This is a genomic window from Actinomyces sp. HMSC08A09 (assembly GCF_001807465.1).
Taxonomy (GTDB): Bacteria; Actinomycetota; Actinomycetes; order Actinomycetales; family Actinomycetaceae; genus Actinomyces; species Actinomyces oris.
Map to the genome: position 1 here is coordinate 116386 of NZ_KV789096.1, position 47730 is coordinate 164115.

At 69.5% G+C, this 47730-nt stretch carries 39 protein-coding genes and 1 tRNA gene; 25 read left to right on the forward strand and 15 right to left on the reverse strand.

What is annotated here, in order from left to right:
- Positions 1 to 522: 522 nt before the first annotated feature.
- Positions 523 to 1794 (reverse strand): cysteine desulfurase family protein, encoded by a 1272-nt coding sequence (locus HMPREF3165_RS04110; RefSeq protein ID WP_070511020.1) that lies wholly within the window; start codon positions 1792 to 1794, stop codon positions 523 to 525.
- Between the two features lie 191 nt (positions 1795 to 1985).
- Here HMPREF3165_RS04110 and nudC point away from each other — a divergent pair, with 191 nt between their 5' ends.
- Together nudC and HMPREF3165_RS04120 are read left to right on the forward strand one after the other, a co-directional pair.
- Positions 1986 to 3098, forward strand: coding sequence for an NAD(+) diphosphatase (gene nudC / locus HMPREF3165_RS04115; protein WP_070511022.1), 1113 nt, complete (start codon positions 1986 to 1988; stop codon positions 3096 to 3098).
- Positions 3099 to 3161: 63 nt separating this feature from the next.
- Complete coding sequence (locus HMPREF3165_RS04120; RefSeq protein WP_070511024.1) at positions 3162 to 5249, forward strand: ATP-dependent helicase; 2088 nt, start codon at positions 3162 to 3164, stop codon at positions 5247 to 5249.
- A gap of 30 nt (positions 5250 to 5279) precedes the next feature.
- Here HMPREF3165_RS04120 and HMPREF3165_RS04125 read toward each other — a convergent pair whose 3' ends face one another.
- On the reverse strand, positions 5280 to 6260 hold the full coding sequence (locus HMPREF3165_RS04125) for a hypothetical protein (RefSeq protein WP_070511026.1): 981 nt from the start codon (positions 6258 to 6260) through the stop codon (positions 5280 to 5282).
- Between the two features lie 168 nt (positions 6261 to 6428).
- On the reverse strand, positions 6429 to 7658 hold the full coding sequence (locus HMPREF3165_RS04130) for a YlbL family protein (RefSeq protein ID WP_070511075.1): 1230 nt from the start codon (positions 7656 to 7658) through the stop codon (positions 6429 to 6431).
- A 293-nt stretch (positions 7659 to 7951) separates the two neighbouring features.
- Here HMPREF3165_RS04130 and HMPREF3165_RS04135 point away from each other — a divergent pair, with 293 nt between their 5' ends.
- Positions 7952 to 9514: a zinc-dependent metalloprotease gene (locus HMPREF3165_RS04135; RefSeq protein ID WP_070511027.1), complete on the forward strand. Its 1563-nt coding sequence runs from the start codon at positions 7952 to 7954 to the stop codon at positions 9512 to 9514.
- A 60-nt stretch (positions 9515 to 9574) separates the two neighbouring features.
- Here HMPREF3165_RS04135 and HMPREF3165_RS04140 read toward each other — a convergent pair whose 3' ends face one another.
- Positions 9575 to 10156: a PPA1309 family protein gene (locus tag HMPREF3165_RS04140; protein ID WP_070511029.1), complete on the reverse strand. Its 582-nt coding sequence runs from the start codon at positions 10154 to 10156 to the stop codon at positions 9575 to 9577.
- A gap of 233 nt (positions 10157 to 10389) precedes the next feature.
- Here HMPREF3165_RS04140 and HMPREF3165_RS04145 point away from each other — a divergent pair, with 233 nt between their 5' ends.
- From HMPREF3165_RS04145 to ppk2, 5 genes are all read left to right on the forward strand, one after another.
- Complete coding sequence (locus tag HMPREF3165_RS04145) at positions 10390 to 13596, forward strand: UPF0182 family membrane protein (protein WP_070511031.1); 3207 nt, start codon at positions 10390 to 10392, stop codon at positions 13594 to 13596.
- Positions 13597 to 13714: 118 nt separating this feature from the next.
- Positions 13715 to 13791 (forward strand) — tRNA-Met (locus HMPREF3165_RS04150).
- A gap of 118 nt (positions 13792 to 13909) precedes the next feature.
- A complete protein-coding gene (locus tag HMPREF3165_RS04155; RefSeq protein ID WP_029316340.1) occupies positions 13910 to 14152 on the forward strand; it encodes a type II toxin-antitoxin system Phd/YefM family antitoxin in 243 nt (80 codons plus the stop codon).
- Positions 14149 to 14415: a Txe/YoeB family addiction module toxin gene (locus HMPREF3165_RS04160; protein WP_083303186.1), complete on the forward strand. Its 267-nt coding sequence runs from the start codon at positions 14149 to 14151 to the stop codon at positions 14413 to 14415. Before HMPREF3165_RS04155 ends, HMPREF3165_RS04160 begins: the two co-directional genes overlap by 4 nt.
- A 165-nt stretch (positions 14416 to 14580) precedes the next feature.
- Entirely contained in the window at positions 14581 to 15420 is an 840-nt protein-coding gene (ppk2, locus tag HMPREF3165_RS04165; RefSeq protein WP_070511035.1) for a polyphosphate kinase 2, read from the forward strand.
- On the opposite strand, the gene HMPREF3165_RS04170 is transcribed toward ppk2, so the two are convergent.
- From HMPREF3165_RS04170 to HMPREF3165_RS04180, 3 genes are all read right to left on the reverse strand, one after another.
- Positions 15417 to 16172: an NAD-dependent protein deacylase gene (locus tag HMPREF3165_RS04170; protein WP_070511077.1), complete on the reverse strand. Its 756-nt coding sequence runs from the start codon at positions 16170 to 16172 to the stop codon at positions 15417 to 15419. The two genes, ppk2 and HMPREF3165_RS04170, sit on opposite strands and share 4 nt — an antisense overlap.
- A gap of 10 nt (positions 16173 to 16182) precedes the next feature.
- Positions 16183 to 16608: a hypothetical protein gene (locus HMPREF3165_RS04175; protein ID WP_070511079.1), complete on the reverse strand. Its 426-nt coding sequence runs from the start codon at positions 16606 to 16608 to the stop codon at positions 16183 to 16185.
- 351 nt (positions 16609 to 16959) lie between these two features.
- On the reverse strand, positions 16960 to 17175 hold the full coding sequence (locus tag HMPREF3165_RS04180) for a DUF3107 domain-containing protein (RefSeq protein WP_009407243.1): 216 nt from the start codon (positions 17173 to 17175) through the stop codon (positions 16960 to 16962).
- Positions 17176 to 17419: 244 nt separating this feature from the next.
- Here HMPREF3165_RS04180 and HMPREF3165_RS04185 point away from each other — a divergent pair, with 244 nt between their 5' ends.
- Together HMPREF3165_RS04185 and HMPREF3165_RS04190 are read left to right on the forward strand one after the other, a co-directional pair.
- Positions 17420 to 21055, forward strand: a complete 3636-nt coding sequence (locus tag HMPREF3165_RS04185; protein ID WP_070511037.1) for a UrvD/REP family ATP-dependent DNA helicase — start codon at positions 17420 to 17422, stop codon at positions 21053 to 21055.
- Positions 21052 to 24480: an ATP-dependent DNA helicase gene (locus tag HMPREF3165_RS04190; protein WP_070511039.1), complete on the forward strand. Its 3429-nt coding sequence runs from the start codon at positions 21052 to 21054 to the stop codon at positions 24478 to 24480. Before HMPREF3165_RS04185 ends, HMPREF3165_RS04190 begins: the two co-directional genes overlap by 4 nt.
- 39 nt (positions 24481 to 24519) lie before the next feature.
- Here the strand turns inward: HMPREF3165_RS04190 and HMPREF3165_RS04195 are convergent, their stop codons facing one another.
- Positions 24520 to 25836, reverse strand: coding sequence for a phosphotransferase (locus HMPREF3165_RS04195; protein ID WP_003786676.1), 1317 nt, complete (start codon positions 25834 to 25836; stop codon positions 24520 to 24522).
- 289 nt (positions 25837 to 26125) lie between these two features.
- Between HMPREF3165_RS04195 and HMPREF3165_RS04200 the strand changes: the two genes are divergently transcribed.
- From HMPREF3165_RS04200 to HMPREF3165_RS04230, 7 genes are all read left to right on the forward strand, one after another.
- Entirely contained in the window at positions 26126 to 27376 is a 1251-nt protein-coding gene (locus tag HMPREF3165_RS04200) for a TadA family conjugal transfer-associated ATPase (protein ID WP_070511041.1), read from the forward strand.
- Positions 27376 to 28227, forward strand: a complete 852-nt coding sequence (locus HMPREF3165_RS04205) for a type II secretion system F family protein (protein WP_020991685.1) — start codon at positions 27376 to 27378, stop codon at positions 28225 to 28227. Before HMPREF3165_RS04200 ends, HMPREF3165_RS04205 begins: the two co-directional genes overlap by 1 nt.
- The gene (locus HMPREF3165_RS04210; RefSeq protein ID WP_083303187.1) at positions 28224 to 29177 is read left to right on the forward strand and encodes a type II secretion system F family protein; all 954 of its coding nucleotides are present in this window, start codon (positions 28224 to 28226) and stop codon (positions 29175 to 29177) included. The genes HMPREF3165_RS04205 and HMPREF3165_RS04210 overlap by 4 nt, the downstream gene beginning before the upstream one ends.
- 93 nt (positions 29178 to 29270) lie before the next feature.
- On the forward strand, positions 29271 to 29501 hold the full coding sequence (locus tag HMPREF3165_RS04215; protein WP_003786669.1) for a hypothetical protein: 231 nt from the start codon (positions 29271 to 29273) through the stop codon (positions 29499 to 29501).
- Positions 29491 to 29964: a TadE family protein gene (locus HMPREF3165_RS04220; RefSeq protein ID WP_070511043.1), complete on the forward strand. Its 474-nt coding sequence runs from the start codon at positions 29491 to 29493 to the stop codon at positions 29962 to 29964. Before HMPREF3165_RS04215 ends, HMPREF3165_RS04220 begins: the two co-directional genes overlap by 11 nt.
- 156 nt (positions 29965 to 30120) lie before the next feature.
- Positions 30121 to 30534 (forward strand): hypothetical protein, encoded by a 414-nt coding sequence (locus tag HMPREF3165_RS04225; RefSeq protein ID WP_070511045.1) that lies wholly within the window; start codon positions 30121 to 30123, stop codon positions 30532 to 30534.
- A complete protein-coding gene (locus HMPREF3165_RS04230; RefSeq protein ID WP_070511047.1) occupies positions 30531 to 31037 on the forward strand; it encodes a glycosyltransferase in 507 nt (168 codons plus the stop codon). The genes HMPREF3165_RS04225 and HMPREF3165_RS04230 overlap by 4 nt, the downstream gene beginning before the upstream one ends.
- A gap of 67 nt (positions 31038 to 31104) precedes the next feature.
- On the opposite strand, the gene HMPREF3165_RS04235 is transcribed toward HMPREF3165_RS04230, so the two are convergent.
- Positions 31105 to 31503: a CBU_0592 family membrane protein gene (locus HMPREF3165_RS04235; RefSeq protein WP_070511049.1), complete on the reverse strand. Its 399-nt coding sequence runs from the start codon at positions 31501 to 31503 to the stop codon at positions 31105 to 31107.
- Between the two features lie 30 nt (positions 31504 to 31533).
- Here HMPREF3165_RS04235 and HMPREF3165_RS04240 point away from each other — a divergent pair, with 30 nt between their 5' ends.
- The 3 genes from HMPREF3165_RS04240 (at position 31534) to HMPREF3165_RS04250 (ending at position 34750) form a co-directional block, all read left to right on the forward strand.
- The gene (locus tag HMPREF3165_RS04240) at positions 31534 to 32445 is read left to right on the forward strand and encodes a LysR family transcriptional regulator (protein ID WP_003786659.1); all 912 of its coding nucleotides are present in this window, start codon (positions 31534 to 31536) and stop codon (positions 32443 to 32445) included.
- Between the two features lie 100 nt (positions 32446 to 32545).
- Positions 32546 to 33667 carry a peptide chain release factor 2 gene (gene prfB, locus HMPREF3165_RS04245; RefSeq protein ID WP_010613489.1) on the forward strand — a complete coding sequence of 374 codons (1122 nt, stop codon included), beginning with the start codon at positions 32546 to 32548 and terminating at the stop codon, positions 33665 to 33667.
- A gap of 282 nt (positions 33668 to 33949) precedes the next feature.
- Positions 33950 to 34750: a CPBP family intramembrane glutamic endopeptidase gene (locus HMPREF3165_RS04250; protein ID WP_070511083.1), complete on the forward strand. Its 801-nt coding sequence runs from the start codon at positions 33950 to 33952 to the stop codon at positions 34748 to 34750.
- Here HMPREF3165_RS04250 and HMPREF3165_RS04255 read toward each other — a convergent pair.
- Entirely contained in the window at positions 34689 to 35240 is a 552-nt protein-coding gene (locus HMPREF3165_RS04255) for a methylated-DNA--[protein]-cysteine S-methyltransferase (RefSeq protein ID WP_070511051.1), read from the reverse strand. The genes HMPREF3165_RS04250 and HMPREF3165_RS04255 overlap by 62 nt on opposite strands.
- A 226-nt stretch (positions 35241 to 35466) precedes the next feature.
- Here HMPREF3165_RS04255 and ettA point away from each other — a divergent pair, with 226 nt between their 5' ends.
- Positions 35467 to 37149, forward strand: a complete 1683-nt coding sequence (ettA, locus tag HMPREF3165_RS04260; protein WP_003786651.1) for an energy-dependent translational throttle protein EttA — start codon at positions 35467 to 35469, stop codon at positions 37147 to 37149.
- 157 nt (positions 37150 to 37306) lie between these two features.
- Positions 37307 to 38011, forward strand: coding sequence for a M23 family metallopeptidase (locus tag HMPREF3165_RS04265; protein WP_070511085.1), 705 nt, complete (start codon positions 37307 to 37309; stop codon positions 38009 to 38011).
- 245 nt (positions 38012 to 38256) lie between these two features.
- Here the strand turns inward: HMPREF3165_RS04265 and HMPREF3165_RS04270 are convergent, their stop codons facing one another.
- Positions 38257 to 39237, reverse strand: coding sequence for an acyl-CoA thioesterase (locus HMPREF3165_RS04270; RefSeq protein ID WP_070511052.1), 981 nt, complete (start codon positions 39235 to 39237; stop codon positions 38257 to 38259).
- Positions 39234 to 40931: a phosphoenolpyruvate--protein phosphotransferase gene (gene ptsP, locus HMPREF3165_RS04275; protein WP_070511054.1), complete on the reverse strand. Its 1698-nt coding sequence runs from the start codon at positions 40929 to 40931 to the stop codon at positions 39234 to 39236. The genes HMPREF3165_RS04270 and ptsP overlap by 4 nt, the downstream gene beginning before the upstream one ends.
- Positions 40932 to 41299: 368 nt before the next feature.
- Here ptsP and HMPREF3165_RS04280 point away from each other — a divergent pair, with 368 nt between their 5' ends.
- Entirely contained in the window at positions 41300 to 41527 is a 228-nt protein-coding gene (locus HMPREF3165_RS04280) for a PTS sugar transporter subunit IIB (protein WP_070511056.1), read from the forward strand.
- Positions 41528 to 41960: 433 nt separating this feature from the next.
- Positions 41961 to 44177, forward strand: coding sequence for a 4-alpha-glucanotransferase (gene malQ / locus HMPREF3165_RS04285; protein WP_070511058.1), 2217 nt, complete (start codon positions 41961 to 41963; stop codon positions 44175 to 44177).
- Positions 44178 to 44325: 148 nt separating this feature from the next.
- Here malQ and HMPREF3165_RS04290 read toward each other — a convergent pair whose 3' ends face one another.
- The 3 genes from HMPREF3165_RS04290 to HMPREF3165_RS04300 form a co-directional block, all read right to left on the reverse strand.
- Positions 44326 to 44787: a PTS sugar transporter subunit IIA gene (locus HMPREF3165_RS04290; protein WP_070511060.1), complete on the reverse strand. Its 462-nt coding sequence runs from the start codon at positions 44785 to 44787 to the stop codon at positions 44326 to 44328.
- Positions 44784 to 45014: a PTS sugar transporter subunit IIB gene (locus HMPREF3165_RS04295; RefSeq protein WP_070511062.1), complete on the reverse strand. Its 231-nt coding sequence runs from the start codon at positions 45012 to 45014 to the stop codon at positions 44784 to 44786. The genes HMPREF3165_RS04290 and HMPREF3165_RS04295 overlap by 4 nt, the downstream gene beginning before the upstream one ends.
- 187 nt (positions 45015 to 45201) lie before the next feature.
- Positions 45202 to 45951: a GntR family transcriptional regulator gene (locus HMPREF3165_RS04300; protein ID WP_003786636.1), complete on the reverse strand. Its 750-nt coding sequence runs from the start codon at positions 45949 to 45951 to the stop codon at positions 45202 to 45204.
- A 260-nt stretch (positions 45952 to 46211) separates the two neighbouring features.
- Between HMPREF3165_RS04300 and HMPREF3165_RS04305 the strand changes: the two genes are divergently transcribed.
- Positions 46212 to 47660, forward strand: coding sequence for a PTS transporter subunit EIIC (locus HMPREF3165_RS04305; protein WP_003786634.1), 1449 nt, complete (start codon positions 46212 to 46214; stop codon positions 47658 to 47660).
- The last annotated feature ends 70 nt before the right edge of the window (positions 47661 to 47730 follow it).

Genomic DNA, 47730 nt, shown 5'->3' on the forward strand with positions numbered 1-47730 from the left:
CCTTCGGGAACTGCACTTCATTGAGGCGAGGACATGCGGACCAGGCTCCAGGTCGAGTTCCGAGGTCGCAGTTCCTTCGGGAACTGCACTTCATTGAGGCACGATGGTGCCCTTGGCAACGTCGGTGTTGACGAGTCGCAGTTCCTTCGGGAACTGCACTTCATTGAGGCTTGAATACGCGCGTGCCCGCGTCGCCGTCGGTGCTACGTCGCAGTTCCTTCGGGAACTGCACTTCATTGAGGCTGCTTCGCTCGAAGGAACACCGCGTCATCGAACGGGTCGCAGTTCCTTCGGGAGCTGCACTTCATTGAGGCGCGCAACGCCAGCGCCTCGATCGCTGCGAGGTCCTCGTCGCGCGGTTCCTTCGGGAACTGCACTTCATTGAGGCGAGAAGATCGCGTGGAAGCCGGGCGCCGTCGAGAGTAGCAGTTCCTTCGGAAGCTGCACTTCATTGAGGTTCGGGGCTGCCGGCCACCCACAGCGGGAAGCGCTCAGCGTCGCGGTTCCTTCGGGAACTGCACTTCACTGAGGCAGGTGGGGATCGATATGCCTGTCGCGGCTATTGATCCCCACCCACTGCTCTTTGTGCGTCACCTTCCAGGCTCGCCTGGCCCCCTCCAGGGCGGCGGGCAGGGCGGCGAGCAGGCGCTCGACGTCGTCGGGGCTCGTCTCTCTACCCAGGGAGCAGCGCAGTGTGGAGCGGGCAGGCCCCTCCTCGAAGCCCATCGCCAGGAGCACGTGACTGGGCTGGGTGACCCCGGCGTGGCAGGCCGACCCCGCCGACGCATCAATCCCCGCCAGGTCCAGGGCCATGAGCAGTGCCTCGACGTCGGCCTGCTCGAACCACAAGTGCGCCGTGGAGGCCACATGATCGGCACCCTCCGGCAACGTGGCGTGAACGCCCGCAAGCGCCCCGACACCCTCCAGGATCCGACGCCGCAGCGCCGCCAGCCGGGCCTCCTGCTCCTCCCGCTCGGCGACCGCCAGCTCCACCGCCAGGGCCAGCGCCCGGGCCGCCACCACGTCCTGAGTACCCGAGCGGAGCCCCCGCTCCTGACGGCCCCCGCCCGTGGCCGGCGTCAACGTCAGGTCGCGGCGAACCACCAGGGCCCCCACGCCCACCGGCGCCCCCAGCTTGTGGCCGCTCAGGCTCATCGCATCCAGGCCCCAGCCATGGAAGTCCACCGGAACCTTCCCCAGCGCCGCAACCACGTCGGAGTGGACGGGCACGTACCCGGCCTCGCCGGGACGTCCGCCGCCGCTGGCCTCGCGCACGCGCTCCACCAGCGCCGCCATGTCCTGCACCACGCCGGTCTCATTGTTCGCCGTCATCGCCGACACCAAGGACGCGGGGGAGTGGCCGGTACTGCCCGCCGGCACCAGCGCCCGATCCACCGAGTCGAGCTCGACCCGCCCCGCGTCGTCAACCTCCAGCAGGCTCAGCCCCGCCCCCAGCTGGTCCACGGCGGTACGCGCCGAGTCCAGAACCGCCGGGTGCTCAATCGGAGAGACCACCAGCCGCCCGCCCGGAACCGCTCGCGCCCGCCCCGAGACCACCAGGGCGTCGGCCTCAGTCCCACCGGAGGTCAGCAGCACCTCATGCGCATCCACCCCCAGGGCCCTTGCCAGGCGGGCACGGGCCTGCGCCAGCAGTGCCCCCACCCGCCGGCCCGCGGTGTGCTGCGCACTCGGATTCGCCCAGCCCCCGAGCCCACTGGCCAGGTCCTCGGCGACCTGCTGGGCGACCTCGGGACGGACCGGGGCCGAGGCGGCATGATCGAGGTAGGTGCGCACGCCCCCAGCCTAGACGGCGGCACCGGCGACCAGCATGGTCCGCACGTGGCCTCCGCGCCACCCGCACACCGTCCGCACCCCCGCAGACCAGCTCGCCTCTCACCCCGGCAGCCGCCGAGTCCCATACTCATCTCCTATCGGTATGGGCGTGCCCATGTGCGCCTCGAAGCTGGGGGTGGGAGAGTGACCCCATGCGCACCGACCAGCTCGCCCTGTCCCGCTCCGCTACCGACCGCGACGCCGAGCGACGCAGCGAGCCCGGGCTGCTGGAGCGCCTCGCCGCCGACCCAGACACCCGCCTGCTGCTCGTCGACGCCCGCGGCCGCGTCGCCCTGACCGGCCCCGCTATCCACCCCGACCTGCCCGACGACGGCCTCACCCCGCCCAGCCTCATCGGCAGCCCCGGCGCCACCGCCTGGGAGGGACCCGGCACCCGCAGCGGCTGGGGCCTGCCCGACCTTCGCGTCGGCTACCTCGGAGCCTCCGCCCCCACTCGCTGCCCCGACCTGACCGTCCTCTACATGGGCCGCGAGCTCGCCGACGACGCAGCCTCGGGCCCCGCCTGGATCGCCGTCGTCGTGCCCCAGGCCCTCGAGGTCCCCGACGCCCCCGAGCCGCCCGCCACCGGCTCCGACGCCGAGGGCACCGCCGTCGACCACCCCGACCTGCGCCGGCTGCTGGAGCGTTACCCGCTCTCCGCCCTGAGAGCCATGGGCGCCCAGATGACGGCCCGCGACGCCGGCCTGGCCACCACGGCCACTGCCCTGGCCGCCTGGCACGCCCGATCCGCCTACTGCCCGGCCTGCGGCGGACGCACCTCGATCATCGAGGCCGGCTGGGCCCGCCGCTGCTCCGACTGCGCCACCGTCCACTTCCCGCGCACCGACCCGGCCGTCATCATGGCGGTCACCGACACCTCCGACCGCCTTCTCCTCGTGCGCGGCGCCACCTGGGCTCCCCGGCGCTACTCGGTCGTGGCCGGCTTCGTCGAGGCCGGCGAGTCCGTTGAGGCGGCCGTGGCACGAGAGGTGTGGGAGGAGACCGGGCTGCGCGTGGCCGACGTCGAGTACCTCGCCTCCCAGCCCTGGCCCTTCCCACGCTCCCTCATGCTCGGCTGCCGAGCCCGCCTGGCCCCCGGCGAGGACCGGCCCCGACCCGACGGCCAGGAGGTCGTCGAGGCCCGCCTCGTCTCCCGTGACGAGCTCACCGCGGCCGCCGACGACGGCAGCATCCTCCTGCCCGGCCCCACCTCCATCGCCCGACTCCTCATCGAGGACTGGTACGGCGGCCCCATCGTCAGCTGACGCCACCCGGCGCGGGACAACAACCGTCGGTTCCTGTCACCGCCGCATGGCAGGCTGGTCCCGATGAGCCCGACCACCCCCCACCCCGCCCCCCTCGACGCATCCAGGCTCCTGGAGGCCCTCGACCCCGACCAGCGCGAGGTCGCCGAGCACCTCGAAGGCCCCCTGTGCGTCCTGGCCGGCGCAGGCACCGGCAAGACCCGGGCCATCACCTACCGCATCGCCCACGGCGTGGCCACCGGCGCCTACCAGGCCACCCAGGTCCTGGCCGTGACCTTCACCGCCCGCGCCGCCGGCGAGATGCGCTCACGCCTGGCCGACCTCGGCGTCCCCGGCGTCCAGGCCCGCACCTTCCACGCCGCCGCCCTGCGCCAGCTCACCTATTTCTGGCCCACCGCCATCGGCGGACGCCGTCCCGACATCCAGGCTCACAAGGCGCCCCTGGTCGGTGCCGCCGCCCGCCGCCTGGGCCTGCCCACTGACCGGGCCACCGTGCGGGACCTGGCCGCCGAGGTCGAGTGGGCTAAGGTCACCATGACCCTGCCCGAGGACTACGCCCAGGCCGCCGTCGCCGCCGGTCGCACCGGTGTGGCCGGGCAGGAGGCGGCCGCGGTCGCCCAGGTCCTGTCCCTCTACGAGGAGGCCAAGAGCGAGCGCGGCGTCATCGACTTCGAGGACGTGCTCCTGCTGACCATCGGGATCCTCCTGGACCGCGAGGACGTTGCTGCCCAGGTGCGCGGCCAGTACAAGCACTTCGTCGTGGACGAGTACCAGGACGTCTCCCCGCTCCAGCAGCGCCTGCTGGACCTGTGGCTGGGCAGGCGCCGCCAGCTGTGCGTCGTCGGTGACGTCTCCCAGACCATCTACTCCTTCACCGGCGCCACGCCTGCCTTCCTCACCGGTTTCGCCACCCGCTACGAGGGTGCGCGCACCGTGCGCCTGAGCCGCGACTACCGCTCCACCCCGCAGGTCGTCTCCCTGGCCAACCGGGTCCTGTCGCGCTCGCGGCGTGGGGGCGGCGGCCTGCACCTGCCCGCAGGCGCCGTCGAGCTGGTCGCCCAGCGGCCCAGCGGCCCTGCCGTGCGCTTCGAGACCTACGACGACGACATCGCCGAGGCCGAGGGCGCCGTCGCCCAGGTGCGCCGCCTGCAGGCCGCCGGGGTCCCCCTGAGCGAGATCGCGATCCTGTACCGCACCAACTCCCAGTCCGAGGTCTTCGAGCAGGCCCTGGCGGGAGCCCAGATCGGTTACCTCGTGCGCGGTGGCGAGCGCTTCTTCGAGCGTGAGGAGGTCAAGCGTGCCATGGCCGTCATCCTGGGGGCCGCCCGCACCGAGAAGGCCACTCTCACCGGCGACCTCGGCCAGGACGCGCGCACCGTCCTGTCCCGCGAGGGCTGGAGCGAGGAGCCGCCCGCCCCCCGCGGAGCCGTGCGCGAGCGCTGGGACGCCCTCAACGCCCTGGTGGCCCTGGCAGACGAGATGGCCCAGACCCGCGGCGCCGACCTCGACGCTTTCCACACCGAGCTGCGTGAGCGCGCCGACGCCCAGAACGCCCCCACCGTCGAGGGCGTCACCCTGTCCTCCCTGCACGCCGCCAAGGGCCTGGAGTGGGACGCCGTCATCCTCGCCGGCGTCTGCGAGGGCCTGCTGCCGATCTCCCTGGCCGAGGGGCAGGCCGCCATCGAGGAGGAGCGGCGCCTGCTCTACGTGGGCGTCACCCGCGCGCGCGAGCACCTCATCATCTCCTACGCCCGCGCCCGCAACGCCGGAGGGCGGGCCTCCCGCAAACCCTCCCGCTTCCTGGACGGCCTGTGGCCCACCGGCCACGGCAGTCGAGACGCCTCCCGGCACCAGGGCCGCCAAAGCGCCAAGGAACGCTCCCGACAGTCCGCCGCCGACTTCGAGGCCAACAACGACCCCCGCACCATCGCCCTGTTCGAGGAGCTGCGGGCTTGGCGCTCCCAGATCGCCAAGGAGAGGTCCAGGCCCGCCTACACGGTCTTCGCCGACGCCACCCTGCGGGATATCGCCGTCGTCAAACCGACCAGCCTGCCCCAGCTCTCCCTCATCCGCGGCGTGGGCGCCACCAAGCTTCAGGACTACGGAGGGCCGGTCCTGGCTCTTCTGCGCGATTTCGAGGCCGGGGATTGACCGGCCCGAGGCACTCCTGCCCGACGGCGCTCACAGCTGCGAGCACAGGCACTCGGGGTGACGCTCCCAGGCCCTGTGCCGCCCCCGGGGCTCCTGGCCGGTGACCTCCACCGAGTGCGTGGACCACCACGCGGCCGAGCCTGCGCTCGCCTCCCCGCCCGGTTCCGCCTCGTCCCCGGTGCCGTCGGCCCCGGTCACCTGGGCCACCAGCGTGTCGATGACGGCCCGAGCCGTCGACGCCGCCGCCTCGTGCAGGACCAGGTGCTCGACCTCCGGCATGGGCAGGGTGCGCATCTGCGTGGCCAACGCCGGCCAGCACGGGTCGGCGTCCCTCTCCCACAGGTCCAGGCAGGTCGAGCACGGACCCTGAGCGTTGAGTACCGGGCCGATGCGCACCCCCGCCTCGCCGACGACGACCGGCAGGTGCACCACGTCCTCCTGAGCGAGCCGGCGCGCGAGCAGCGGCTCGACCACGTGCGCGTCCACCGTCACCATGACATCGGGGCGGGTGCGCAACGGTGCCCGCGTCCGCAGGGCCGGGAAACGTGCCGACAGCAGCGGAGCCAGGCCCCCGTCCTGCGGGGAACGGGTGGACAGGATCGTGCCCACCCCGGCCTCCGCCAGCCACAGAGCCGCCTCCTGAGCCAGGGCGCTCACGCCGTGAACAGCCAGGACGGCCTGGGACAGGACCGCGCCACGGCCCTTGGCGTCAGCTCCGAGCCGGTCCCAGTAGACGCCGTCGGCCCCGCCGAGCTCGCTGGTCGCCGAGGCCACCAGCACCCCCTGACGCTCCAGGTCCGCGACGATCTCACGCGCCCGCGCCACCGGCACCCGGCTGCGCCGGGCGGCCCGGTAGACGCCCGTGCTCTCCAGGTTGCGCGCGAACTCATCGAGCAGGCGCTGCTCGGCCAGGCTCAGGTCACTGACAATGGTGCGCCGCCCGGGACTCGTCCCGATCTGGCTGACGCCCTGCTGGCGCCACAGGATGGCGCACCCACCACGTACACGCATCGTGCCTCCTCACAGTCCTCCCGGAACCCGAAGGGGCGCCGGGAGATCGACGTCCTGGCGAGCGCGTCAGGACACGGTGCGACAGTGGCACGGGGCGCCTCCGAGTCACCAGAGGCAGTTGCCGGCCTGTGGATAACTATCCCCGGCCGAGCGCCGGGGCAGTGGGGGTCACTTGGCCGAGCAGGTGGCCAGACTGGAGGTGTCGCCCGAGGCGATCGCCTCGGTGGCGGTGACGGCCTCGTGCAGCGTACCGACGGCGAAGACCTGCATGCCCTTGGGCTCATGGCCCTTGACCTCGTCACAGTTGCTCGCCGGGGCCAGGAAGTACGTGGAGCCCGCCTTGCGGGCACCGGCCATCTTCTGCTGGATACCGCCGATGGGGCCGACCTGGCCGTTGATGTCGATCGTCCCGGTCCCGGAGATGTCCTTGCCGCCGGTCAGCGCCCCCGGGGTGATCTCGTCAACGACCCCCAGGGCGAACATCATGCCGGCACTGGGCCCGCCGACGTCGGACAGGCCGAAGGTGGCGTCCACCTTGCTGTCCACCGAGATCTTCAGGCTCAGCCCCAGCAGGGAACCGGTCGTCCCCTCCTGCGGGGCGATCGTGGTGAGCGCGGCGGCCACCTGCTGATCGCCGCGGCGCACCCCGAGGGTCACCCGAGTGCCCTCGGCAATGGTGGTCATGAGCTCTTTCAGCTGGGAGAAGGAGGTGATGGTCGTGGCCTGGCCGCCCTCAGGAGTGATGGTCTCCAGGACGTCCCCGGCCTGGACCTTGGTCGAGGTCTGCTGCTCGGCCACCTCGGTGACGGTCAGGTGCATGGCTCCGGCCTTGCCGGTCTCCACGAGCGCGGCGATGACGGCGGAGTCCTGCGAGGCGGTCATCTGAGCCTTGCCGGTCTCCTCGACCTGCTCGGCGCTCTGATCCTGCGGGCACACCTCGTTACGGTCCACGATCCGCTTGTCCGCGGAGAACCAGGCGGCGATGAGGTCCGCGGTGGTCACCGGGTAACCGGGGCAGCCCGACACCGAGACCGTCGTCATCCGCAGCGCGCCCTGGGTCGGGTAGGTCTCGGTCCCCGAGACCTTCAGGACGTCCTGGCTCGACGACGAGCCGTTGTCCAGCACGTTCCAGGTCGGGCCGGGGGCCTCGATGACCACGTTGATCGGCACCGTGAAGACGGCGACGATGAGGGCCACCACCACCAGGACCGCCCCGACCGCCGCAGTGCGCCGCAGTCTGCGTCGGCGCCGGTCCTGTGGGGAGGGCTGCGCCTGCGGGGCCTCGGCGTGCTCGGCCTGGTCGAACCGATCATCCTCGGGCTCCGGGGCCGGCCGGGTGTCGTCAGGGGCGAGCGAGCCCGCGGCGTCGACGGCGTCGTGCTGGTCTAGGTGCGTCACGCGCTCATCATGCGACATCTTCCTGAGGAAGACGCGCAGATACCGACACGAACCCGGCACGAACTCGACACAGTGCCAGCACGTCGCAGCCCCGGTGCCGATCCTGTACCGATACGTTGCCGACCCTGTGTCGGCGCGGACAGGACGCGACCGGGACGGAGTGGGCACGCCGTCGGCGAACGGAACATAGCCCCGGCACAGGAATGGGTGCGACCATAGGGCCGTTAGCGACAGTGTCCGGTCGCCCCAGACGGCCCGGACGATGCCCAGACGACCCGGCGAGAGGAAACCCCGTGAGCGAGGACGCCTTCGACGAGCTCGAGAAGATGCTCGCATCACTGTTCGGCGAGCAGATGGCCTCCGACGCCGTCAGCGCCCTGCGCTCATCCGGGGTGGATCCCAGCTCCATCGCCCAGATGCCGGGGGTGGGGGACATCTCCCAGCTCAGTCCCGCCCAGCTGTTGGCGATGCGCGCCCAGTTCCAGCAGATGTCCTCCGCCTCCACCGCCGAGCCGGTCAACTGGCAGATGGGCCAGGAGCTGGCCCTCCAGCAGGCGCGCGGCGACGGTGACCCCACGGTGACCGCCGCGGTCGCGGAGTCCACGCGCCAGGCCCTCCAGGTGGCCGACCTGTGGCTGGATACGGCCACCGAGTTCATGCCGGCCCCCGGACAGCGGGAGGCCTGGAGCCGCAGCGGCTGGGTCGAGCGCACGCTGCCGGTGTGGAAGGACGTGTGCGCCCCGGTGGCCGAGGCCGTCACCACCGCCCTGGCCCGCACCCTGGAGAAGCAGATTCAGGAGATGCCGGCCGAGATGGGGCAGGCCGCCCAGCAGATGGGGGCGCTCGGGTCCATCATGCGCACCATGGCCGGCACGGCCTTCGGTCTCCAGATCGGCCAGGCCATCGGGGAACTCGCCAAGGAGGCGCTGGGGGCCACCGACACCGGTCTCCCTCTGACCCGTGAGCCCGGTACGGCACTGGTTCCCGCCAACGTGACCGCCTTCGCCGAGGGGCTGGAGGTCGATGAGGACGAGGCCCGCATGTTCCTGGCCGTGCGGGAGGCCGCCACCGCCCGCCTCTACGCCCACGTGCCCTGGCTGCGCGGGCAGGTGCTCCAGGCAGTGGTCGCCTACGCCCGCGAGATCCGCATCGACACCGAGACCCTGGAGTCCGCCGTGGCCCAGGTCGACCCCAACGACTCCGACGCCTTGCGCGAGGCCCTTGAGAGCGGGCTGTTCGCGCCCCAGGAGACGGCGGCCCAGCGCGAGGCCCTGGAGGACCTGGAGACGCTCCTGGCACTCGTTGAGGGCTGGGTCGAGGTGGTCACTGCCCGCGCCGCCGCACCGCACCTGCCCCACCTTATGGCACTGGCCGAGATGATGCGCCGGCGCCGGGCCCAGGGCGGCGCCGCCGAGCAGGTCTTCGCCCGCCTCATCGGCCTGACCTTCCGTCCCCGCCGGGCCCGGGAGGCCGCCGAGCTGTGGGCCCACCTGGGCGCCCAGGCCGGTGACGCCGAGCGCGACGCCTTCTGGAACCACCCCGACGTCATGCCCACGGCCTCCGAGCTCGCCAATCCCAAGGACTTCCTCACCATGCGGCGCATGGCTCAGGACATCGACGCCGAGATCGACGCCGACCTGGCCTCCCTGCTGGACGGGACCCTCGGGTACGCCGAGGGCGCCAAGGAGGCCGACGAGAACAGCCCCGAGGGGCTCGGGGACCGGAGCCCTGCCTCCGCCGACGCCGCTTCCCAGGAGCCCAACCAGCCGGCCGACCCCGCCTCGGCCGGCGCCGGGGGCGAGGACTCGCCCGGAGAGCCCGACGAGCAGGACCCGACCGGCACGGACAAGGACTGAAGCGCACGGGGCCACGCAGCTCCGGTGACCAGCGCCGAGTGCTCGCCCGACGGTGATCGGCTACAGGAAGGTCGCCTCCAGGGCCTCGACCAGGCCGGGGACCAGGCGCTCGCCCTGATAGAGCGAGGCGTCGTCGTCGTGACTGCGTGAGCGCAGCACACACCAGGACCGCCCGCCGCGCAGGACCCCCACCACCATGCGGATGTCCTCGCGATCCGGGCGCTCCTGGAGGAAGGCCAGACGCTCGGCGGCATCGGTGATGGCCTCGGCCTCCTCCTGGGCTGCAGGCGGCAGGACCAGCCGCTCGACGCTGATGGCGGCGCCGTGGACGGACTCGGGCCAGGCGAGCTGGGCCAACAGGTGCTCCAGGTCCGCGGCGGGCGGCAGCCCCTCCTGCTCCACCACCATGAGCAGGTCGGGGTTCGAACGGGCCTCCTCCACGGTGGCGGCGTCCAGGAGGTCGGCCACGTCCGGGTCGGTCTCAAGAGCCTCGGCGGTGCGCACCAGCGCGAAGACGCGCACCGGCTGGTCCCAGCCGTGGGCCGCCACGTGAGTCTCGGTCTCCGTCACCGCGCGGGCCAGGGCCCCTGCCGATAAGGCTGCGGCTCGACCTGCCCCCGCGGTGGTCGCCTCGTCATGCATTGTGTCAGTCACGCCGCCATCGTCTCACTGGTGGCGCCTCCTCCTCCAATGACGAGGCTTCATCAGTCAGGGGGCGCGCCCTGCCACCCGAGGCGTTTTCTCATCCTGGAGAAGGTTATGGCCGTGTCAGAGGTGTGTGGGACGATGGACCGAGCGGCCCCTCCGGCCGATGACGCCATGTTTCACCGTGTGCGAGGCGGCGTCACCACGCACGTCAGACAGGGAGCAGGATCGTGAGCACCAGGCCCGATGACGAGTCCCCGGACTCAACCTCCGAGGAGTCCTCGAGCAAGTCCACCGGCTCGTCCCGACAGGGGAAGCCTGACAACTTAGCCGGACTGTTCGGCCTTGGACGCATGGGTGGGGGAGGGCCCCGTCCTCCCCGCGCTCCGCGCACCGGTAAAGGCGGCGGACGTCCCGGTCCGCTGGTCCTGACCATCTCGATCATCGCGGCCATCGCCGTGGCCATCGGCATCCTGTCGCAGGTGTGGACCGAGGTCCTCTGGTTCAGTCAGATCGGGTACGCCCGGGTGCTGTGGACGCAGTGGATAGCCCTCATCGTCCTGTTCCTGGTGGGATTCGGCATCATGTTCGGGGCCGTCTTCGTCTCGATGACCAGGGCCTACCGGGCCAGGGAGATCGGGATGCCCGACGACGAGGCCACGCGCAACCTCGAGGCCTACCGCTCCGTCATCGAGCCCGTGCGACGTCGGCTGACCTGGGCAGTGCCCGCGGTGCTGGCCCTGTTCGGCTCGGCCTGGGAGCTGGCCCCCAGCTGGCGGGAGATTCTGCTGGCCTTCAACTCCCAGTCCTTCGGAGTCAAGGACCCCCAGTTCGGGATCGATATCTCCTTCTACGTCTTCATCCTGCCCGCGGTGCTGACGCTCGTGTCCTTCCTGTCCGGCGTCGTCCTGTTCGCCGGGGTGGCCTCAATCGTCGTCCACTACCTGTACGGCGGTATCTCCGTGGTGCGTAAGCCCCACTTCACCAAGGCCGCACGCATGCACCTGGCGATCTTCTTGGCGCTGTACGCCGTCATCCGGGCCGTGGGCTACTGGCTGGGTCGCTACAGCGCCCTGTACGCCTCCAACTCCAAGTTCGACGGCGCCAACTACACCGACGTCAACGCGGTCATCCCCGCCAACGCGATTCTCGCGGCGATCGGACTGGCCGTGGCCTTCCTCTTCGTCGCCTCGGTGCGATCCAGCTCCTGGCGCCTGCCGATCATCGGTGTGGTTGTCATGATCGTCTCCTCCCTGGTGGTGGGGACCGCCTACCCGCTGGTCATCCAGAAGTTCATCGTCGACCCCAACGCCCAGCGCCAGGAGGCCGAGTACATCCAGCGCAACATCAATGCCACCAAGGCCGCCTACGGCCTGGAGAACGTGGAGACCACCAACTACGACGCCACGACGAAGACGGCGGCCGGCCAGCTGGAGAAGGATGCCGAGTCCACCACCTCGATCCGGCTCCTGGACCCCGGGCTCATCTCCCCGACCTTCCAGCAGGTCCAGCAGAACAAGCAGTACTACTCCTTCGCGAACCGGCTCAACGTGGACCGCTACAAGGTGGACTCCACCAGTCGGGACACGGTGATCGCGGTACGTGAGCTCAACCTGTCCGGCCTGGGCGAGCAGCAGCAGACCTGGGTCAACGAGCACACCGTCTACACCCACGGCTACGGCGTCGTGAACGCCTACGGCAACACAGTGGCCACCCGCGGCTACCCCTCGTTCTGGGAGGGGGGCATCCCCTCCCAGGGTGACCTGGGTAAGTACGAGCCCCGGATCTACTTCGGTCAGTCCTCGCCGTCCTACTCCATCGTGGGTGGCAAGGACAACGGCTCGCCGCGCGAGCTGGACTACCCCGACGACGAGTCCAAGACCGGTCAGGTCAACACCACCTTCGCCGGCAACGGCGGGCCGAGCGTGTCCAACCCGTTCAACCGCCTGCTCTACGCCGCCAAGTTCCGGGAGGCCAACATCCTCTTCTCCCAGGAGGTGCGCGAGGGCTCCCAGATCCTCTACGACCGGGACCCGGCCAAGCGCGTCGCCAAGGTGGCCCCCTGGCTGACCCTGGACAACAGCCCCTACCCGGCCGTCGTCGATCACGACGACAACCCGGCCACTCCCAAGCGGGTGATGTGGATCGTCGACGGCTACACCACGACGAACAACTACCCCTACGCCCAGCACGAGTCCCTGGCCAAGGCGACGGCGACCGCCGACAACAAGGGCGGACTTCTGCGGGCGCCGGAGGAGTCCAACTACGTGCGCAACTCCGTCAAGGCCGTCGTGGACGCCTACGACGGGTCGGTCAAGCTCTACCAGTGGGATGACAAGGACCCGATCCTCAAGGCCTGGCAGAAGGTCTTCCCCGGGACGGTCACGCCCATGAGCCAGATGAGCGCCGACCTCATCGCCCACATGCGCTACCCCGAGGACCTGTTCAACGTCCAGCGCACCATGATGGCGACCTATCACGTCAACGACGCCGCGGAGTTCTACTCCGGTGGAGACTTCTGGAAGATTCCGGATGACCCGACCACACCCGGTCAGGACCAGCAGGCCCCCTACTACCTGACCCTCAAGATGCCCGGGCAGGACCAGGCGAGCTTCTCCCTGTCCAGCGCCTACATCATCGGCGGAAATACCAACCGCAACGTGCTCACCGGCTTCCTCGCCGTGGACTCCGAGACCTCTCCCGGCACCGGGAAGAAGGGGGAGCGTAGTCCCAGCTACGGCAAGCTGAGACTCCTGGAGCTTCCGCGTTCCTCGAACGTGGCCGGGCCGGGGCAGGTGCAGAACATCTTCGACTCCAACCCGGAGATCTCCAAGGAGCTCAACCTCCTGTCCCAGGAGGGCTCCCAGGTCATCAAGGGCAACCTGCTGACGCTGCCCGTGGGAGGCGGACTGCTCTACGTCCAGCCCGTCTACGTGCAGTCGTCATCGGGAACTCAGTACCCGCTGCTGCGCAAGGTGCTGGTCTCCTTCGGGGACAACGTCGGATTCGCCGACACCCTCTCGGGGGCACTCGACCAGGTCTTCGGCGGTAACTCCGGGGCGACCACGGGTCAGGAGGCCATCGACGGCGATGCCGCCGCGGCCAATGACACCAATGAGACGACCGACGGCAAGGACCCGACGGCGGATGGCGGGGCCAAGGCATCGGCGAGCCCGAGCGCCGCGCCCACGGCTTCAGCCAGTGCGTCCTCCTCGGCCTCGGCCAGCGCGTCCTCCAGTTCCTCCGCCACCCCGTCGGCCTCGGGAACCTCGGATCCGAAGGCGGAGCTCAATCAGGCGCTCTCCGACGCTCAGACCGCGATGACTGACGCGGACACAGCCAGGAGCAAGGGCGACTGGTCGGCATACGGCGATGCGCAGAAGCGCCTCAACGAAGCCGTCAAGCGGGCCGTTGAGGCCCAGAAGAAGCTGGGCTGAGCCCGGTCGGCCGCCACTGAGGGCGTGCCCTGCGACCCGCCTCACCGGGCGGTGAGCAAGGGCACGCCCTCGTCATTTGCCTCAAGGGTGGGACGCCCCCTAAGGTTGGTCTCACCGACGCGGGGTGGAGCAGTTCGGTAGCTCGCCGGGCTCATAACCCGGAGGTCGCAGGTTCGAATCCTGTCCCCGCTACCACTCCAGAGGAGCCCGGTCCTTCCCAGGACCGGGCTCCTCTGTTCTTGTCTGTTCGGCCGTCCGACTGAAGAGAGGCAGTGACCTTGAGGGGGCGTACGTTATGACGTACGCTTGCTGCGTGTCTACGATTCCAGTGACGACCGCTCGTTCTCAGCTGTATCGGCTCATCGATCAGGTCAACGAAGACTCCGAGCCGCTGGTCATCACCGGCCAACGCGGCAATGCCGTCTTGGTGGGGGAGGAGGACTGGAGGGCGATCCAGGAGACGCTCTACCTGGAGTCCGTCCCGGGCATGATGGACTCGATCCGGAATGCCCGACGTGAAGGCATCGAGGCGGGCTCGGAAGAACTCGACTGGTGAGCTCGTGGCGGATCGTGTTCTCACGTCAGGCACAGAAGGACGCGAAGAAACTGACCGCGGCGGGACTCAGGCCTAAAACCGAGAAGCTCCTCAACCTCATACGGGACAATCCCTTCGTCAAGCCGCCTCGTGATGCAAAGCTGGTCGGGGATCTATCGGGCTGCTACTCGCGGCGCATCACTATCCAGCATCGGCTCGTCTACGAGGTGCACACCGACGAGAGGACCATCCATGTCCTGAGAATGTGGACCCACTACGAGTGATGACGCCTCCCCGCAGGCTCGGCGTGACGTGATTCCCCGGACTGGCATGACTGCGGGCGCATGGCTGGGTAGCGCCGGTATCTCCCTCATGAACACGTTCGCGGTTGCTTGCGCGCCCGTGTGGGATCTGTGCGACACTCAAGTATGGCAAAGAAGCACCCCACCATGGACCGTTCCCTGTACGAGGCCGAGCTGCTGAGGCTGCAGGCGGAGCTGGTTGAGATGCAGGAGTGGGTCAGGGCCACCGGAGCCCGCGTCGTCGTCATCTTCGAGGGCCGCGATGCGGCCGGCAAGGGCGGGGCGATCAAACGCATCACCGAGTACCTCAACCCGCGTATCGCGCGCGTGGTCGCACTTCCCGTCCCCACCGAGCGTGAACGCACCCAGTGGTACTTCCAGCGCTACATCGCGCACCTGCCCGCCGCCGGCGAGATCTGCCTGTTCGACCGCTCCTGGTACAACCGCGGTGGCGTCGAGCACGTCATGGGCTACTGCACCCCGGAGGAGCACCGGCGCTTCCTCCAGCAGTGCCCGGTCTTCGAGAGGATGCTCGTCGACGACGGTATCCTGCTGCGCAAGTACTGGTTCTCCGTTCCCCAGAAGGAGCAGTACAAGCGCTTCAAGTCGCGGATGACCGACCCCATGCGGCGCTGGAAGCTCTCACCCACCGATCTGGAGGCTCTGCCCCGCTGGGAGGACTACTCGCGCGCCAAGGACGAGATGTTCGTCCACACGGACATTGACTCCGCGCGCTGGCACGTCGTGGAGTCGGCCGACAAGCGCAAGGCCCGCCTCAACATGATCCACCACCTGCTGGAGTCCATTCCCTACGAGCACGTGGAGCGTCCCAAGATGAAGTTCCCGAAGAAGCCCTCGTTCCCGTCGTCGGGCTACCGCCGTACGGACCGATCCCTCCAGAGCGAGGTGCCCGACTACGCCGCCACCCTCAGCGAGTCCGAGGCGCCCGAGCGTTACGTGGACCTTGAGGACCAGGGGATCAGCTAGGGCCGGCGGCTCCTGTGCCCCAGCTCCTCGAAGACCTGCCCGACCGGCTCACGGATGATGAGGTCGGCGCGGGAGTCGTACGGTGTGGGAGTCGCGTTCATGAGGACCAGGCGCTCACCGGCGTAGTAGTCGATGAGGCCTGCCGCCGGGTAGACGACCAGGCTCGTGCCGGCCACGATCAGCAGGTCCGCCTCCGAGATGGCCCGCACGGCCCCCTCCATGACGTCGCTGTCCAGCATCTCGCCGTAGAACACGATGTCCGGGCGCAGCACCGAGGCGCACGCGGGGCAGTGGGGAACTTCGCCGGAGCGGGCGCCGTCGACGTCGTCCAGGGTGAAGCGCTCGCCGCAGCCGGTGCAGATCAGGCGCGACCAGTTGCCGTGCAGCTCGAGGACCCGCTCGGAGCCGGCCCGCTGGTGGAGGCCGTCAATGTTCTGCGTGACCACGGCCGACAGCCTCCCGGCCCGCTCGAGGTCGGCCACAAACCTGTGCGCTGCGTTGGGGGCCACGCCCTCGCGGGCGTTCTCCTGAGCGAACCACTCCCAGTAGGCCTGCGGGTGCACGGTGAAGAAGTCGATGGACAGCACCTGCTCCAGGGGAATCTCCCGGTCTTGGTGGTAGAAGCCCTTGGCGCCCCGGAAGTCGGGGATCCCCGACTCGGTCGAGACCCCGGCGCCGCCGAAGAAGACGATGCGGTTGGACTCTTCGATCCACTGGGCGAGCAGGCCCCACTGGCTGTCCTGGCGATCCATGCACTCCACCCTAACGCCGGGGACCAATCCTGCACGCGCAGAGCCGGTCGCGGCGCCATACGAGACATGTGCTCAGGACACAGGCAAGAGCGGACAGCGTCCCGGTGACATAACGCTCGAACTCGCTGGTGGTGATGAAGAGGTTGAAGGCCGAGGCGACGAACAGCCACAGAGTCGAGGCATACACAACCCCTCGCGCGGTGCGATCACGCAGGGGCCGGCGTATCAGACCGCCGTACCTGAGGTACGCCAGACCGCAGCTGAACCAGGCCAGAAAGAATGCCAGGTTGACCGGCCTGAGTAGGACAGGGGAGACGGTATAGGCGCCGCCCAGGACGAACCGGCCCAAAGGAAGTCCCAGGGCCAGAAGTAGCTGCAGCACGCCATTGATGAAGAACAAGGCGGCACACATCACCGCGAGCACAGGTGACTTCATGAGAGCGACTGTATCGGCCTGCATGTCGGCAACGTGAAGAATCGAAGGACGAACAACTTTGCGCCGGGTTGGGCCTCAGTGGATCGGTCGGTAGCCAGTGCGATCGGCCTCGATCCGCGCTGTGATGAGCTCAGGAGTCAGGTCGTCGTACATCGCGCCTGTCGCCATATGAGCGAATTGCTCCGTCAGGTTCATGCGGACCGGTCCTCCTGCCTGCCGTTCCGGTTCATCGACTCTCAGCCTCCTCGCAGGACGCTGAGTGATCAGGCAAGGGCCCAGATCAGCAGCGGAACGCCGTGGAATGCGGTCCGCCAGACCTGGGCCCTGTGCGTGCTCGTCGTGGGGAGAGGCTCAGATACCGAAGCCGACCCGGCGGGGCTCAGCCTCGCCGAGCTCGATGTACGCCAGGGAGCCGGCCGGCACGAAGACCTTGCGGCCCTTGTCGTCGCTGAGGATGACGGCCTTGGTCTCGGCGTCGGCCACGGCGGCCAGCACCTTCTCCTGAGAGTCGGAGGTCTCCAGGGAGAGCTCGCGGCTGGCGTGCTTGATTCCGATCGTGACCTGCATGGGGCTCCTTCGCATCGTCTGTGTGCCGTATTGAGCGGCACAGCGCCCATCGGGGAGAGGGGCATGAACCTGGCTCGATCCTAGGGGGCTGCGGCCGTGCCGGCCCATCGCGCGCACCAGGAGCCGCGCCGTTTCGCGCCACGCGGAACATGCGCCGCCGGTGCTTCCGGGTGGAGGGCTCGTGACCGATGACGATCCGTTAACGGTGCACGATCCTGTCGGTGGCCCGTGGTGAGATGGTCCCATGCCCCAGGACCCCGTCCGTCTCCTCCCGCCCGCCGAGGCGGCCGAGCTGCCCGCCGCCGACGCCGATGGGCAGCGGGTCCTGGACCGCGTGGCTGAGGGCTCCAACGTCGTCGTCCTGGGGGCTCCTGGGACCGGTAAGACGTCTCTGGCCCTGAGGCTGCTGGCCGAGGCGGTCGCCGGTGGACGCGACGCCGTTCTACTGGCCCCCACCCGGGCGCGGGCCGACTGGCTGCGCGGCCGGGCCGCTCACCTGCTGCGTGAGGGCCATGGCGACGGCGTCGTCCGAGTGCGTACCCCCGCAGCCCTCGCCCTGACGATCCTGACCACCTCTTTGACCATGCGGCCCGACCCGCTGCCGCCTCCGGTGCTTCTGGCCGGTGCGGAGGAGGACTCCGTCCTGGCCTCCATGGTCAGCACCGTCACCTGGCCGGGGCTCCCCGCCGAGGCCACCGGGTCTCGGGCGTTCCGCTCCGAGCTGCGCAACCTCCTGGCCCGCGCCGGAGAGCTCGGCGTCAGCGCCGACGACCTGGCCGACCTGGGACGCCGGCTCAATGTGCCTATCTGGGGGCCCGCGTCCCAGCTCCTGCGCACCTGGGACGCACAGGGGCGGGCCAGCGCCGAGCGCCGGGCCCAGACCCGCAAGATGGACACGGCTCGCCTCCAGGACCGAGCCGTGGAGGCCCTGAGCTCCTGGGGCGCCGACGCCGTCACCGCCCCCCGCCCCGTCCCGGACCTCGTCCTCGTGGACGACTACCAGGACTGCACGGCTGCCACCGCCAGGCTCCTGACGGCCCTGGCGACCCCGGACCCCGACGGGCACCGGGCACAGGTCGTGGTGCTGGGGGACCCCGACGTCGCCGTGGAGACCTTCCGCGGGGGCACCCCCAGCCTGCTCGTCGCCGCCGAGGACCACTCGGGGCTCGCAGCCACCCGCCTGCGCCTGACCACCTGCTACCGAGGCAACCCGGCCATCGCAGCGGTGATCCGCGACCAGAGCGCCCGGGTCCCGGTGACCGGCACAACCGCCCACCGGCAGACGACCCCGGCGCCCCAGTCCTCAGCACGGTCCTCGGCAGGGCCTTCCTCCGGGGCGAGCGACGCTGAGCGCCCGCAGGTGGCGGCCGGCGTCGAAGTCATCCTGGCCTCCTCCGCCTGGCAGGAACACGCCCACGTCGCCCGGGCGCTCAGGCTCGAGCACGTCCACCACGGCACCGCCTGGTCACAAATGGCGGTCATCGTTCGCAGCGCCGCCGACGCCGAGACCCTCGCCAGGGACCTGCGCAGACGAGGTGTGCCCCTGGCCTCACGCACGCCCGCGGTCCTGCTACGCGCAGAACCGGCCGCAGCCGCGCTCCTGGACATCGTGCGCGCCGCCATCCGCGACCAGCTGGGCGGGCACGGTGAACCGCCCCAGCGCGACGCCGCCATCAACCTCCTCACCAGCCCCCTGGTGGGGCTGACCACCATGGACCTGCGCCGACTGCGCCGCAGGCTGCGCCAGAACCCGCTCGCAGCAACCCCGCACGCCAGTGCGGCCGAGCCCAGTGAGCCCAGTACCTCCACCGGTCCCGCCCCCGTTCCCGCTGCAGGGACCGGGCCCCGAACCGGCGGCGACGCCGCCCTCCTGGCCCTGCTGGCCGACCCCGAGCAGGCCTCCGGCTTCGCCCGGTCCCTGGACGGGCAGCCGCTGAGTGCCCAGGCGGAGCGGCTCCTCACCGCAGCCAGGATCCTTGAGGCCTTGCGCTCCGCCATCGAGCAGACCCCGGACGAGGCCCCGCACGATGTCGAGGCCCTGCTGTGGGCCGCCTGGAACGCCTCCGAGCGGGCCGAGGCCTGGCGCACCACCGCCCTGCTGCCCTCGGCAAGCTCGGTGCGAACGCTCCTGTCCGAGGCCGCCGAGCACGACCTCGACGTCGTGACGACCTTGTTCAAACGCGCCGAGGTCTGGGCTGAGCGCCACCCGGGCCAGGACGCTTCCAGCTTCCTGGCCGAGCTCGACGCCGAGGTCCTGCCCTCGGACTCCGTCGCCCCTCAGGGGCGGCGCCCGGAGGGTGTGGCCGTCATGACCCCGGCCGGTTGCGCGGGCCAGGAGTGGGAGCTTGTTGTGGTCGTCGGACTGGAGCGGGACCGCTGGCCGGACCTGCGCCTGAGGGACTCCCTGACCCGCGCCGGCCTGCTCGTCGACGCCGTCACCGGCCGCCTGACCACAGACACCGCTGCACCGGGGGAGGGAAGCGGCGGCAGCGGCACCGTGGCCGCCGCCCGGGTGCAGGTGCGCGCCGATGAGCGCCGCATGCTCATCATGGCCCTGTCCCGCGCCTCCAGGCGCCTCCTGCTGACCGCCACCGCCGACGCCGAGCACGCCCCCTCACCCTTCCTGACCGAGATCGCCCGCACCGCCGGGATCGCCCTGACCGACGCCGATGGCACCCCTCTCCTGACCCCCGACACCGGTGACCTCACCCTGCGCGGCCTGGTGGGGGAGCTGCGCCACGCCGCTATCTGCGGGAACCTTGAGACGGCCACCGACGCCGAGCGCCGCCGCGGCCGGGCCGCCGTCGACCTGTTGGCCGACCTCGCCCGCCAAGGCGTACCCGGCGCCGACCCCGCCACCTGGATCGGCGCGACCGGCCCCACCTCCAGCGCCCCCCTCATCGCCGCCGGCGAGCGGATACGGGTCAGCCCCTCCGACGTGGAGGGCCTGGCCGCCTGCCCCCTCAAGTGGTTCCTGACCCGCAGCGGCGGATCGGCCCCCGCCAGCGACGCCCAGGCCCTGGGCAGCCTTGTCCACGCCGTCGCCGAACGGGCGGAGAAGGAGCACCTGCGCGGTCCGGCCCTGCGCGAGGCCTTCGAGGAGCGCCTGACCGACCTCGGCTACCCCGCCACCTGGCAGGGAGGCCTGGCCGCAGACCGCGCCCGCGCCATGATCGAGCGCCTCGATGCCTACCTGGCTGACTGTGACGCGCTGGGCATTCGCGCCGACGTCGAGCAGCCCGTGCGCGCCGACGTCGACATCCCCCTGAGTGTCCTCAGCCCAGCGGTCCGCCAGCGGGCCGGTCTGCGGATACCGACGAAAGGCGGCAACGCCGTCCCGGTCGCGATCTCCGGGCGCATCGACCGCCTCGAGCACATCGGCGGCCTTTTGGGAGGCGAGTCGGAGGAATCCGCCGGACCCGACCGGAACGGCACGGTGCGCGTCATCGACCTCAAGACCGGGCAGCGCGTCCCCAAGGACGTCCAGCGCCATCCCCAGCTGGCCACCTACCGGCTGGCCCTGAGCTCGCAGGGCCTCGACGTCGTCGGCGGAGCCCTCGTGCTCCTGGGCAAGGAGCCCTCCAAACGCTCCGGGGACGGCTACGTCCTGGCTCCGCCGGGTGCCGCACTCGACCCCAGCCCCGCCGCCCCGGAACCAACGCAGGAGCCCGCGTGCGAGCCCGCTGAGGAACCGGGTGACGCGGAAGCGAACGGTGCTGCCGACAGCAGCGAGGAGTACTGGGCCGAGGAGCTTGTGGCCACCGCGGCCGTGGCCGGAGTGGGCCCGCAGATCGAGGCCCGCACCGGTGAGCACTGCCGTACCTGCCGGGTCAAGGACTCCTGCCCCGTGCAGGTCGAGGGAAGGAGAGTCGTCTCATGACCCCCACCGGTCCACGCCGGCTCACCCCCCAGGCCCTGGCAGAGGCGCTCGGCATCCACACCCCCACCCAGGAGCAGGCGCTCGTCATCGCCCACCGGCTGAGCCCCCTGCTGGTGGTCGCCGGAGCCGGCTCGGGCAAGACCGCCACCATGGCCCAGCGAGTCGTCTATCTGGTCGCCACCGGGCAGGTCCGCCCCGACCAGATCCTCGGACTGACCTTTACCCGCAAGGCCACCGCCGAGCTCGACCAGCGCGTCGCCTCCCGCCTGGCCGGCCTCAGTGCGGCCGGCCTGCTCCCGGTCGCCGCACCGGGGCGCGACAGCGGAGCGGAGGGCACCTCTGACGCCACCGACTTTGGCGAGCCGATGATCGCCACCTACAACTCCTTCGCCGGCGCCCTGGTGCGAGACCACGGACTGCGCATCGGCGTGGACCCCGACTCCACCCTCATCACTCAGGCCCGCTCCTGGCAGATCGTCACCTCCCTGCTTGAGGCTCGCACGCTCCCGCTGCCCAACGAGAGTCTCAGCCACAACGCGAGTGCCACCCTGGTCCTGGCCGACTCCCTGAGCCAGAACCTGCTGACCATCGAGGAGGCCGCCAAGGACTTGGCCGATCTGTCCGAGCAGTTCACCGCCCTGGCCGCCATCAAGGGCTGCAAGACCCTGGTCGGCAAGGCCCCCGCCGTCATGGCCGAGTGGGAGGCCCTGCTCGACGTCGTCGCCGAGCTGCATGCGCACAAACGTCACCACGGCCTGCTCGACTTCGGTGACCAGATCGCCCTGGCCTGTGCCATCGCCGAGTCCGTCCCCGAGGCCGCCGCCCAGGTGCGGGCCCAGTACCCCGCGGTCCTGCTCGATGAGTTCCAGGACACCTCGGTGGCCCAGGTCCGGCTCCTGTCCGCCCTCTTCGCCGACTCCGGGGTGACCGCCGTCGGTGACCCCCACCAGGCCATCTACGGGTGGCGAGGAGCCAGCGCCGCCGCCCTGGACACCTTCCACCAGCGCTTCAACCCCGCTGGCACCGCCCTCCTGGAGTCCGGGACCTCACCGGTCGAGGCCACCCCCGTCCTGGAGCTGTCGACCTCCTGGCGCAACGACTCCACCATCCTGGAGGTCGCCAACGTCGTCTCCGCACCCCTGCGCTCTGGCGTCGTCGAGGACGGGGACCCTGTCGGCGAGCACCTCACCGTCGCCCCCTTGCGGGCCCGCCCCGCGGCCTTCGGCCTGGAGCCCGGCGCGGTGTACGGGGCCTTCCTCCAGGACCCCGCCGAGGAGGCCCGCACGGTGGTCGCCTTCCTTGCCGAGCGCTGGTCGCCCAGTGCCGAGATGGCCGTCCTGTGCCGCACCCGGGCGCAGATGGATCCCATCGCCGCCGAGCTGGAGGAGGCCGGCCTGCCCTACACGATCATCGGCCTGGGCGGGATGCTCTACGTCCCCGAGGTCGCCGACGTCCGAGCCCTGCTGACCGCGGCCTCGGACCCGGAGCGCGGGGACCGGGTGGTGAGGCTCCTGACCGGTTTCGGCATCGGTGCCCGCGACCTGCGGGCCCTGGCGTCGCTGGCCCGCGAGCTCACCCGCACCGCGACCGAAAGCGGCAAGGACGCACCAGGACCTCACGGCGACCATGCCGAGGCCGACTCCCCACTGCTCAGCGAGGCCCTGGACACCCTGCTGCGATGGCATGAGGACGGCGCGCAGGAAGAGCAGGAAGAGTCCGCCGTGGTCCGGGACCTGACCGAGGCCGGGCGGGCCGTTGCCTTGCGCACCGCCCGGGCGATCCGACGCATCCGGGAGGCCGTCTCCCTGCCCCTGCCCGACCTCGTGGCCCTGGCCGAGCAGGTCCTCGACCTCGACATCGAGATCGCCGCCCGGGTCGGCCACCCCATGGGGCACCGCGCCCTCGACTCCTTCCACGAGACGGCCCGGGCCTTCGCCGCCGACACCGACGCCCCCACCCTCACCGGCTTCCTGGAATGGCTCGACGCCGCCGAGGAGCACGAGGACGCCATGAGCGCCCCCGAGGTCGAGCCCTCGCCCGGGGCGGTCCAGCTCCTCACCGTCCACGCCGCCAAGGGGCTGGAGTGGGACGTCGTCGCCGTCCCCGGCATGGACGAGCAGGTCTTCCCCTCCTACACCAGCGCCGTCAAGGACGATCTTCGCGTCGCGGAGACCGGCTGGATGGGCTCCACCTCCACCTTCCCCTTCCCGCTGCGGGCCGACGCCGGCGACCTGCCCCCCTTCACCGTGGGGGACCTCGACCCGGCTGCCACCGACAAGCCCCTCCTGACCGAGACGATGAGCGCCTACAAGGAGGCCCTCGGACGCCAGAGCCTGCGCGAGGAGCGCCGCCTGGCCTACGTGGCCTTCACCCGGGCCCGCCACGAGCTCCTCCTGACCGGCTCCCACCTGTCCAAGACCGCCTCCAAGCCCCGCTGCCCCTCACGCTTCCTCACCGAGCTCCAGCGGCGCGACCTCCTGTCTTCCTACGCGGAGGGCTGGGTCGACTTCGATGAGTCCCGCCCCAACCCACTGACCGCCCTGACCCAGGTGGGCACCTGGCCCCCCGACGCCGACGCAGCGGAGACCCTGGACAGCCAGGCCCTGGAGGCCGGGGGAGAGGACGCCCCAGTCGCCGACCGGCTCGCCGCTGTGCGCCGGGCCCGGCGCGCGGCCGCCGCCCAGGTCACCGCCGCCATGGGCGGCGCCGCCCCCGCCCAGGAGGCGTACGCTCAGGCCCAGCCCGACGACGAGACGGTGCGGCGGTGGCGACTCGAGGTGGGACTCCTCCTGGCCGAGCGCACCCGGGCCCTGTCCAACGGCCCCGCCGTCCGCCTGCCCGAGCACCTGGCCGCCACTCGCCTGGACGACCTGCGCGCCGACCGCCGGCAGTTCGCACTCGACCTGCGTCGCCCACTCCCACCCGAGCCCCGCGCCGCCGGCCGGCTCGGAACCGTCTTCCACGAGGCCGTCGCCCAGCGCCTGAGCGCACGTGGCACCCTGTTCGGCCTGGGGCAGGCGGGCGTGCCCGACAGCCTCGGACCCCAGGACCGGGACCGCATCGAGCGCTGGCTGGGCACTGCCGAGAACCTGCCGCTCCTGGAGGACTACGTCCTGGCCGAGACCGAGACGGACCGGGAGATCACCATCGGCGCCACCACCCTGCGCTGCCGCATGGACGCCGTCTTCCAGCGCTTGGACGGTTCCGGGTGGCTCATCGTCGACTGGAAGACCGGGCGCCGACAGGTGCCAGTGGACCAGCTCAGCGTCTATGTCCACGCCTGGGCTGCCTCCCAAGGCGTGCCCACCGGGTCGGTACGGGCCGCCTACGTCTACGTCGACTACCCCGGAGGACGCGTCGATGAGCTCACTGCCGAGGGCCTGCTCAGCATCGAGCACATTCAGGCGGCCCTGACGGTGGGGTAGGGGCCGCAGTGAGACAAGGGCCGCAGAGCAGCGCGCCTGTCAGCTCTCCTCGTCGTCGACGCGCACCATCGCCACCGGATTGGTGATGGCGTCAGGCTCAGCCGGCTCGCGAACCCCGGGCACCGGTGCCAGCCGGGGCGTGGCCGGCTCCACCAGCGGGGCGTCACCCACCTGGGCGGCCAGATCCTCCAGCATCGCCACCGCGTCATTGATGACCGGCTTGTCCCCGGTCCTCACCCCGTGCAGCAGCCAGCGCGCCAGGCTCAGCTCACTGACCAGCTCGGCGCGCTCACGCAGGTGGCGGTCAACGCCCTCGGAGCGGGCGATGTCGTAGGCGTCCTCAATGGAGTCCAGGCAGTCCACCGGCGCCGAGGAGTACACCCAGGCCAGGTCCTCGGCCGGGTCACCCACATGCGCCTGGGACCAGCCCCGCACGGCCACCACCGTGCCACCGGCCACCAGGACGTTCTCCTCGGCGAGGTCGCCGTGGACCACGGTGGGGCGGAAGCGCCACAGGGCGGTGTCCTCCAGGGCCTGCTCCCAGCGTCCCAGCAGCGCCGGTGGGGTCCTGCCTGTCGCGGCGGTGTCGTCCAGCAGGCTCAGCCAGCGCCGACGCACCTCCTCGGCGTCGTAGACCGGCATACCGGCCTCGGAGATCACCGTCATGGACAGCTCGTGGATCTCACCGAGCGCCTTGCCCAGGCCCGCCGACATCCCCGGTCCCGGCCGGAGCGTCTCCACCGGGATCGGCTTGCCCTCCACATGGGAGCGGACCTGAATGTGCGCGTCCTTCTGACGCAGGGACCCGGCGACGCGAGGAACGTCGAAGGAGAGCCGTCCGTCGTCGACGACCCGTCCGATGCGGCGCAGCACCTCGGCCTCAGCCTCCAAGGAGGCGCCCACGGCGTCGGTGCGGGCCTCATGGACCTCCCAGTGGCGGCCCTGGGTGTCGATGACACCGATGATGTGCCGCTCCGGGGTCTCGGACTGCGGAAGCGCCAGCCGAGTCGGGTTGAGGCCGGCGACGGCGACGCTCGCCATCGCCGCCAGGGAGAGCGCGGTGTGGTGAGGGCGAGGAGTCTCGGCGGGCTGAGCCTGTGGAGCCGGCGTGCTGTTGCGGGGCGGCTCGGCCGAGGCACCCGGCAGCGGGGCCACGACCACGGGAGCACGATAGTCCTCGTCGTGCTCGTCGGATCGCTGATCGGAGGGCTCAGCCTGTTGCTGGTGGTTGTCCTCATCGCCGGCCTGAGCCTCAGCGTGCTCGACGTCGGAGGTCACCTCATCGGCGAGGCTGTCGACACCGCCGTCGACATCAGTGGTGCCGGGGGCGTCCGGGGACTGCGGAGGCTGTGACATGGTCCAACCGTAGGCGACAGGTCCTATGTCTCGCAGGACAGCCGCGCCCGTCCGCTGGCGGCAAACGTCCAGGGACGTGGGCAACGGCTTGAGGAATGTGCCAGAAGGCCGATGTTATCCACAGGTTATGTCGAGGTGGTGGCCATGTCGTGACCAGGTGCCCTAGAGTTTATCCGTGACAATGGTCACCGACCGGCTGGTGTGTCACGGCTCAGTGCAGAGCCCCGGGTCGGTCCTCACATCATCCTCAACTCCTCACCCTCATACGACTCCCACGCTGAGAGGCATCATGGACGCTGCCGATCTTCTCCTGACCGAGGTTCGCGAGCTGGTGCGCGCTCGCGGCATCGACCCTCTCAAGGACGCCTCCGACCTGGAACAGCTCGTCACCCAGGCCGAGGAGGACTATCTGCGTCGCTCCGACGCCGGACTCGTCCCGCCGCTCATCGACCCCAAGGGGGCGCGTACCCACGTACTCGACTCCATGGCGGGGCTGGGCCCGCTCCAGGGCTACCTCGATGACGAGTCCATTGAGGAGATCTGGGTCAACGCCCCCGGCCGAGTCTTCGTCGCCCGTTCCGGGCGCCCCGAACTGACCACCACGATCCTGGAGAGTGAGGACCTCGCGGTCCTGGTCGAACGGATGCTGCGGGCCTCCGGGCGCCGCCTGGACCTGTCCAGCCCCTTCGTCGACGCCCAGCTCGCCGGGGGACAGCGGCTCCACGTCGTCATCCCGCCCATCACCTCCCAGCACTGGGCCCTCAACATCCGCAAGCACCCCTCCCGCGCCTCCCGCACCGCCGACCTCGTGCGCATGGGCTCGCTGACCAGCCAGGTCGCCGCCTTCCTGGACGCCTCCGTGCAGGCCGGCCTCAATATCCTGGTGTCGGGCGCCACCCAGGCCGGCAAGACCACCATGGTCAGGGCGCTGGCCGGAGCGATCCCGGGCGCGCAGCGGGTCATCTCCTGCGAGGAGGTCTTCGAGCTCGCCCTGCGCAACCGGGACTGCGTGGCCATGCAGACCCGGCCGCCCAACCTTGAGGGAGTCGGAGAGATCAGCCTGCGGCGCCTGGTCAAGGAGGCCCTGCGCATGCGCCCCGACCGCCTCCTCATCGGAGAGGTCCGCGAGGCCGAGGCCCTGGACCTCCTCATCGCCATGAACTCGGGCCTGCCGTCCATGTGCACCATCCATGCCAACTCCGCCAGGGAGGCCATCATCAAGATCTGTACGCTTCCGCTGCTGGCGGGGGAGAACGTCTCCAGCGACTTCGTGGTCCCCACCGTCGCCAGCGCCATCGACCTGGTCGTCCACCTCGACCTGGATCGCAGCGGGCGCCGTACGGTGCGAGAGGTCGCGGCCCTGTCCGGCCGGGTGGAGAACGGCATCATCGAGCTCTCCGACGTCTTCCACCGCGACCCCACCGGCAACCTCGTCCGGGGCGCCGGAGCGCCTGACGCCGCCGAGCGCTTCAATCGGGCCGGTCATGACCTCACCGCCCTGCTCAGCTCCCGCCCCGCAGGCCCCCAGGAGGCCTACTGATGGGCGCCGTCGCCGGGCTCCTGGGCGGGGTGGGGCTGCTCCTGATCTGGATGGCCTGCACCTCCGACCCGCCTCAGTGGCGCTCGAGGCGCTCCCGTCTCCTGGCCGACATCCTGGTCCAGGCCGGCGCCGGCCGCACCAGCCCCGCGATGTTCGTCCTGGGGTCGATCGGGCTGGGGCTGCTGATCGGTCTGGTCTTCCTGGGAATGTCCCGAGCCTGGCCGGTGGCCGTGGCCTTCACCGCCATCTTCACGGCGATTCCTTTCCTTGTCATCTCCTCACGAGCGCGTAACCGCCGCACCCGGCTGCGCGAGGTGTGGCCCGAGGCCGTCGACACCCTCGTCTCCGGCGTCCGTGCGGGCATGAGCCTGCCGGAGGCGCTGACCAACCTCGGTGAGCGCGGCCCGGAGGCAGTCCGCCCCCAGTTCCGGGCCTTCGCCACCGACTACGCCGCCTCGGCCCGCTTCGACAGCTCTCTGGACCGTCTCAAGGCCCGCTTCGCCGACCCGGTCGCCGACCGGATCGTTGAGGCCCTGCGCCTGGCCCACGAGGTCGGCGGCACTGACCTGGGGACGCTGCTGCGCTCCCTGTCGCAGATGCTGCGTGAGGACATGCGCACCCGAGGTGAGCTCGAGGCTCGCCAGTCCTGGACCGTCAACGGCGCCAAGGTCGCGGTCGCCGCCCCGTGGCTGGTTCTGGCGCTGCTGTCCAGCCGGCCTCAGGCAGCAGCGGCCTACGCCACCGGCGCCGGAGCCGTCATTCTCCTGATCGGAGCCGTTGTCTCGGTCATCGCCTACCGGCTCATGCTGCGCCTGGGGCGGCTGCCCGAGGAGGAGAGGACGCTGCGATGAACCCCATGAACGCGATGCTCACAGGAGGACTCGCCGGGCTGCTGGGGGCCGTGGGCGTCCTGTGCGTCATCTCGGCCTTCCGCCGACGTCGCCCCACACTCATGGCCCGCCTGGAGCCCTACGTCCACCGCCGTCCCACGACCTCCGGCCTGCTGGCCGCGCCGGCAGGGCCGACCTCTGACGGGAGCACCGTCGTCGGCCTGCTCATGGCCTCCACCGCACGTGCTCTCAGTCTCGGCAGGCTGATGGACACCCTGGGCTCGTCGGCCGACTCGGTCCGGCGGCGCTTGACGCGATCAGGGTCGTCACTGGGGGTCGATCAGTTCCGACTCCAGCAGGTCCTGTGGTCGACGACGGCGCTCCTGCTCGTCCTGACTGCAGGCGGCCTGGCGGCCCTGGCCCGCTCCGTCAACGTGCCCGCGCTCATCCTCCTGTGCCTCATGGGCACAGTGGCCGGGGCCGCTGCCCGCGACTGGTGGCTCAGCCGGGCCGTGGCGAAGCGGCTGTCACGGATCGAGGCGCAGCTGCCCGACGTCGTCGAGCTGCTGGCCCTGGCGGTGGGTGCCGGTCAGGGCCCGGTGCCGGCCATCGAGCGCATCGTCGCGCTGGGCCGGGGCGACCTCGTCGACGAGCTGAGCAGCACTCTGACCGACATTCGCTCCGGCACGGTCCTGTCCACAGCCCTGGACCGTATGGAGCGGCGAGTCGGTTCCGTCCACGTCACCCGCCTGTGTGAGGCGATCATCGTGGCCCTTGAACGCGGCACACCGTTGGCCGAGGTCCTGCGCTCCCAGGCCGCCGACGTGCGTGAGGCGGCGCGCCAGGACCTCATGGAGGAGGGTGGAAGACGGGAGATCGCCCAAATGGTCCCCGTGGTCTTCCTCGTCCTGCCCATCACCGTCGTCTTCGCCCTCTTCCCGGGACTGTTCGTCCTCAGGCTGGGGGTGTGAAGCGCACCCACCACCCTCTCCCCCCTGCACCTGCCGAGCCCAATCAGCCTCCGTCCTTTTGCCCAGAATCCCGACCGACAGCAAGGAGCAGTCATGAAGCGCCTCCTCCCTCCCACATCCCACCGCCCTGACCCCGGTTCCCGGTCGTGGCGTGCCACCGGTGCGACCCGGATCGATCTGCGCGATGAGCGCGGCGACGTCCCCGGCTGGGTCCTGGTGACCCTCATGACTGCGGGGCTCGTCGTGGCTCTGTGGACGGTGGCCGGCAGCACGCTGACCGAGGTCTTCCTCAACGCCATCGCGAAGGTGACCAGTGCGATCTGAACGAGTGCCCCTCCTCGGGGTGCTCCAACGGGCTGGTCGCGCCCTGCCCCGGCCGGCTCGCCCCTGCCCGCGCGATCACAACGAGTCGGGCTCGGCCGTCGTCGACTTCGTCATGGTCGGTGCGCTTGTCATCGTCGTGTTCGTGGCGCTCCTCCAGGTGGCCCTGGGGGTCTACGCCCGGAACGTCCTCACCGACGCCGCGGGCGATGGTGCTCGTCGAGCCGCACTGGTCGGAGGCACGGAGGCCGAGGCGCGCCAGCGGGTGCAGGTCCTCACCGACGCCGCCCTCAGGCGTGGCTACGTAGACACCGTCACCGTCTCGCGGGTCCCCTCCGGCGACCTGAGGATCGTTGAGGTGACGGTGACAGCGCCCTTCCCGGTCCTGGGGCTGTTCGGCCCCGGTGGGACACTGCGGGTCACCGGGCACGCCATCGATGAGTCCTCCCTGATCCAGCAGAGGTGAGCTCGGGTGGTAGGCATGGTCGGCTCCAGGCGTTGCGGTCGCCGAGCCGCGTTGCGGTCGCCGAGGGCGGTCCCGGCCCGCGCCCTCATCACTGGGTGGGCCGTCAGCCGGCTCCGAGAGGTACTCAGGGAAGGTCGCCGAACCGTCCGACGGCTCATGAGCCAGGAGGAGGGCAATGCGATCGTCGAGTTCATCGGGTGGAGCGCCGTCCTGGTGGTGCCCGTGCTCTACCTGGTGGTGACGCTCGCCCAGCTCCAGGCTACGACCTTCGCCGTCGCCTCGGCGGCCGACGCCGCCAGCCGGGTGCTGGAGGTCGATGACTCGCCCTACGCGATGGATAACGCGCAGCTGGCCATGCAGCTGTCCCTGTCCGATCAGGGCGTCGACGCCGACCCGTCGGGCTCCCTGTCGGTCACCTGTGCTCACGGCTGCGCCCGGGGACAGGCGGCGATGGTCGAAGTCTCAGTCGGTGTGGATCTGCCGGGCTTCGCCTCGCTGGGGATCGGTCGGGACGTCGTCGTGGTGGCCACTGAGCGCTCCATCACCCTGCCGGGCAAGGAGGAGCCGTGAACCGGAATTCCGCTCCCAGGGCCGCCCAAGATCGGGCCCGTGCCCTGCTGCGTCGGCTGCACCGCGAGGAGGACGGGCAGACGCTTCTCCTGGGGGTCGGGCTCATCTGCGTCGTCCTTGCGCTGCTGTTCGTCGCGGCCTCGGCAACCGCCGTCTACCTCGACCTCAAGACCCTCACGTCGCTGGCGGACTCGGCTGCGGCCGCGGGAGCCGACAGCGTGGAGGCGCACCCTTACTACGGGGGCGGTGTCACGGATGACGCACCCGGGTCCCTCACCGACGCAGGGGTGGGGAGCAAGGCGGCCGAGGACCTGTCCGCCCAACCTGCAGCGGACAGGCTGGAGGGGGTCACAATCGTCAGCGCCCGGGCTGCTGACAACCGGACCGCCGTCGTGACACTGCGGGCGCGTTCCCGCCCGCCCTTCCTCCCGTGGGGGATCCTCCCGGCCGAGGGCTTCACCATCACCGCCACCGGCTCTGCCCGAATGACGACGACGCAGTGAGCCTGCGGACTCACTGCGTCGAGATGGATGGGTGAAAGGTTGTGTGTGGCCGGAGGCGGCCCGCCGCTCAGGCCTGCTCGACGAAGCCCGCCGAGACCACGGGGGAGGGGTGCCGGCGCAGGTGCATCCGGGACCGCAGCTCCTCAGTCTGCCGGCGCGAGAGCTGGGCGATGTAGGCCCGCTTCACCGTGAACAGGATGTTGAGCCCCACCAGCAGGTAGAAGGCGTTGGCGATGACGCTGGGCCAGGCCCCCGAGCTCGCGCAGTTGATCGTCAGCAGCACGGAGCCGGTGATGTTGAGGGCCTGATACTTGAGCGAATCGCCGGCGATCGTGCCCTTGGAGACCAGGAAGTAGGCCACGAGGAGCTCAGCGGCACCGATCCAGCCGCCGATAGAGATGAGGGAGGAGAGCACGTCGTTCACGGGGATGATTCTTCGACACCCCCGAATGAAGGTCAATCGCATCTATCTGCATGAGGGATGTAGATTTACTTCATGCAGATACTGCCCCAGAGGCTCTCGGTTCTATTGGCCGTCCACCGAGCCGGAGGAGTTGTCGCAGCGGCAGATTTCCTTCATATAACGCCGTCGGCCGTCTCCCAGCAGATTCGCCTCCTGGAGCGCGAGTGCGGTGCCCGGGTCCTGGATCGCACACCCACCGGAGCCGTGCTCACTGCGGCCGGGAAGGTTCTGGCTGACGCGGCCGAGCGCATCGAGGACGAGCTGACCACCGTGCGCCGCGAGCTGGCGGACCTGGACGACTCCATCCCCTCCGGTGTGGTGCGTGTCGGGAGCTTCGCCTCCGCTGTCCGGGCGCTCCTGCTGCCCCTCCTCAGCTCGCTGGCGACCACCAGCCCCGAGCTGGAGGTGATCGTCGAGGAGGCCGAGGAGCGCAACGCCCTGCCCCGCCTGCGTCGCGGTGAGCTCGACCTGGTCCTCATGGAGCGTGACGAGCACACGCTGCCCGCGGCGCCTCGGGGCATGGCCGATATCCCGCTGCTGGACGAGTCCTGGCTCGTCGTCGTGCCGGCTGAGCAGGCGGCCCCCTCGACCCTGGCGGACCTGGCGCGCGCCACCTGGATCGATCTGGCCCCGGGGACCGCGGGCGCCTTCGCCCTGGACCGTCTGGAGCGTCAGCTGGGGGTGCCGTTGACGACACGGCACGTCGCCTACGACTACGACGTTGTGCTGGCCATGGTCAGTCAGGGCCTGGGCTGCGCGCTGCTGCCCGAGCTGGCCGTCTACTCCGGGCTCGTCCCCGATGAGCTCAGTGTGGTGCGTCTGCCTGGGCTGGGCGTGCGCCAGCTGGTGGTGCGTCACCGATCGACCCGCACCGAGCCGGGCCCGGCGACACGCGCGGTGCTCGAGGCGCTGCTCTCCCAGGCCCAGGGCATTGAGCTGGGGTGAGTGGCAGATGAGGGGACCACAGTGGGAGTGACCGAGCCGTCGAGCGAGCCGAGTCCGCCCCGACGGTGCTCCTCGCAGGTTCTGCCGTAGACTCCCCTCCGTGGCCACTGACTTCTCCGCTGAGATCGAACGACTCCGACACACCTACGCCTCCATTGCCGCGGTGACCGACCCCGAGGCCCTGCGCGCCCGGATCGCTGAGCTCTCCGAGCAGGCCTCCGCACCCGACCTGTGGGATGACCCCGACTCCGCCCAGGTGGTCACCTCCGCGCTGTCCCACGCCCAGGCCGACCTCAAGCGGGTCGAGAGCCTGGGGGAGCGCATCGAGGACCTCGAGGCGATGGTCGAGCTTGCCGGCGAGGAGGAGGGTGAGGATGCCGCCGAGATCCTCGCCGAGGCGGAGACGGACCTGGCGGCCATCAGCAAGGATCTCTCCGACCTGGAGATCCGCACGCTGCTCAGCGGCGAGTACGACCCCCGCGACGCCGTCATCACCATCCGCTCGGGCGCCGGCGGCGTGGACGCCGCCGACTTCGCCGAGATGCTCCTGCGCATGTACACCCGCTGGGCCGAGCGGCACGACTACCCCGTCAAGGTTCTCAACACCTCCTACGCCGAGGAGGCGGGCCTGAAGTCGGTCACCTTCGAGGTCCACGCCCCCTACGCCTACGGGACCCTGAGCGTCGAGGGCGGTACGCACCGCCTGGTGCGCATCAGTCCCTTCGACAACCAGGGGCGCCGCCAGACCTCCTTCGCCGCCGTCGAGGTCATCCCGCTCATCGAGTCCACCGACCACATCGACATCCCCGAGACCGACATCCGCATCGACGTCTTCCGCTCCTCGGGCCCCGGCGGGCAGAGCGTCAACACCACCGACTCCGCCGTGCGCATCACCCACCTGCCCACGGGCCTGGTGGTCTCCATGCAGGACGAGAAGTCCCAGATCCAGAACCGTGCCGCCGCCATGCGCGTCCTCCAGTCGCGTCTGCTCCTGCTCAAGCAGCAGGAGGAGGACGCCAAGAAGAAGGAGCTCGCCGGGGACGTCAAGGCATCCTGGGGGGACCAGATGCGCTCCTACGTTCTCAACCCCTATCAGATGGTCAAGGACCTGCGGACCAACTTCGAGGTCGGCAACCCCGACTCGGTGTTCGACGGCGACATCGACGGCTTCATCGACGCCGGCATCCGCTGGCGCAAGCAGCAGGAGACGGCCGAGGACTGATCGGCTCGCTTCGTCAGAAGCCTTATCGGAGTCAGGGATCCCCCGGAGGGGTCCCTGATTTCTTTCCCACCTGCCCCTGATTCCTCCGGGGTGCGATTGAGGCCGCAAAATGGTGCGCGTACCGTGAATTTCATGAGTACATCACATGGAAAACCTCGGTCAGTGGAAGTCTCATCAACACTCTCGTCTCTCGAGTCCTCGGATCTCAGCGAGGATCGATCGGATCAAGGTCATCACCTCACTGCGGGCGGCAAGGTTGTGCGCATCGTCATCGCGTTTGCGATGATGTTCGCCTGCGCGCTCGCTCCGCCTTTACTGAAGCAGGTTCCTGTCATCCAGTCTTTTGCTCTCGCACATGAGAATCCGGCTGGTCTCGTGGAGTCCTTCGCGGTGGGGTCGTGTGTGCTGCTGATCTACGGGTCGGCGGTGGTGCTCGCTCTTGTCCTGTGCCACGTCCTGCGCCGTACGCTCGACCGGGGCCATCATGTCCGTTTGTGCCTGCGTATCGATCGTCGTGCCCTGTTATGGCTCGCTGGGATGATTCTGGCTGCGCTCGTCGTGGACCTTGTGGTGGCCGGCATGCTTCAAGTGCTCGGGTTTGCCGGTGGCGACCAGTCGGTACCTCAGGGTCCAGCGTGGCTCATGATCGTCGAGTCCTTCTCCATAGCCTTCCTTCTTCAGGGAATTCCTGAGGAGATCATATGGAGGGGGTGGCTCTACTCCTCGCTGGGCGAGACGCGTTTCGCAGCAGTTTCCAGCGTCCTCGGATTCACTGCTCTTCATATTCTCTCTCAAGGAGGTCAGCAGAATCTTCTCGAGCATCTCACGTATCTCGCTCTACCGTGCGGATTTGCGGTGACGGCGATGATTGTCCGAATCGTCTCCGGGTCTACCTGGGCGGCGATCGGCGTGCATGGAGGGTTCCACCTGGTGAACTACTGCGTGGCAGAACCCCTGCATCTGCGCATTGGGTCGATCACCTGGGTACTTCAGGGGTTGACCTGGGTCGCGGTCGGCCTTCTCATTCTCGCCTTTCACCGCCGTCGTCAGCGTCTGGCGGCGTTGACAGGCCGGGCATGTTGACGCCTTCCCTCTTCAGGAGCCATTCCTTGCGGTCAACCCCACCCGCGTAACCGCGCAGGCTCCCGTCGGAGGCGAGCACGCGGTGGCACGGCACGATGAGAACGATCGGATTGCGCCCGACCGCGCCACCCACGGCCTGGGCGGACATGTGCGTCCGGCCAGTACGCCGGGCAACTTCGGCAGCGATGTGGGCATAGGTGCTGGTGGCGCCGAAGGGGATGGAGAGCATGATGGAGGAGACCATCTTCTTGAAGTCGGAGCCCTCAACGCTGATCGGCGGGGTGAAGCCCGGGTCAGTGCCCCCGAAGTAGCTATCGAGCCACTGGGTCGTCTGCGTGAAGACAGGCAGGAGGGGCTGGGCTAGCGCGTCTTCGCTGATCGTCGAGCGGTCGTACTTCTGCCCGTCGAACCACAGGCCTGTGAGGTGCTCGCCGTCGCTGGCCATGGTCATGGCGCCTAAAGGCGATTCGTAGTGACTGACGTAGTGCATGAGCCCTTCCCTTCGTTCCTCCGCCTGCTCATGGTGTCATAGCGCGGGCGCTGTTCTGCCTCGCATCGGCTCGCTGCGGATTCGCGTGCACCGTCTCACCTCCGCCGTCGTCGCCATTGCTCCGGGGCTCCCTTAGGCTTGGCCACGGTGCGCACGGGCGGTCCGATCGATCGCCGTCGTCGCGCAGAACCTCCGCTCACACCCTGACGAAAGGCGCAGACGAGCAGTGGCTGAGTACATCTACCAGATGATTAAGGCGCGCAAGGCCCACGGTGACAAGGTCATCCTCGATGACGTCACCATGGCCTTCCTCCCCGGAGCCAAGATCGGCATGGTCGGCCCCAACGGCGCCGGCAAGTCCTCCATCCTCAAGATCATGGCCGGCATCGACCAGCCCTCCAACGGCGAGGCCCGCCTGACCCCCGGCTACAGCGTCGGCATCCTCCTGCAGGAGCCCCCGCTCAACGAGGACAAGACGGTGCTCGGCAACGTCGAGGAGGGCGTTGCCGAGATCAAGTCCAAGCTGGACCGCTACAACGAGATCAGCGCCGCCATGGCGGACCCGGACGCCGACTTCGACGCCCTCATGGCGGAGATGGGCACCCTCCAGGACGCCCTGGACGCCGCCAACGCCTGGGACCTCGACTCCCAGCTCGAGCAGGCCATGGATGCCCTGCGCTGCCCCCCGCCGGACGCCGAGGTCAAGCACCTCTCCGGTGGTGAGCGCCGCCGCGTCGCCCTGTGCAAGCTGCTCCTCGAGGCCCCCGACCTCCTCCTCCTGGACGAGCCCACCAACCACCTCGACGCCGAGTCCGTGCTCTGGCTCGAGCAGCACCTGGCCAGCTACCAGGGCGCTGTCATCGCCGTCACCCACGACCGCTACTTCCTCGACCACGTCGCCGAGTGGATCGCCGAGGTCGACCGCGGCCACCTCTATCCCTACGAGGGCAACTACTCCACCTACCTGGAGACCAAGGAGAAGCGCCTCGAGGTCCAGGGCAAGAAGGATGCCAAGCTCGCCAAGCGCCTCAAGGAGGAGCTCGAGTGGGTGCGTTCCTCGGCCAAGGGACGCCAGGCCAAGTCCAAGGCCCGTCTGGCCCGCTACGAGGAGATGGCCGCCGAGGCCGAGCGCACCCGCAAGCTCGACTTCGAGGAGATCCAGATCCCGCCGGGGCCCCGCCTGGGCAACCAGGTCCTGGAGGCCACCAACCTCAAGAAGGGCTTCGACGGGCGCACCCTCATCGACGGGCTCTCCTTCACCCTGCCGCGCAACGGCATCGTCGGGGTCGTCGGCCCCAACGGCGTCGGAAAGTCCACCCTGTTCAAGACCATCGTGGGCCTGGAGCCGCTCGACGGCGGAGACCTCAAGATCGGTCAGACCGTCAAGCTCTCCTACGTCGACCAGTCACGAGCCGGCATCGACCCCAAGAAGACCCTCTGGGAGGTCGTCTCTGACGGGCTGGACTACATCCAGGTCGGCAACGTGGAGATGCCTTCGCGCGCTTACGTCGCCTCCTTCGGCTTCAAGGGGGCCGACCAGCAGAAGCCGGCCGGCGTCCTCTCCGGCGGAGAGCGCAACCGCCTCAACTTGGCCCTGACCCTCAAGCAGGGCGGCAACCTCATCCTCCTGGACGAGCCCACCAACGACCTCGACGTCGAGACCCTGGGCTCCCTGGAGAACGCCCTGCTGGAGTTCCCCGGTTGCGCCGTGGTCATCACCCACGACCGCTGGTTCCTTGACCGCGTGGCCACCCACATCCTGGCCTGGGAGGGGACTGACGAGAACCCCGCTAGCTGGTACTGGTTCGAGGGGAACTTCGCCTCCTACGAGGAGAACAAGGTCGAGCGCCTCGGCCCCGAGGCGGCCCGCCCTCACCGGGTCACCTACCGGAAGCTGACTCGAGACTGAGCGGCGCCCGCCCGGTCGACCGCATAAGAAGGAGAAGCGCCATTCCCTCAGCCAGGCTGCTGAGGGAATGGCGTTTCTCGTCCTGCTTCAGAAGGCGACTTCATGCATCTTGTCGGTTGGTGCCGATTGCACTTAAGGTGCAGTGGGAGGTGCGATGATGAGTAGGAATATCCCAGGACTCATCCCCGAAGGCGGTGTCATCGGGAAGCTTCCGTTCGACGGGCAGTGGCTGACCGAGCGCAGCCCCACACGCCGCGTTCCCAGCCATGGGACTCACCTCTTCGCCACCACGTACGCGCTCGACTTCGTCGCCGTCGACGACGATGGTCTCACGGCTCCACCACGCAGCGTGCGTGCGCTCTTCACCCCCGAACCGCCAGAGCTCTTCCACGCCTTCGGTCGTCCCTTGCACTCGCCCATTGCGGGAACCGTGGTCTCCGTTCACGACGGCGAGCCCGACCACGTGGCGCGCCGTTCCGTCCTGACTCGCATCCCGTACGGATTGAGTCAGCCCCAACGAATTCGGCAGGGACTTCCCGCCATCCCTGGAAACCACATCATCATCCAGGTTGCCGAGGGGCCTCATTGCGTGGGACTCGTGCACCTTCAGCGAGGCTCCGTCCAGGTGTCGCCCGGCGACCGGGTGAGCGCAGGCGATCAGATCGGTCGATGCGGCAACTCCGGGAACTCCACGCAGCCCCACCTTCACATCCAAGCGATGGACAGTCCAGATCTCCGTACCGCGAAGGGGGTTCCGCTCCGTTTTGAGGAGTTCCGGCAACGCAGCCCGCAGCAGGCTGCTCCCTGGGCACTTCGGCGACAGTCATGCCCCGAGCAGGGGGCAGTCGTCGCTCAACCTTGATATGACGTCATGGAATGAGCCTCAGATCCGGCGTGCTGATCGGTCGCGGGGCGCTGCGACCAGATCGTGGCGAGAATTGGGGGATGGGCCTGCGGCGCAGTGCGCAGCTCCTGAATGGGGACGTACTTCTCCGGCGAGGACTGCGTTCTCCTGCAAACCTCTGAGATCCGGCCGCAGTCGTATGGGGGAGAAGTACGTCCTGGATGGAGAACGCAGTCCTCGATCCGTGTCCTCAATGTCGGGCGTCAGCCGGGGATGGCGCTGCCGTCGTCGCCCTCTCCCATGCGGATCCGCCAACGCCCTGACGCGCCGTCGGACTGGGAACCGGTGGGCATGCGGACCATGCCCTCCTGGGCGATGGTCGACACCAGCCGGCCGGATGAGTCGAAGACCTGTGCGCGCGCCATGCCGCGGCCGCCCTGTGAGGAGGGGGAGTCCTGCACGTAGAGGAGCCAGTCGCCCATGTCGACGTCGCGGTGGAACCACTGGGCGTGGTCGAGGGTTGCCAGGCTCATGCCCTCACTGCGCCAGGACAGTCCCTGGCTTCGCAGCACCGGCTCCAGCATCACCTGGTCGCACACGTAGGCCAGCAGTGCCCGGTGCACGGTCTGGGAGGTCTGCTCCGGGATGCGGCTGCGCGAGCGCATCCACAGGTGCTGGCGACCGGCACGCTCCTTGGCGGGGCGCAGGTAGAGGTTGCCCTCCACGTGCCGGAGGTCGAAGGCCGCCGTGCGCCCCAGGAAACGCGCCACCGGATGGTCGATGGTGCGGAAGATCTCCAGTGCGCTCGTCAAGTCCTCGGGGCGCGGAACTATGGGGGCTTGCACGTGGAGGTCGGCACCCTCCTGCTCCTCCTGGAAGGAGGTGAGCATCGTCAGGATCGGCGTGCCCTCCTGGGAGGCGGCGGGGCGCCGTTGGGAGAAGGACCGTCCGTCGTGCAGGCGCTCGACGGCGAAGGTGATTGGCGTATCGGGCTGACCGCCCCGCATGAAGAAGGCGTGAACCGAGTGCGGCAGACGCTCGCCGTCGCCGTCATCCTCAATAGTGGCGGCCGCGGCAAGCATGCCCTGGGCCACCACCTGTCCTCCGTAGACCCGGCCCGAGAGCTGGGGCAGGGAGCCTCCGGAGAAGACATCCTCCCCGTCACCCGCCGCCAGGCTGAGGATTCGGGTCACCGACCCGAGGGGCTCCTCCGTGGCGGCGGGGACGGGGTATGGGGTTGTCACAGACCGAGCTCCTCCAGGATCGGCAGCTTGGCGCGCACTGCCGAGCGCGCGTCCTCAGCCGTCGCCGCGTCCAGAGCGATCCTCGCCAGCTCCTGGCACTCGGTGAGCGTGACGGACTTCAGGACGGCGTCAACATCAGGCAGGGCGCGCGCCGTCATCGACAGGGATGCGACCCCCAGACCCACGAGCACGGCGGCCAGCGCCGGGTCCGCGGCGGCCTCACCGCACACGCCCACCGGACGTCCCTTGGGTGAGGCACCCTCGCAGGCGGTGCCGATCAGACGCAGAACGGCCGGCTGCCAGGCCGTGGACAAATCCGCCAGCGAGGACAGCAGACGGTCGGCCGCCATGACATACTGGGTGAGGTCGTTGGTGCCCACCGAGGCGAAGTCGGCGTGCTCGAAGAGCTTGTCGGCCATGAGCGCGGCCGAGGGCACCTCGATCATCATCCCGGCCGTCTTCAGGCCGTAGGAGCGGGCCTTCTGCGTGAAGGCCTCGGCCTCCTCGGCCGTGGAGATCATCGGGGCCATGACCCACACCTTCGCCTCGGTGGCGGCCTCGGCCTTGGCCAGGGCCTCGAGCTGGTGGTCCAGGACCTCGGGGTCGCGGCGCGTCGTGCGGTAGGCGCGCACACCGAGCGCCGGGTTGGCCTCGGTGGCGTCGGTCAGGAAGGGCAGCGGCTTGTCCGCTCCGGCGTCGAGGGTGCGCACCACGACCTTCTTGCCGGGGAAGGCCTCGAGGACACCCTGGTAGGCCTCCACCTGAGCCTCCACCGTGGGCTCCTCGGGCTGGTCCAGGAAGCAGAACTCGGTGCGGAACAGGCCGATGCCCATGGCTCCGGCCTCGGCGGCGCTACGGGCGCCGGCCGCGTCACCGACATTGGCCAGCAGCTGGACCTCGTGGCCGTCCTTCGTGGCTCCGTCACCGTTGAAGACACGCACGCGCGAGGCGAGCTCCCGCGCCCGGCGCAGGGCGTCCTCGGAGGGGTTGAGGGTGATGCTTCCCTTGGTGCCGTCGACCAGGACGATGTCGCCCTCGGCCAGCGCATCGGTGACCTTCTCGCCAGTGCCGACGATCGCCGGCATGCCCAGTGCGCGCGCCAGGATCGCGGTGTGGGAGGTGGGGCCGCCCTCGGAGGTGATGAAGGCGATGACCTTCTCGGGGTCCAACAGCGCGGTGTCGGCCGGGGCCAGGTCGGCCGCCACGAGCACGAAGGGCTCGGGCAGGCGGGGGATCCCGGGCATCGGGGACTCGGTCAGGACGGCGACGATGCGGTCGCGCACGTCCTGGACGTCACGGGTGCGCTCGGCCATGTAGCCGCCCAGGGACTCCAGCATGGAGGCCAGAGTTCCTGCTGACTCCCACACGGCGCGCTCCGGAACCAGGCGCTTCTCTCGCACCATGGCCTGCGCCGTCGAGGTCAGGGTAGGGTCGGCAGCCATCTGCGCGGTGGTCTCAAGGAGCGTGCGCGCCTCGGCCTTGGCCTCGGCCGCGGACAGCTCCAGGCCCTTCTTAACCTGCTGGGCCGCCAGCGCGATGCGCTCGCACTCCTTCTCGACATCGCGACTGGGTTCGAGGGTCGCGATCTCGGGCTCAGGAATGGGAGGTGCCATCCTGGCGACGGGGCCGGCCACAAGGCCAGGGCTCACACCGATGCCGGACAGGGTTGTGGAGGTGGTGTCGGACGCTGTCATGTGGTGCTCCTCATCGGAGACGAATGGGGATCATTGCTCATTGTGCCCCGAGTGCGGCCGGAAAGAGACGTTTCCGCCAGGGGAATAACGATCTCCTCTGTGGCCGCGTCAAGGCATCTATCGCGTTCCCGTAAGGTTACGTGAGTGAGCCCCGTCATGCGAGGAAGGAGATCCTCCGGCGCGGTCGTCCGCTGTGCAGCAGGCCCTGCGGCCCGCATGCGCACGCGTCTTCCTGCCGACTGGAACTCTTCGCCGCGGACAACGCGGAGGTGGGATAAAGTGATCGCGAGCACGAAGGACCTCAGCTGCCCGACCACGCGCATGACAGACGGGGATTGCGCGAGGGCGGGAACCGGGAAGGAGAAGCCATGAGCACTGCATCAGACATCGTCGCCGGTCTCGGCGGCCAGGAGAACATCACCGACCTCGAGCCCTGCATCACGCGTCTGCGCGTCGAGGTAGCCGACCAGACGAAGGTGGATGAGGAGGCGCTGCGAGCGGCCGGCGCCTTCGGCGTGGTGCGTTCGGGCCGCGTCGTCCAGGTCGTCGTGGGGCCCACGGCGGACAGCCTCGCCTCGGAGATCGCAGTGCTCTGAACTGATCGCCCCGTTCCCGGAGGGTCTGCGCACCCGCCCGGCTCCAGCACCTGCAACGCGGAGCCGGGCGGCCTGCCTTTCCCCGGACAGCGGTGGGCGCATGTCGGGACGTGTGACCCGATCTCGCCGTCCGCTCCGCTGATCGCCGACCGGCTGCGCGTTCCTGGGCACATGGTCCCGGGCGGCTCAACGGCAGTGGCGCCATTGCGCGGCTTCACGGTGAAACAGTTGCAGCAAAACGTCAGGAGACACGGTGCGGCGGGTGCACAACCCTCAGCCGCTAGGGCACACTTGGACACTGCTAGTCCTGCTAGCGCCCGCATCCCGATCCGACCCATCCATCCCCAGGGGTGATGGCGGAGCGCAACCCTGCTCCACGCCCGCTCCATGGCGCTCCATCGCACATCTGCTCACGCAAGGCTGACCCACGCACATGAACGAGTTCAACGACGACCTGTTACCTGCTTCCGAGAGCCTCAAGCAACTGGCTGAGGCGCACGGTGTCTCCACCGAGTACTGGGACTATCACGGCAACCTTGCCTCACCCTCAAGCGCCACTCTCAGGGCCGTGCTGGCCGCGTTAGGGGTGAGCATCAACTCCGAGGAGGAGATCGGGCGCGCTCTGCGAGAGGTCGAGGACGCCCCCTGGCGGCAGGCGCTTGCCCCCACGGTCGTCACGCGCGGCGGTGTGGAGTCGACCGTCCCCGTCTACGTGCCCGACGGCGCCAAGGTGCGGGTGCGCGTCGAGCTCGAGAACGGGGACGTCCGTGAGCTGACTCAGACTGAGGACTGGACCGTGCCCCGTGAGGTGGACGGCGTCAAGCGCGGCCGTGCCTCCTTCATCCTCGGAGCCGATCTGCCCCTGGGATGGCACCGGATCATCGCCGAGGTCAGCCCCGGCTCCACGGACCAGGCCGCCCTGCAGGGGGCTCATGCCGCGCCGCCCGCCGACAGCGAGGCGGAGACCATCACCGTGACCTCGGCGCTGGCGGTCACCCCCAACCACCTCGATCTGCCCGAGTCCCTCGGAGACCGGGGCTGGGGGGTCATGACCCAGCTGTACTCGACCCGCTCGCGCGGGTCGTGGGGGACCGGTGACACCGACGATCTCACTGAGCTCGCCGCCTTCTTGGGGGACCAGGGAGCCGACTTCCTGCTCATCAACCCGCTGCACGCGGCTGAGCCGGTGGCGCCGATGACCCACTCGCCCTACCTGCCGGTGACACGTCGCTTCGTCAACCCCCTCTACATCCGGCCGGAGAACATCCCTGAGGTGGCCCGTCTGTCCGGCCCCAAGCGCTCGCTGGTGCAGTGGGCCTTCGAAGAGGTCAAGGACAGTGACCTCAGCGCTGAGCCGATCGACCGCGACGCGGTGTGGAAGGCCAAGCGCGAGGCCCTCGAGGTCATCTTCGCCGCCGGTCGCTCCTACTCCCGTCAGCGAGACTTCGAGCGCTTCCGGGCCGAGCAGGGCGAGGGGCTGGAGCGTTTCGCCCTGTGGAGTGCGCTGGTGGAGAAGCACGGGTCCCTGGAGAACTGGCCCGCCACGCTGCGGGAGGCGGACTCCGCTTACGTCGCCAACGAGGCGCACCAGCTGGCCGAGCGCATCGACTTCTTCGCCTGGCTGCAGTGGATCGTCGACGAGCAGCTGGCTCGCGCGCAGGCCGAGGCCCTGGCCTCGGGGATGGCCCTGGGCATCATGGACGACCTCGCCGTCGGAGTGCACTCCCAGGGGGCGGACGTGTGGTCCAACCCGGAGGCCTTCGCCTCCGGAGTCACCGTGGGGGCTCCGCCGGACATGTACAACCAGCAGGGCCAGAACTGGTCCCAGCCGCCGTGGAACCCCGAGTACCTGGCGCGCAGCGCATACGCCCCTCTGCGTGACATGGTGCGCACGGTCCTGCGTCACGCCGGCGCACTGCGCGTGGACCACATCATCGGCCTGTTCCGCCTGTGGTGGATCCCCGAGGGCATGGGTGCGGACCACGGCGCCTACGTGCGCTACGACCACGAGGCCATGCTCGGCGTCGTCCTGCTGGAGGCTCACCGGGCCGGCGCTGTGGTCATCGGTGAGGACCTGGGGACCGTGGAGCCCTGGGCGCGCGACTACCTGGCCAGCCGCGGTGTGCTGGGAACCAGTGTCCTGTGGTTCGAGAAGCAGCACGACGGCTGGCCCCTCCAGCCCCAGGACTACCGCCGGCTCGCCCTGTCCACGGTCAACACCCACGATCTTCCCCCGACTGCCGGCTACCTGGCTGACGAGCACGTCGATCTGCGTGAGCGCCTCGGCCTGCTCACCGAGCCGGTCGAGCAGGTGCGCACCGAGGCGCGCATCGAGCGCGACCGGATGACCTCCCGGTTGCGCGAGCACGGCCTGCTGGGGGATGCCCCCACCGAGCGTCAGGTCGTCGAGGCCCTGCACCGCTACGTGGTGCGCACCCCCTCGGTGCTGGTCGGTGTCGCCCTGGTCGACGGCGTGGGGGAGCGACGCGCTCAGAACCAGCCCGGCACCGACCAGGAGTACCCCAACTGGCGGATTCCTCTGGCCGACGGCGCAGGAGAGGTCGTCCTGGTCGACGACCTGCCCGAGAACGCGCGCCTGGGCAGCCTGCTGAGCGTCGTGCGCGACGAGATGGCTTCTCGTCGGGACTGATGCCACCACAGGCTCCGCGCCCACTGGGCTGCAGACGGGGCCTGAGGCGGGCGACGTGCTCAGACGCTGTGGCCCCGGCCGTCACGATGATGGCCGGGGCCACACACTAAGCGGTTGAGGTCCGATGGGACCGGGCGCGCGTTCGGGTCTACGCCCAGGTCATGAGCGTGTCGCCGGCTGCCGTTATGCGGCCTGGTGATACGGGCTCCAGATCAGTCTCGTCACCCTCCAGGGCGATGACGGGGACGATCGGGTTGAGTCCGCCGGCCTCGATCTGAGCCGGCGACCAGCGGATGACGGGGCTGCCCGCATCGATGGTGTCTCCCTCACTGGCCAGGAGGGTGAAGCCCTTGCCCCCCAGACTCACGGTGTCCAGCCCCAGATGGACCAGGACGCTGTGGCCGTCGTCGTTGGTGATGACGTAGGCGTGGGGATGGATCTTCGTGATGGTTCCGCTGATCGGTGCCAGGGCGCTGACCTCGCCTCCGTCAGCGGTGTTCGGGGTGATGGCCACACCAGGGCCGACGATCTTGCCGGAGAAGACGGGGTCGGGAACGTCACTGAGAGCGACGACGACGCCGGATACCGGCGACTGGACGGTCAGGCTCACCGCAGGTCCTCGATGTCCTCCGCGATGGTGTCCGCGTTGGGGCCGACCACGACCTGCACGATGTCGCCGAGCTTGACGACACCGTGTGCTCCCGCGGTCTTCAGGGCCGGCTCGTCCACGAGGGAACTGTCCTCCAGCTCGCAGCGCAGCCGCGTGATGCAGGGTTCGATCTCCACGATGTTGTCGAATCCTCCGAGGGCGTCGACGATGCTCTGTGCCTGAGACATGGGTTCCTCCTGGGTCTGCCCGGGTGCTTGCCGGGCTCAGTGGGTGATGGTGCCGAGATGAGGCGTCAGGACATGGGCAGGTGCAGTCAGGTGCGGCACCTTCGCCGGTACCGGACTAATGGTCCATACCAGTACCCCATGGTACAGGCCGCCCGGAGGTTGTCCAGTACCGACCTGGGTCAGCCCCTCAAGACGACGAGCGGTCCGGGCGGAAGGCGGGTTTGGGGGCGGCCACCGGGACCCACAGGGTGTAGCGGTCGGCGCGGAACAAGGTGCGCGAGTAGTCGATGGCGCAGTGCTCGTGGAAGGTGCGCCGGGTGATGTCCAGGGTCGGGGCGCCCTCCTGGACGGAGAGCAGCGCTGCCTCCTGGGCCGTGGCCGCGTGGGCCTCGATCATGTCCTCACCCCACTGCGGCGCCAGGTCGGCGCGGGTCAGCTCGGCGTAGACCGAGAAGTTCGGGCTGGTGCGCAGCAGGTTGGGCAGAAGCGCAGCGGGAATCCAGTTCTCCTCGATCGCCATGGGGATGGCGTTGGCGGTCAGCAGGCGACGCAGGTGGTGGACCTCGGCCCCGACCTCGAGCTCGAGCGCCTCCGCCACGGTCTCATCGGAGGCGACGGTCTCGGCCTGTAGCATGACGACGCCGGGCTCCATCCCGCGCCGCTGCATCTCCTGGGTGAAGGAGGTCAGTCGGACCTGCAGGTCGAGCTTCGGGGGCGCCACGAAGGTTCCCTTGCCCTGGTGGCGCTCCAGGACGCCGTCGACGACGAGGGTGTCGATGGCTTGGCGCACGGTCATGCGGGAGACCTCGAACTGCTCGCACAGCTCGCGCTCGGAGGGCACTGGGCTGCCGTTGGCGAGCCCGTTCCTGACCAGGTCCAGCAGGTGATTGCGCACGATGACGTACTTTGCCGGCTTCTTGCCTGCGTTCTTGGGCATGGGACTCCCCTGGTTGACAGTGGGTGGACGCAGCCAGGGTGTGGGGGATGGCTACGACCGCTGCTTCCGCTGTGTCGCATCGACTTTCATATCATTATGGCTGACGAGTGTGCCCCGCGCTTGACATTGAAGGTTCTATCGGTTTTTCTGGTGTCACTGGTCCAGACGTGTTCGGTGTCGATCCGTCCCGACTACCACCGTCACGGTGGATATCTCTGACGCGGCAGTGCTGCCGCGCGATCCTGAACTGGAGAACACTCATGTCAGTCAAGAAGAAGACGGGCGGTGCCTTCGCCCTCGCCCAGCGTCTGGGGAGATCCCTGATGCTGCCCATCGCCACGCTCCCGGCAGCGGGTCTGCTGCTGCGTCTGGGGCAGGCGGACATGCTGGGGGCCGAGGGGCTCGCCGCGAAGGCGTCCTGGCTGCAGCCCGTCGCAGACATCTTCAGTGCGGCCGGTGGGGCGGTCTTCGATAACCTGCCCCTCATCTTCGCCGTTGGCGTCGCCGTGGGATTCGCCAAGAAGGCCGATGGCTCCACCGGGGTGGCCGCGCTGTTCGGCTTCCTCGTCTACCGCGCCGTCACCTGGACCATGTCCCCCATCATCATGGGCAAGCCCGCGCCCCTGAGTAAGGAGGCCCTCGACTGCCTCCACTCCTTCGATCCCGCCACGGGGAAGATCGCACAGGTCGGCCCCTGGAACCAGGGAATCAAGCTCTGTGACATCCCCACTCAGACGCCCATCAACTACGGGGTGCTGGGCGGCATCGTCATCGGCGTCGCCGCCGCCCTGCTATGGCAGCGCTACTACCGCGTCAAGCTGCCCGACTGGCTGGCCTTCTTCGGTGGACGCCGCTTCGTCCCCATCGTCACCTCCGGCGCTGCGCTTGTCATCGCCCTGGTGATGTCGGCTCTCTACCCGGCCTTCAACTGGCTCATCAACGAACAGCTCGGCGGCTGGCTCATCAACGCCGGGAACTCCAAGGGCATCGCCGGAGCCCTGGCGGTCTTCGTCTTCGGTACCGTCAACCGCCTGCTCATCCCCTTCGGCCTGCACCACCTGCTCAACTCCGTGCCCTGGTTCCAACTCGGCTCCTGCCAGACGGCCTCCGGGGATACGGCGCACGGTGACATCACCTGCTTCTTCCAGGGTGTGGACGGCTCGAACTCCTGGACCGGGGGCTTCACGACCGGCTTCTTCCCGATCATGATGTTCGCGCTGCCCGCCGCTGCACTGGCCATCTGGCACACCGCCAAACCAGCCAAGCGCAAGGCGACCGGCGCCCTCATGGTCTCGGTGGCCCTGACCGCCTTCATCACCGGCATCACCGAGCCCCTCGAGTACGCCTTCGCCTACGTGGCCTTCCCGATCTACGCCGTCCACGCGGTGCTGACAGGTTCCTCCTTGGCCATCGCCAACCTCCTGGGCGCGAAGGACGGCTTCGCCTTCTCCGCCGGAGCGATCGACTACCTGCTCAACTTCGGCAAGTCCGCCGAGCTCTCCGGTGGTGTGGTCCGCGGACCGCTCATGATCGTCATCATGGGGCTGGTCTATGCCGTCATCTACTACTTCCTCTTCAGGTTCCTCATCGTCAAGTTCGACTTCAAGACCCCTGGGCGTGAGGACGACGACGTCGACGCCTTCGCCGCCGCGCAGGCCGCCGCCGCCACGTCCACGGGCAAGAAGGCCGCGGAGTCGTCTGGGCGTTGAGAGATTCGGGTGTCGGGATGTCGGGGCCGGCACCTCACGAGTTGGGGCCGAGCGCATCATGCGCTCGGCC

Bases quoted from the DNA above. Each gene is read 5' to 3' on its own strand.
- malQ (WP_070511058.1), top strand. From the start codon at position 41,961: ATGAACGAGTTCAACGACGACCTGTTACCTGCTTCCGAGAGCCTCAAG.
- HMPREF3165_RS04305 (WP_003786634.1), top strand. From the start codon at position 46,212: ATGTCAGTCAAGAAGAAGACGGGCGGTGCCTTCGCCCTCGCCCAGCGT.
- ppk2 (WP_070511035.1), top strand. From the start codon at position 14,581: ATGGACCGTTCCCTGTACGAGGCCGAGCTGCTGAGGCTGCAGGCGGAG.
- HMPREF3165_RS04255 (WP_070511051.1), bottom strand. From the start codon at position 35,240: ATGCACTACGTCAGTCACTACGAATCGCCTTTAGGCGCCATGACCATG.
- HMPREF3165_RS04295 (WP_070511062.1), bottom strand. From the start codon at position 45,014: ATGTCTCAGGCACAGAGCATCGTCGACGCCCTCGGAGGATTCGACAAC.
- HMPREF3165_RS04120 (WP_070511024.1), top strand. From the start codon at position 3,162: ATGAGCCCGACCACCCCCCACCCCGCCCCCCTCGACGCATCCAGGCTC.
- HMPREF3165_RS04240 (WP_003786659.1), top strand. From the start codon at position 31,534: ATGCAGATACTGCCCCAGAGGCTCTCGGTTCTATTGGCCGTCCACCGA.
- HMPREF3165_RS04280 (WP_070511056.1), top strand. From the start codon at position 41,300: ATGAGCACTGCATCAGACATCGTCGCCGGTCTCGGCGGCCAGGAGAAC.
- HMPREF3165_RS04300 (WP_003786636.1), bottom strand. From the start codon at position 45,951: ATGCCCAAGAACGCAGGCAAGAAGCCGGCAAAGTACGTCATCGTGCGC.
- HMPREF3165_RS04265 (WP_070511085.1), top strand. From the start codon at position 37,307: ATGAGTAGGAATATCCCAGGACTCATCCCCGAAGGCGGTGTCATCGGG.
- HMPREF3165_RS04185 (WP_070511037.1), top strand. From the start codon at position 17,420: ATGCCCCAGGACCCCGTCCGTCTCCTCCCGCCCGCCGAGGCGGCCGAG.
- HMPREF3165_RS04195 (WP_003786676.1), bottom strand. From the start codon at position 25,836: ATGTCACAGCCTCCGCAGTCCCCGGACGCCCCCGGCACCACTGATGTC.
- HMPREF3165_RS04225 (WP_070511045.1), top strand. From the start codon at position 30,121: ATGAGCCAGGAGGAGGGCAATGCGATCGTCGAGTTCATCGGGTGGAGC.
- HMPREF3165_RS04215 (WP_003786669.1), top strand. From the start codon at position 29,271: ATGAAGCGCCTCCTCCCTCCCACATCCCACCGCCCTGACCCCGGTTCC.
- nudC (WP_070511022.1), top strand. From the start codon at position 1,986: ATGCGCACCGACCAGCTCGCCCTGTCCCGCTCCGCTACCGACCGCGAC.
- HMPREF3165_RS04250 (WP_070511083.1), top strand. From the start codon at position 33,950: ATGATGTTCGCCTGCGCGCTCGCTCCGCCTTTACTGAAGCAGGTTCCT.
- HMPREF3165_RS04200 (WP_070511041.1), top strand. From the start codon at position 26,126: ATGGACGCTGCCGATCTTCTCCTGACCGAGGTTCGCGAGCTGGTGCGC.
- HMPREF3165_RS04125 (WP_070511026.1), bottom strand. From the start codon at position 6,260: ATGCGTGTACGTGGTGGGTGCGCCATCCTGTGGCGCCAGCAGGGCGTC.
- HMPREF3165_RS04190 (WP_070511039.1), top strand. From the start codon at position 21,052: ATGACCCCCACCGGTCCACGCCGGCTCACCCCCCAGGCCCTGGCAGAG.
- ptsP (WP_070511054.1), bottom strand. From the start codon at position 40,931: ATGACAGCGTCCGACACCACCTCCACAACCCTGTCCGGCATCGGTGTG.
- HMPREF3165_RS04210 (WP_083303187.1), top strand. From the start codon at position 28,224: ATGAACCCCATGAACGCGATGCTCACAGGAGGACTCGCCGGGCTGCTG.
- HMPREF3165_RS04180 (WP_009407243.1), bottom strand. From the start codon at position 17,175: ATGCAGGTCACGATCGGAATCAAGCACGCCAGCCGCGAGCTCTCCCTG.
- HMPREF3165_RS04235 (WP_070511049.1), bottom strand. From the start codon at position 31,503: ATGCGATTGACCTTCATTCGGGGGTGTCGAAGAATCATCCCCGTGAAC.
- HMPREF3165_RS04170 (WP_070511077.1), bottom strand. From the start codon at position 16,172: ATGGATCGCCAGGACAGCCAGTGGGGCCTGCTCGCCCAGTGGATCGAA.
- HMPREF3165_RS04175 (WP_070511079.1), bottom strand. From the start codon at position 16,608: ATGAAGTCACCTGTGCTCGCGGTGATGTGTGCCGCCTTGTTCTTCATC.
- HMPREF3165_RS04205 (WP_020991685.1), top strand. From the start codon at position 27,376: ATGGGCGCCGTCGCCGGGCTCCTGGGCGGGGTGGGGCTGCTCCTGATC.
- HMPREF3165_RS04140 (WP_070511029.1), bottom strand. From the start codon at position 10,156: ATGCATGACGAGGCGACCACCGCGGGGGCAGGTCGAGCCGCAGCCTTA.